Below are 55,002 nucleotides of genomic sequence, written 5' to 3'. Positions count from 1 at the left end.
CTTGGCGGCAGACTGCGCGTACGCGCCGCCCGAGCCGATCGCGGCGATGCCGCCCTCGGGGTCGAGCACGTCGCCGTTGCCGGTGATGACCAGCGTGGTGTCGCGGTCGGCGGTGATCAGCATGGCTTCCAGCCGGCGCAGGGCGCGGTCCGAACGCCAGTCCTTGGCCAGGTCGACCGCGGCACGGGTCAGGTTGCCCTGGTACTTTTCCAGCTTGGCCTCGAAGCGGTCCAGCAGCGAGAAGGCGTCGGCGGTGCTGCCGGCAAACCCGACCAGGACCTTGCCGTTGTAGATGCGGCGCACCTTGCGCGCGGTGCCCTTCATCACGATATTGCCGAGCGTGACCTGACCATCACCGCCGAGTGCGACCTGATTGCCGCGGCGGACGCTGACGATGGTAGTGCCGTGATACTGTTCCATGGTGGCTTCCGTGAATATGTCAGGACCGTAGTTGGCGACGCCCCCGGCCGGTTTCAAGGCCTGTGGCGTGCTTCGGGAAGCGCCGCCCGGTCTGACCCAATATAGGATGCCTGCCGGCAGGCTGCCGGACGCCCCGCCAGAAAACAAGAAGGGCCATGCGTTGCCGCATGGCCCTTGTCCGGCACGCGCGGGCCAGGGCCCGCGCGCCTTATGTATCACACCGCCTGATCAGTCGGCGTATACGCCGGCCTTCCTGATCACCGGCGTCCACTTGTTGATTTCGGCGCTCAGGTAGTTGCGCAGAGAATCCGGCGTGGCGCGCTGCGCCGACACCGCTTCGGCGCCCAGCTCGGCCATCTTGGCGCGGAAAGCCGGGTCGGCCACGGCCTTCTGCAGCGCCGCCGACAGCTTGTCGATCACCGGCTTGGGCGTGCCCTTGGGCGCGTACATGGCGTGCCAGACCTTCACTTCCACGCCCGGCATGCCCTGCTCGGCCGCGGTCGGGACATCCTTGAACGCTTCCACGCGGCGTGCCTGCATGGCCGCGTACGGCTTGACCGAGTGGGCCTTGAGATGGCCGGCAAGATTGGTGGTCTGGTCGCACAGCAGGTTGACCTGGCCGCCCAGGATATCGGTCAGTGCCGGCGCAGCGCCCTTGTACGGCACGGTGGTCAGCTCGGTCTGGATCGCGCTCTGGAACAGCAGGCCGCACAGGTGCGAGGCCGAGCCGATGCCGGCATTGGCCAGCGACAGCTTGCCGGCGTTGGCCTTGATGTACGGCAGCAGGTCCTTGAAGGTGTTCGGCGGCAGCTGCTTGTTGCCGACCAGGATCATCGGCACGTCGGCGATTTCGCCGATCATCTCGAAGTCCTTGAGCGGATCGAAGCCCAGGTTGCGGTACAGCGCCGGGGCCGTGGCCATGCCGATATGGTGGATCAGCAGGGTGTGGCCGTCGTTCTTGGCCTGGGCCACCTTCTTGGCGCCGATGGTGCCGCCGGCGCCGCCCAGGTTTTCGATCACGATGGTCGTGCCCAGGTGCTTGGACATGATCGCGGTCAGTTCGCGCGAGACCTTGTCGGTCGGGCCGCCCGCGGAGAACGGCACCACCGCCGACACCGGCTTGCCGCCCGGGAATTCCTGCGCGTACGCGCCCGTCGCCACACCCAGCGCACTGACTGCCAGCGCGCCCGCGACCATCTTTACCACTCGTTTCATGCTCTCTTCTCCTGGTTCCCTTCAATACCCGTCTTGCAATGCGTTGCCGCCGGCCCGGCCCCTGCTTGTGCGGGGCGCATCTGGCGCGGTCGCTGTGGCCGCGCTCTTGGACCATGCCGGCTGGCTCGGCTGCCCTGCCGTAAACGGCAAGGGCGGGCCTTGATGTTAGCAACTACAGACAATATGCAGGTATAGGGGCTAACCCGCCTGCAATCAGCCGCATATGGCGGGAAATGGGAAAGATATGGCAGAGATCGGATGCAAAGGCATGTGTTTGTGACACCCGGTGCGGCCTAACGGAAGAAACCGAGCATTTCCTCAAGCAGCGGTTCGGCGGCCTCTTCCGGCATGTAGTGCCCGCACGGCAGCGCCTGGCCGCTGATGTCGGTGGCCACCTCCTGCCACAGCGCCAGCGGCTCGAAGCAGCGCGCCACCACGCCGTGCTCGCCCCACAGCACGCGCAGCGGCAGCGCCAGCCGGCGCCCAGCCTCGCGGTCGGCACGGTCGTGCTCCAGGTCGATGGTGGCGGCGGCGCGGTAGTCCTCGCACATGGCATGCACGCGCGCCGGGTCGCGCATCGCCGCGGTGTAGGCAGCCATGGCGTCGGGGGCGAAGGGCGTCAGGCCCGCGTGGCGCAGGCCCATCAGCTTCTCGATGTAGAAATCGGGCTCGGCGTTGATCAGCGTCTCGGGGAACGGTGCCGGCTGGATCAGGAAGAACCAGTGCCAGTAGGCGGCGGCAAAGGCCATGCTGGTGCGCTCGTACATCGCCAGCGTGGGCGCGATGTCCAGCAGCATGGCGCGGCTGACCGTGTCCGGGTGGTCCATGCACAGCCGGTGCGCGACGCGGGCACCGCGGTCGTGGCCGCACAGCGCAAAGCGCTCGAAACCGAATGCCGTCATCAGCGACACCTGGTCCTGCGCCATGGTGCGCTTGCTGTAGTGCTCATGGCCGGCATTGCCGGGCGGGGCCGAGCTGCTGCCGTAGCCGCGCAGGTCGGTGGCGATCACTGTGAAGTGATCGGCCAGCGCCGGCGCCACCCGGTGCCAGATCAGGTGGCTCTGCGGGTGCCCGTGCAACAGCAGCAGCGGCGGTCCCGAACCGCCGCGCACGCCGGCGATCTCGACCTCGCCGGCACGCTGCCGGAAGGGTTCGAAGTTCGGGAACAGCAGCGCGCTGGCGTCATTCAGCATGGGTCGTCTCCGCTTCTAAGGGTCGTCCTGTGCCGATCATAGGCGCAAACCGCCTCATCGGCGTGGCTGCGCCGGCTTCGCCATTCGGCCCGCTGACGCAACTGAATTGCATCAACCGGGGGCCTATGGTTAAATCCGCCCATGACCCGTCCCAGTCCGGACCGGCCGGCCGCTGTGCCGGAACCGGCGATCCCCACCCCTGAGTCCCTGGAAGCCGCCCACGAGCGCCTGCGCCAACTGGGCGCGCGCGTGACCCAGCCGCGGCTGTGCATCCTGGCCTGCCTGATCGGCAGCGAAGAGGCGCTGACGCACCAGGCCGTGATCGACCGCCTGCCCGAACCGGGCGAGACCATAGACCGCGTCACCGTCTACCGCGTGCTGGACTGGCTGGTGGAACAGGGCGTGGCGCAGAAGCGTGCCGGCAACGACCGCGTGTTCCGCTTCAGCCTGGTCGAACACGAGGCCGCGCGCGCGCAGGAGCACCGCCAGCACAGCCATTTCCACTGCACCCGCTGCGACCGCACCTTCTGCCTGGACGATGCCAGCGCACCGGTGCAGCCGGCCGCGCCGCGCGTGCCCAGCGGCTTTGCCATCGAACATGTCGAACTGACCGTGAACGGCGTCTGCGCCGAGTGCGGCAAGCGTGCGCCCGCCTCGCCAGGCGGCGCTTCGCACTGAACGGCAATCTCTCATACCCGGAGAACAACAATGTCCAAACTGACCCCGGTCACGATCCTGACCGGCTTTCTCGGCAGCGGCAAGACCACCCTGCTCAAGCGCATCCTGAACGAGCAGCACGGCATGAAGATCGCCGTGATCGAGAACGAGTTCGGCGAAGAGAACATCGACAACGAGATCCTGGTGCAGGACGGCCGCGAGCAGATCGTGCAGATGAGCAACGGCTGCATCTGCTGCACCATCCGCGGCGACCTGGTGCAGGCGCTGTCGACGCTGCTGACGCGCCGCGACGCCGGCGAGATCGACTTCGACCGCGTGGTGATCGAGACCACGGGCGTGGCCAACCCGGGCCCGGTGGCGCAGACCTTCTTCATGGACGAGGAAATCGCCTCGCGCTACCTGCTCGACGCGGTGATCACGCTGGTCGACGCCAAGCATGCCCACCTGCAGCTGGACAAGCAGGAAGAGGCGCAGCGCCAGGTTGGCTTTGCCGACGCCATCTTCATCACCAAGTCCGACCTGGTGACCGAAGCCGACGTGGCCGAGCTGCGCCACCGCCTGCTGCACATGAACCCGCGCGCGCCGATCCGCCTGGTCAACTTCGGCGAGGCGCCGATCGACACCATCTTCGACCTGCGCGGCTTCAACCTGAACGCCAAGCTGGAGATCGACCCGGAATTCCTGCGCGCCGACGACCATGACCACGATCATGACCATGAGCATGGCGAGCATTGCGGCGACGACTGCGGCCATGACCACGGGCACGACCATGCGCACGGCCATGGCCACGCGCACGACCACCACCATCACCACCACCATACCGACCGCATTGCGTCGTTCGTCTTCCGCAGCGACAAGCCCTTCCACTACGGCAAGCTGGAGGAATTCCTGTCCGGCATCCTGGCCGTATACGGGGAAAAACTGCTGCGCTACAAGGGCGTACTATATATGGACGGTGTGGACCGCAAGGTGGTGTTCCAGGGGGTCCACCAGCTGATGGGCAGCGACATCGGCGCCAAGTGGGAGGAAGAGACCCCGGGCACGCGCATGGTGTTCATCGGCGTGGACCTGCCCCGCGACGCCATCCTCAAGGGCCTGGAGAACTGCCTGGCCTGAGTGCACCAGTCGCCCCATCGGCGACGCCCCCTCGAACCCCGCTCCGCGGCCGCCCCCCGTTCGGGGTACCGGGGAAATACCGAAGCGCCAGCCGGTTTTCCCCGTATCTCGGAAAAATTTGTTCAAGTACAATAGGCCGGATTTGATACCGGTGGCGCACCTTTTTCCCGCTGCCGGCATTTGGTCCATCGGATCTGGTGGACTTGCAGGGCGGCGGTTGTCGTCAGCATGAGGCAGGCCGCCGGCAGGTGCGGTCGCAGTGCTTCGTGCGGAGACCGCCTTTTTCCGCCTGGGGTGCCCCGACGCGCGCCGTCACTGACTGACGCGAGAGAGAGGTGTCCCCATGACAGCCGCAACGAAGACCAAAGAAAGCCGCAGCAAGACTGGTACTGCAGCGGCAGAGACGCTCAAGGCGCAGCCTGTGAAGGCCGCGCCCGCTCCCCGCGGCAGTACGGCGAACGCCGAAGCGGGCGCAACGAAGGGAGGCCCGCGAAGCAGCAAGACTGCAGCCAGCCAGAGTGAAACAGCCGTGGCGCGCAAGCGCGCGGACAGCGCACCCGAGCGGACCCAGACGCCGCCGGCCGCATCAACAAGAGAATCAGCAGCAACCATGAGCAGCAACAAACTTCTGACTGAAGCTGAAATCCTGAAGATGAGCGACAAGGATTACATGAACGAAGCGCAGCTCGCCTTCTTCAAGCACCGTCTTGAGCAGCTGCGCGACGAAATCCTGAAGAACGCTGACCAGACCACGGAACACCTGCGCGAAACGGTCATCGTGCCGGATCCGGCCGACCGTGCCACCATCGAGGAAGAGCATGCGCTGGAACTGCGCACGCGCGACCGCGAGCGCAAGCTGCTGAAGAAGGTGGAGCAGTCGCTGCAACGCATCGAGTCCGGCGACTATGGCTGGTGCGAGGAAACCGGCGAGCCGATCGGCGTGCCGCGCCTGCTGGCCCGTCCCACCGCCACGCTGTCGCTGGAAGCGCAGCAACGCCGCGAACTGCGCCAGAAGCTGTTCGGCGACTGATACGCCACGCGCCGGCACGGCCGGTGCGGCAGGCGTAACGTGACGGCCCGGTTACCCGGGCCGTTTGCTTTGGCGGGCCGCGTCCGCCTTGTCGTGCCGTCGCCACGGCCTACCATTGAGAATCATCCGGCTGTTGCCGCCCCGGCCTTTCTGGTAAATTCGCAACCTTGTTGCAACAACGCGCCCCTCGCCTGGGCTGCGTAGTCCCTCGTCACTTCCACCTCTCCTGCCATGGCTGATCGCCTGCCCGTCACCGTGCTGTCCGGCTTCCCCGGCGCCGGCAAGACCACGCTGCTGAACCACCTGCTTGCGCACAGCGCGGGCCGGCGCCTGGCCGTGCTGGTCTGCGGGCCGCAGCATGGGCAGGCGCCGGCGCCGCTGCCGCCCGGTTGCGAGGCCACGGTGCTGCCCGCGGGCGACGCCCTGCTCGGCGAAGCCGCCCGGCTTGCCGCCGAGCGCCGCTTTGACGCGCTGCTGATCGAAGCCGACGGCCTGGACGAGCCGCTCGCGATTGCCGAAGGCTTCCTGTTCGAGGCCGAGCATGGCGCCGGGCCCGACGCGGCGGTGCAACCCGACACGCTGGTGACGGTGATCGATGCCGCCACCTTCCTGCGCGACCTCAACGAGGCCGAGTTCCTGGCCGACCGCGGGCTGGCGCAGGCCACGGACGATGACCGGACCGTGGCTGAAGTGCTGGTGGCGCAGGTCGAATGCTGCGACGTGATCGTGCTGAACAAGGCCGACCTCGCCAGCGCGGCTGAACTGGCGCGGCTGCACGCCGTGCTGCAGGCGCTGAACCCGCGTGCCGACATCGTCGAAGCCAGCTTCGGCAAGGTCGCGCCCGAGCGCGTGCAAGGCACCGGCCGCTTCGACTTTGAAGCCGCCGCGGACGCACCGGGCTGGCTCGCCGCGCTGCGCGGCGAGTTGCCGGCTGCCGACGCCAGCGGCGTCTCCACGCTGGTCTACCGCCGCCGCCGCCCGTTCCACCCGCAGCGCTTCGCCGACCTGATCCATACCGAATGGCTGCGCGAGCACGGCAGCGTGCTGCGCTCCAGGGGCCTGTTCTGGCTGGCCAGCCGCATGGATACGGCGGGCGACTGGAACCAGTCCGGCGGCGTCTGCCGCCATGGCGGCGCCGGCGCCTGGTGGGCCGCGCTGGATCCGGCGGAATGGCCGGCCGACAGCGCCGAACGCGCCGAAGTCGAAGCCGACATGCAGGTCGATGGTGCCCCGGCAGCCTTCGGCGACCGCCGCCAGGAACTGGTGCTGACCGGCCTGGACCTGGACCATGCGGCGCTGCAGGCCCGGCTCGACGCCTGCCTGCTGACCGATGCCGAGATGGCCGCGGGCGCGGAAGCCTGGGCGGGCTATGCGGATCCCTTCCCCGCCTGGGTCGACGACTTCGACGACGACCACGATCATGACCATGGCGATGGCCATGGCGATGATTGCGGCTGCGGCGATCCCGACCACCACCACGGCAACCACGCCGGCCATCCGCATGCGCACTGACTGGTTCGCCCGCCTGCGCGCGCATGGCCCGGGCCTCTGGTCCGCGCTGTGGCTGGCGCTATGCCTGCTGCTGGCGCAGCACGCCGGGCTGACCCACCGCATCGTGCATGGCGGCCTGCTTGCGCCGTCGGCCTCCGTGACAACGGCCGACGCCGCCTCGGCCAACGACCCCGAGCCGCACCCGCTGGCGCAGAAATTCAGCGGCCACTCGTGCGTGCTGTTCGATGGCGCCACGGTTGCCGACACCCTGTGCGGCAAGCTGCCGCTGCCGCAGCTTGCCTTTGGCAAGCCGGTCAAGCCGGCCAACCTGGCCTGGCGCTGGCCCGACCTGCCCGCCACCCACCCCTTCCAATCGCGCGCGCCGCCGGCGCCGGCCATCGCCCTCGCCTGATCCGGGAAGCGGCCCTCGCCGCGCACCCGGCCTGACCAATTCCGAGCTGAACGCCTGCCCATTGCGGCTGCGCGGCCACGCCCATCGCGGGTGGCCGGCGCGGTGCCGGGCAGCTGCCGTGCCAGCCGGGCCGATTGCCATTGCCTCACTCCGCGCGCCATGTCGAAGAATCGTTACACCGTACCAACCAGCGCACCGCGCCTGACCCCGCTGGCGGCCCTTGCCGCTTCCCTCACCGCCACCATGGCCACCGCCTTCGTCGCGCCCGCCGCGCTGGCACAGGCCACGGCACCTGCCGCCGACAGCGCACCCGCCACCGCCACCGCCACCGCCACCGCCACCGCGCCAGCCGGCACCACGCTGCGCGAAGTCGTGGTCACCGCCAACCCGCTCGGCAGCGACCTCAACGACATGGTGGCGCCAGTATCGACGCTCGGCGGCGACGCCCTGGCCGTGCGCCAGGGCAGCACGCTGGGCGACACGCTCGACAAACTGCCCGGGGTCTCGTCCAGCTACTTCGGCCCCAATGCCAGCCGGCCGGTGATCCGCGGCCTGGACGGCGACCGCATCAAGGTGCTGCAGAACGGCGGCACCACCGTCGACGCCTCCACGCTGTCCTACGACCACGCCGTGCCGGTGGACCCGCTCGTGGCCGAGCGCATCGAGGTCGTGCGCGGCCCGGCGGCGCTGATGTACGGCGGCAACGCCATCGGCGGCGTGGTCAACGTGATCGACAACCGGATTCCGAAGGAGCCGATCGAAGGCATCGGCGGCGCGGTCGATGCCAGCGCCACCGCGGGCGGCGACCAGGCGCGCAACGCCAGCGCGCTGATCGAGGCCGGCAACGGCAAGTTCGCCGTCCACGCCGACGCCTTCGCGCGCAAGACCAGCGACCTGCGCATCCCCGGCTACGCCCGCAGCGACCGTCTGCGCACCGCCGATCCACTGCCCGAAGGCGAGACCGAAGCCTATGGCCGCCTGCCCAACACCAGCGCGCAGCAGGAAGGCGGCGCGATGGGCGGCTCCTACACCTGGGCCGATGGCTTCGTCGGCGCCAACTACAGCGCCTACCGCAATGAGTACGGCACGCCCGCCGAGGACGACGTGCGGCTGAAGATGCGGCAGGACCGCTTTGCGCTGGAAGGCGAGGCACGCAACCTGGCCGGCAACACCGCCGGCTGGCTCGAATCGGTCAAGGGCAAGTTCGGCTACACCGACTACGAACACAAGGAGATCGAGGGCGGCGAGACCGGCACGATCTTCAAGAACCGCGGCTGGGATGCGCGCCTGGAGGCCAGGCACGCAAAGATCGGCAACATGACGGGCGTGATCGGCACGCAGTTCGGCCATACCGACTTCTCGGCACTGGGCGAAGAGGCATTCGTGCCGAGCACCAATACGGATAACGCCGCGCTGTTCGTGTTCGAGGAACTGCCGCTGACCGCTTCCGGCGACCTCAAGCTGAACCTGGGCGGGCGCCTGGACCACAGCAGCATCAAGGCCAGCGCCAACGGCAACGACCGCTTTACCGATGCCAGCCGCAGCTTCAACGCCACCAGCGCGTCGGCCGGCCTGCTCTACAAGGTCAACCCGCTGTGGTCGCTGACCAGCAACCTGTCATACACCGAGCGCGCGCCGACCTTCTACGAGCTGTATGCCAACGGCCCCCACGTGGCCACCGGCGCGTGGGAGCTGGGCGATCCCAATGCCAACAAGGAACGGGCCACCTCTATCGACCTGGGCGTGCGCTTCAAGTCCGGCGCGCACAGCGCCGCCGTGTCGGGCTACTACAGCCGCTTCGCCAACTACCTGGCGCTGAACGCCACCGGCCGCACGCGTGACGAGGCGGGCGACGTGGTCGCCGCCGGCAGCCCGGACGCGCTGCCGGAGTTCCAGTACCTGGGTGTGCCGGCCACGCTGTACGGCTTCGAGGTGGAAGGCAAGACGCGCTTGCTGCAGAAAATGCTGACCACCAGCGACACGCTGGACTTCGAGGCCCGCGCCGACTACGTGCGCGGCGAGAACCGCGATACCGGCGAACCGCTGCCGCGGCTGGCACCGCTGCGCCTGGGCGGTGCACTGGTGTATGGCGCGGGCCCGTGGGGCGCGCGCGTCGACGTGACCTACGCCGCAAAGCAGACCCGCGTGCCGACCAACGACACGCCGACCGATGCCTATACGCTGCTGAGCCTGGCGCTGACCTACAAGTTCAAGGTGTCGGGCACGCAGACGCTGGTGTACCTGCGCGGCGACAACCTGACCAACCAGGATGCGCGCAACTCGGCGTCGATCCTGCGGGACATCGCGCCGCTGGCCGGGCGCAGTGTGAAGGTGGGGTTCAGGACGTCATTCTGAGGATGCAGGCAGGCGTGGTGAATCAATCCCGATTCACCACCCACGCCCCCTCCACCGCCAGCGCCTTCACTCCCGCCAGCGCGCGCACCGTCTGCGCGCAGATCTCGGCCATCTCCAGCCCCGGCATGAAGCGCTGGCGGATGCGCACCATCAGCGGCGCGGCTTCCATCCATGCCACCAGCGCGTCCTGGGCCATGCACTGCTGCTCCAGCAACTTGAACTTCACCAGCACCTTGACCGCATGGCTGGCATTGCGCGCCGGGTCGGCGCTCAGGTAGGCCAGGCGCCCCTGAGCGCGTTCGACCGCCGCCGCCACATCGGTAAACATCCGGCCGTGGCCCGGGATCACCAGCCGCGCGTCCAGTTGCGCGATCCGTTCCAGCACCGCCGCCTGCTCGGCGAAGCCGCTCTCGCCATCCAGCTCGGGGAAGATCACGCCGAAGCCGTTCTCCCACAGCGCATCGCCGGAAACCAGGATGCGCTCGGCCGGCGCGAACAGCATCACCGCATGCGGGTCATGGCCGGGGGCGGCCACGACTTGCCAGTCGATGCCGCCCAGACGCAGCGTGTCGCCGTCGTTCAGCACGCTGTCGAAGGTGAAACGGTCGCACTGCTGGCCGGTGGCCTTGTAGCTGAGCGCTTCCGTATCCCACGCGGCAACGGCTGCGGCCTCGGCCGCGGGGATCGCGGTGCGCGGCTGCCAGCGTGCCTGCAGCGCGGCATTGCCGCCGCAGTGGTCGGAGTGGAGATGGGTATTGATCACGCGTGCGAGCGGCCGGCCCTGCAAGGCGGCCGCCACCAGCGCCACCGTCTGCGGCGCGTGGGTGACGTAGCCGGTATCGACCAGCACCGTATCGTCGCCCTCAACGAACAGGATATTGTTTGCCGACAGCCAGCCGCGCTCGAACACGCGCATGGTGGCCGGCAACTGCGGGACCGGGCGTTCGCTCAAGGGGATGTCTCCTCGCCTGCCAGCCATGCGGCGCGCTGCGGCAGCTGCGCCCAGATGCGGCGCTTGTCTTCATCGCCGGCGGACGACCAGCCGGCAATTTCTTCGATGGTGCGCAGGCAGCCCGCGCAGTAGCCGGTGGCCGGATCCATGCGGCAGACGTTGCGGCATGGCGACGGCACCGGCGAGGCCCGCTGCGCGGCGTCGGCCTGAGCGGCCAGCTCGGCAGGTGTGAGGGCCATGGCGTTGCGCTCGCTCGCCACTCAGCCCGCCGCGCGCGCGGCCTTGGCCGCCACTTTTTCGTTGAAGCGGCCGGCGTCGATCAGGTGGCGCTCATGCACGCCCTCGGAGATCTTGTCCTCGCCGTCCCAGGCGCTCAGCTGGAAGCGCAGGCGGCGCCCGTCCACCTCGACCAGTTCGCCCTTGACCGTGACCGTCATGCCCGGCGGCGTCGGCGCCAGGTGCGAGAAGCTGACCAGCGTGCCGAGCGACTGCTCGCGCGGCCAGTCCAGGTGCTCGCGCAGCATCTGCAGGCAGGCGCATTCCATGATGCCGACCATATAGCCGGTGGCCAGCACGTCGGGCATCTCGGGGCAGCCCGGGATATCGTCGTACAGGCGCGGCACGGTGGCCTTGGGCGGCACCGTGTATTGCCAGCTGAAGGTCAGGCCGGGGCGCAGGTCGGGACTCATGCCACCGAGCCTGCCGCGACGTCGGCCACTTCGGCGCCCGTCATCTGCTGCAACTGGTGCGGCGTCAGGTTGAAGACCGCATGGGGATGCCCCGCCGCGGCCCACAAGCTGTCATAGCGGAACAGGTCCTGGTCCAGCAGCATCACCGGCGCCACCGCATGGCCGATCGGGCAGACGCCGCCGATGGCGTAGCCGGTCTTCTCGCGCACGAAGCGCGCGTCGGCCTTGCCCAGCGCGCCTACGCGCGCGGCCACCTTGGCCTCGTCGACGCGGTTGCTGCCGCTGGCGATCACCAGCACCGGCGCGTCGTCGGCCACGCGCCGGAAGATGATGGACTTGGCGATCTCGGCCACGCTGCAGCCCAGCCCCGCCGCGGCCTCGGCCGAGGTCTTGCCGGTGGCCGGCAGCATCACCACGGGCCGGTCATGGCCAAGCCCGGCCAGCAGGTCGGCCACGCGCTGCGCGGACTCGGGCAGCGCTTCGTCATTCACCGTCATGCGTACTTCTCCTTGTTCTGTGGCCCGCGCCTGATCCGCACTTACGCGCAGGCAGGCGCCGCATCGCTGGCGGCGGCCCACTTGGTCAGCAAGGCACGGCCCACGCGCGAGCTGTTGGCGCGGCCGATTGCCTGCGAGATATAGTCGCCGGTGCGCACCACCGCTTCCAGGTCGATGCCGGTGTGGATGCCCATGCCGTGCAGCATGTACAGCACATCCTCGGTCGCCACGTTGCCGGTCGCGCCCTTGGCGTACGGGCATCCGCCCAGCCCCGCCACCGACGCATGGAAGATCGAGATGCCCACTTCCAGGCTGGCCAGGATATTGGACAGCGCCTGCCCGTAGGTATCGTGGAAATGGCCCGACAGGCGGTCCAGCGCAAACTCCGCCGCCGCGGCGCGCATCACTTCCTGCACGCGCACGGGGGTGCCCACGCCGATGGTGTCGGCAATGTCGATCTCGTCGCAGCCCAGTTCGCGCATGCGCCGCACCACGTCGACCACCGCGTGCACCGGTACTTCGCCCTGGTACGGGCAGCCCAGCGCGCACGAGATGCTGCCGCGCAGGCGCACGCCCTTCTCCTTGGCTGCCGCTGCCACCGGCGCAAAGCGCGCGATCGACTCGGCGATCGAGCAGTTGATGTTCTTCTGCGAGAACGCCTCGCTGGCGGCGCCGAAGATCACGACCTCGTCGGCACCGGCCTCGATCGCGCCTTCAAACCCCTTCATGTTCGGCGTCAGCGCCGAAAACAGTGTGCCGGGCCGGCGCTGGATGCGCGCCATCACGTCGGCACCGTCGGCCATCTGCGGCACCCACTTGGGCGACACGAACGACGCGGCCTCGATATTGACGAAGCCGGCATCGGTCAGCTGGTTGATCAGCGCGACCTTGACCTCGGTCGGCACCATCGCCTTCTCGTTCTGCAGGCCGTCGCGCGGACCGACTTCAACGATCTTCACGTAGTTCGGCATGGTCATGGCTGTCTCCTGTCTTTGATTCGTATTGGTCGGGCGCTCAGTAGCCCCGCTGCACGTCGACCACGCCCGCGATCGGCTGGCCCGCGCGCAGCGCGCGGATCTTGCCGGCGATCTGCGCGATGCTGTCTTCGCGCAACGTGAGCGCCGAGATATGCGGCGTGACGGTGATGCGCGGCTCCTGCCAGAACGGGTGTTCGGCAGGCAGCGGCTCGGTGCGGAACACGTCGAGCGTGGCACCCGCAACCTGCCCCGACTGCACCGCGGCAAGCAGGTCTTCCTCGACCAGGTGCTGCCCGCGCGCGACGTTGATCACATACGCGCCCTGCGCCAGCCGCGCGAACAGCCCCGCGTTGAGGATGTTCTCGGTCTGCGGTGTCAGCGGCAGCACATTGACCAGCACGCGCAGGCCATCGAGGAACGGCGCCTGCCCGGCATCGCCGTAGAAGCCACTCACGCCTTCGATGGCGCGCGCGGTGCGGCTCCAGCCTCGCACCGGGAAGCCGAAGCCCGCCAGCGTGCGGGCGATATGCGTGCCGAGCGTGCCCACCCCCATCACGCCGACGGTGAAGTCCGCGCGGCGATGCGGCTTCAGGAATTTCCAGTTGCCGGCGCGCTGCTGGGCCTCGTAGGCGTCCATCTTGCGGAAATAGCGCAGCACAGCGTGGGTGACGTACTCGGCCATCTGCGCGGCCATGCCGGCATCGTCGAGCCGCACGATCGGCACGCCCGCGGGCAAGGCGTCAGGGGCTTCATCGCGCAGGCGCAGGATGCCGTCGACGCCGGCGCCCAGGTTGAACACCGCCTTCAGGTCGGTACGGCCACGCAGCATCTCCACCGGCGGGCGCCAGACCACGGCGTAGTCGGCCGGTTCGCCACGGCTGTCCTCCCACGTCACGCATTGCGCTTCGGGCAGTGCCTCGGCGAAGCCTGCGATCCAGGGGTCGTAGCGGCCATCGGGGACGTACAACTGCAACTTCATTTTGTCTCCAGGGGAATTCTGGTGGGGTTAAAGGCGTATTTTGGCAGAGGAACGGGCTTGGGGTTGGTTGGGGCAACGGTAACCGCGCCCCTGCCCCCTGTCGCGCTTCAAGCCCCCGACTTCCCCTCGAACGCCAGCAGCTGCGCCCCCTCCACCACCTGCTCCCCGACCCCGTAAAGCACCTCACTCACCACCCCGTCCACCGGTGCGCTGATGGTGTGCTCCATCTTCATGGCCTCCATCACCAGCAACGGCGTGCCGCGCGTGACGGTGCTGCCAGCCTCGACCATCACCGCAATGACCTTCCCGGGCATCGGCGCGGTGAGCTTGCCGCCTTCGCTTTCGGTCTCGCCGGCATGGGCCAGCGGATCGAGCCAGGCCAGGCTCACATGCCGCCCGGCATAGAAGACGTGGAAGGTCTCGCCATCGGCATGCACCTGCCCGTGCGCGCGCCGGGTGCCGAGGTTGATGCGGATATCGTCGGCCTGGCAGGTGCAGGCAAAGGGCGCCGCCTGGTCCGCATAGATCAGCGTGCTGCCGCGCTCGTTGGTGCTCAGCGTCACCTCCAGCACCTGCTCGCCATAGCCGAAGCGCAGCGTGCGCGACACGCCGCCGTTCAGCCGCCACGCGCCGCCATGGGTCCACGGCGAATGCTGGTCGGCGGCGTCGATGCGGCGCTCGCGGGCCTCGCGGTCGAACAGCGCCGCCACCGCCAGCGCGATGACTTCCAGGCCGACCGGCGCCGGCGGCGGGAACAGGACCTTCTCGTTGCGCTCGATCAGGCCGGTGTCGAGGTCCGCCGTGCGGAAGGCCTGGGACGACACCAGCCGCTGCAGGAAGGCCACGTTGGTCGACAACCCCACCACGTGGTAGGCCGCCAGCGCCTGGCGCATGCGCGAGAGTGCCTCGTCGCGGTCCTTGCCCCAGACGATCAGCTTGGCGATCATCGGGTCGTAGAACGGGCTGATGGTGTCGCCCTCGCGCACGCCGGCGTCGATGCGGATGCCGGCCGGGCCGTGCACATCCTCACCGCGCATGAACTGCACCGCCGGCGGCGTGCGCAGGAAGCGCAGCGTGCCGGTGGACGGCAGGAACTGCTTGTCGGGGTTCTCGGCGTAGATACGCGCTTCCAGCGCATGGCCGTCGATGCGCAGCTGGTCCTGCGTGAGCGGCAGCGCTTCACCGGCGGCGACGCGCAGCTGCCATTCGACCAGGTCCTGCCCGGTGATCATTTCGGTGACGGGGTGCTCCACCTGCAGGCGCGTGTTCATCTCCATGAAGTAGAACGAACCGTCCTGGTTGGCGATGAACTCCACCGTGCCGGCGCCGACATAGCCGACCGCCTTGGCCGCGGCCACCGCCGCTTCGCCCATGGCGCGGCGGCGCGCCTCGGTCATGCCTGGCGCGGGGGCTTCTTCCAGCACCTTCTGGTGGCGGCGCTGCACCGAGCAGTCGCGCTCGAACAGGTAGACGCAGTTGCCGTGGGTATCGGCAAACACCTGGATCTCGATATGGCGCGGGCGCGTCAGGTACTTCTCCACCAGCACCTTGTCATCGCCGAAGCTGGCGCTGGCCTCGCGCTTAACCGAAGCGAGCGCAGCCTCGAAGGCGTCGCCCGACTCGACCACGCGCATGCCCTTGCCGCCGCCGCCGGCGCTGGCCTTGAGCAGCACCGGGTAGCCGATGCGGTCGGCCTCGCGGCGCAGCAGCGCCGGACCCTGGTCCTCGCCGTGGTAGCCGGGCACCAGCGGCACCGCGGCCTTCTCCATCAATTGCTTGGCCGCGCTCTTGCTGCCCATCGCGCGGATGGCGGACGCCGGCGGGCCGATGAAGACCAGCCCCGCCGCGGCGCAGGCCTCGGCAAAGGCTTCGTTCTCGGACAGGAAGCCGTAGCCCGGGTGGATGGCCTGGGCGCCGGCTTCCTTCGCCATCTCGATGATGTGGTCGGCGCGCAGGTAGCTGTCGCGCGCGGCCGCGCCGCCGATATGTACGGCCTCGTCGCAGAAGGCGACGTGGCGCGCGTCGGCGTCGGCATCCGAGTACACCGCGACGGTGCGGATGCCGAGCCGGCGGCAGGTGGCGGCCACGCGGCAGGCGATTTCACCGCGGTTGGCGATCAGGATCTTGTTGAACATGGCTCCTCCTAGTTTTTCGACAGGACGGCGAGCCAGCTGACTACCGGTGGGCTTCCTTACCTCGTCATCCCGCGTAGCCCTCTGCGCGGATGTCGAGGCGGGCCAGCAGGGCGCGATCGCGGTCGGCCTGCGGGTTGCCGGTGGTCAGCAGCTTTTCGCCGTAAAAAATGGAATTGGCGCCGGCCATGAAGCACAGCGCCTGCAACGCTTCGTCCATGGCCTCGCGGCCGGCGGACAGGCGCACCATGGCGCGCGGCATGGTGATGCGTGCCACGGCAATGGTGCGGACGAACTCGAACGGATCCAGCGCCTCGGTGCCCGCCAGCGGCGTGCCCTCGACCTGGACCAGGTTGTTGATGGGCACCGACTCCGGATACGGGTCCATATTCGCCAGCTGCGCGATCAGGCCGGCGCGCGCTTCGCGCGCCTCGCCCATGCCGACGATGCCGCCGCAGCAGACATTGATGCCGGCGTCGCGCACATGGCCGATGGTGTCGAGCCGGTCCTGGTAGGTGCGCGTGGTGATGATCTTGCCGTAGAACTCAGGTGAGGTATCCAGGTTGTGGTTGTAGTAGTCCAGCCCCGCCTCCTTGAGCTGCTGCGCCTGCTCGGCCTTGAGCATGCCGAGCGTGACGCAGGTCTCCAGGCCCATCGCCTTGACTTCGCGCACCATGTCCATCACCGGCTCCAGGTGGCGGTCCTTGGGGCTGCGCCAGGCGGCGCCCATGCAGAAGCGGGTGGCGCCATTGGCCTTGGCCGCGCGCGCGGCGTCCAGCACCTCGTCCAGCGCCATCAGCTTCTCGGCCTTCACGCCGGCATCGTGGTGCGCGCTCTGCGGGCAGTAGCCGCAATCCTCTTCGCAGCCGCCGGTCTTGATCGACAGCAGCGTGGACAGCTGCACGGTATTGGCGTCGAAGTGCTCGCGGTGCACTTGCTGGGCGCGGAACAGCAGGTCGTTGAACGGCAGCGCGAACAGCGCGGCAACGTCATCGACGCGCCACGCGGCGTCATCGGGCAGTGCGTGCGAGCGCGCGCTCTGGCGCAGGGAATCGACGGAAACGGTAGTAACGGTGGTAGCGGTGTGAGCTTGAGTCATGATCGATGCGAATTCTGGTTCAGGCAGCAAGGCCGGCGGCCTCGGCTTGGTATTGGGTAGCGGCGGCGAACAGCGGCGCAAGGTCGAGCCGGCCAGCTGCCGCGGCGGGCGCCAGTTGCCAGGGCAATTCACCCAGGCAAGGCGCGTCCAGCGACGCGTGCAGCGTGGCGATGTTCTCGTCGGCCAGCAGCATGTCCGGGTCGACCCGGTTGGCGATCCAGCCCGCCAGCGGCAGGCCGCGCGCGCGGATGGCTTCGGCGGTCAGCATGGCGTGGTTCAGGCAGCCGAGCCGGATGCCGACCACCATCACTACCGGGACCGCCAGCATCACCGCCAGGTCGGCGGTGTTCCAGCGCACCGCGCCTGCGTCGAGCGGCACGTTGAAGCCGCCCACGCCCTCAACCACCACCGCATCGGCCTGCCGGCGCAGCGCGTCGAAGGCGGCACGGACCGGCGCGCGCGTGATGCGCACGCCCTCGTGCGCGGCGGCCAGGTGCGGCGAGCACGGGGTGCGCAGCAGGAACGGGCAGGTCTGGCCCAGCGGCACCGCCACCGAGCTGGCGGCGCGCAGCTGCGCCACGTCGTCGTTGTGCCAATGGCCGTCGCGCCACTCACTGCCGCTGGCCACGGGCTTCATGCCCGCGGTGCGGTAGCCGGCGGCATGGAGCGCATGCAGCAGCGTGGCGCTGGCGTGGGTCTTGCCGATGCCGGTATCGGTGCCCGTGATAAAGCAGGCGAAAGGCGCACGCGTGCTCATGCGACCTCCCGCTGCGCCACGGCGGCGCTCAGGGCATCCAGCAGGCGCCGCACATCGTCTTCGGTGTGCGCGGCCGACAGCGTGATGCGCAGCCGCGCGGTGCCTTCCGGCACGGTCGGCGGCCGGATCGCGCCGACGCGGATGCCATCCGCCTCGAGCGTGGCCGACAGCGCCAGCGCGGCGCCATTGTCGCCGACGATCAGCGGCTGGATCGCGGTCTCGCTGTCGCCCAGCGTCCAGCCCGCGATGGCAGCCAGCTGGGCCAGCCCCTCGCGCAGCATGGCGATGCAGCGCGTCAGTTGCGCGCGGCGTTGCGTGCCCTCTTCTCCTTCGATGATCGCCAGGCTGGCCAGCAGCGCATGCGCGACTGCCGGCGGCGCGGCCGTGGTGTAGATATACGGCCGCGCGGTGTTGACCAGGTGTTCGATGATGGTCTCGTGCGCGGCAACGAAGGCGCCCGCCACGCCGGCGGCCTTGCCGAGCGTGCCGATATAGATCAGCCGCTCGGACGACAGCCCGAGCGCTTCCAGCACGCCGTGGCCCTGCTCGCCCAGCACGCCGAAGCCGTGGGCGTCATCGACGATGATCCAGGCGTCATGGCGCTCGGCCAGTTCCAGCAGCTTGCGCAGCGGCGCGACATTGCCGTCCATGCTGAACACGCTGTCGGTCACGATCAGCTTGCGCTCGCTGGTGCTGGCCGCCAGCAGCGCTTCCAGCGCGGCGGTGTCGCAATGCGGGTAGCGCTGCACGTCGGCGCGCGCGAGCCGCGCCCCATCGATCAGCGAGGCATGGTTGAGCGACTCGCAGAACAGCGTGGCGCCCGCCGTGCCCAGCGCGGTCAGCACCGCCATGTTGGCCATGTAGCCGGTGCAGAAATACAGCGTGCGCGCATGCGGGATATGCGGGGCGAGCCAGCGCGCCAGTTCCGCTTCCAGCTGCGTGTGCGCCAGCGAATGCCCGCTGACCAGGTGCGAGGCCCCGCTGCCCGCGCCATAGCGCTGCGCGCCTTCCACCAGCGCGGCGATCACATCCGGGTGGTTGGCCAGCCCCATGTAGTCGTTGCTGCAGAAGGTCAGCAGCGATTCCGGCTCGGACCCGTCTTCGCCCACGGCCTGATGCGGCGCGCAGGCAGTGTGGGCAACGCGGCGGCGGCGCGTCAGGGCCAGCGCGTGGCGCTGTTCGGCGGCCTGCCTCAGTTGTTCAAGCAGCATGGCGCACCTCCCTGCTCGTGGTCACATCGGTGGTTACATCGTCGAGCGTGGCCAGCATCTGCTCGCCCAGCCAGCGTGCCTGCGCGGCATCGAAGACGTAGGGCGGCATCACGTACACCGTATTGCCGATCGGGCGCACCAGCAGCTCGCGCTCGCGCGCGGCGTGATGGAAGCGCGCGGCAAAGTCGGCGCCGGCGACGTCATCGCGCACATCGGCGGCCCAGATCAGCCCGCGCTGGCGCACGTGCCGCAGGCGCGCGTCGGCGGCCAGCGCGGCCATGCCGTCGGCAAGCCAGTGCGCGCGCTCGCGGTTGCGCGCGAGCACGTCGTCCTGCGCGAACAGGTCCAGCGTGGCCAGCGCGGCGCGGCAGGCCAGCGGGTTGCCGGTGTAGGAGTGCGAATGCAGGAAGCTGCGGGCCAGCTCGTCGGCGACGAAGGCGCGCTGGATCTCCGGGCGCGAAAGCACCAGCGACAGGGGCAGGTAGCCGCCGCTGATGCCCTTGGACAGGCACAGGAAGTCAGGCCACAGGTGCGCGGGCAGCGGCGCCTCCCCGGCGCGCGACTGTTCCCACGCGAAAAAGGTGCCGGTGCGCCCGCAGCCCACCGCGATCTCGTCGGCGATCAGGTGGATCCGGTAGCGGTCGCACAGTGCGCGCGCGCCATCCAGATACGACGGGTCGTACATTGCCATGCCGGCGGCGCCCTGCACCAGCGGCTCGACGATCAGCGCGGCGATCTGGCCGGCGCGCTCGCGCAGCAGGGTTTCCAGCTCCGCCAGGGCGCGGGCGGCCACGTCCGCAGCGCTCTCGCCGGGTGCGGCCTGGCGTGCGTCGGGCGACATCACCACGTGTGCGCGGCGGATCAGCGGATCATAGGCATCGCGGAACACTTCCACGTCGGTCACCGCGAGCGCGCCCACGGTCTCGCCGTGGTAGCCATGGCGCAGGCAGACGAACTCGCGCTTGGCCGGCAGGCCGGTATTGCGCCAGTAGTGGAAGCTCATCTTCAGCGCGATCTCGACCGCCGAAGCGCCGTCCGAAGCGTAGAAGACATTGCCGAGCGCGCCGCCGGTCAGCGCCGACAGGCGCTCGGCCAGCTCCACCGCCGGAGCGTGGGTGCAGCCGGCGAGCATCACGTGCTCAAGCGTTTCCAGCTGGCTGGCCAGCGCGGCGTTGATGCGCGGGTTGGCGTGGCCGAACAGGTTGACCCACCAGGAGCTGGTGGCGTCGAAATAGCGGCGGCCGTCGGCATCATGCAGCCACGGGCCAACGCCGCGCACGATCGCCAGCGGCACCGCGTCGTCGTCGGGGCGCAGCCGCGTGCATGGATGCCAGACGGCGTTGCGGCTGCGCTGGCCGAGTGCCTGCGCGTCGCTGCCTGGGGAAAGGGACAGGTGATCCAAGATAGCCCTCCTTTGTTGACCGTCCGCGCGCGCGCCGCTGCCGGCGAGGCCGGGCAGTGCGATGGTGGCGGACAGGTTGGGGAGGGTCATGTTAGGAATGTCTTCTCGGGCTTGGCAACGAAGGCGATATTTTTACGTTAGCTGTGCTTTGACCGGATTTGCCGAACGTTATCTGGGTGAAGCGCCGTTCTTGTCGCTAGCGTGCCGCGATCTCCACGCAACCTGCCGGTGTCTTTTTTCACTGCGGCAGGCCGGATGTGTGACTCAAGCGGGGCGCCACGACGGCGAGCGCTTCTCCAGGAACGACTTCACCCCTTCACGCCCCTCTTCCGACGCCCGGATCTTCGCAATCCGGTCCGCGGTATCGGCCAGCAAGTCGTTGTCGATCACGCGCCCGGCGATGTCCTGCACCAGCCGCTTGCTTTCGCGCACGGCGTTCGGGCTGTTGGCCACCAGCGCGGTCGCCAGTTCAGCGACCTTGGCGTCCAGGGCCTCGGCCGGCACCACCGCATGCACAAAGCCCAGCCGCAGCGCCTCGGCGGCATCGAAACGCTCGGCGGTGATGAAGTAGCGGCGTGCGGCCTGCTCGCCCAGCGCGCGGATCACATACGGGCTGATGGTGGCGGGCAGCAGGCCCAGGCGCGCCTCGGACAGGCAGAAGTGCGCGTGCTCGGCGGCCACCGCGATATCGCAGGCGGCCACTAGGCCCATGCCGCCGGCGTAGGTGTCGCCCTGGATGCGCGCGATCACCGGGCGCGGGCACGACCAGATGGTGTGCAGCATCTGCGCCAGGGTCAGCGCATCGGCGCGATTCTGGTCGTCGGAATAGCCCGCCATCTTCTTCATCCAGTTCAGGTCGGCGCCGGCGCAGAAGGCCGGGCCGTTGCCGGCCAGCACGATGGCGCGCACCTCGTCCATGTCGCCCAGCGCGCGGAAGGCGCCGGTCAGCTCGGCGATCACGGTCTCGTTGAAGGCGTTGCGCACATCGGGCCGGTTCAGCGTGACGGTGGCGACGTGGCTGGCGATATTGACGGTCAGGGCGGTGAATTCCATGGTTCGCTCCGTTGGCGGATTAAGTTGTCTGGTGCGGTTCAGGTGCCGGCGTCGAACGGCAGCCCCAGCGAGCGGAAGAAGTTGCCGACTTCAGGCAACCACACCGGGATGCCTTCGCGTGCGCTGAAGACGCGATGCGAGTCGTTCCCGAACTCGCCCACGTCCACCAGCCGCGATCTGGCCGCGGGACCGGTGGCGCGCGCCTTGAAGGCGTTGAACATGCGGCCGGGCAAGGGCACCGGCCAGTAGCTGTCGTTGTCGCCGTACACCCACAGCGACGGGTAGCGCGCCAGGCCGCCATAGCTGGCAAAGGCATCGACCAGGCGCTCTTCCCAGTCCGGGCAGTTCAGGTTGCGCAGCCCGCCCGCGAAATTGACCACGCCCAGCACCCCCGGATAGCCGATGGTGCTGAACGCCATCGTGGTCAGGCCCCCGTGCGACTGGCCGATCACGACAATGCGGTCCATGTCCACATAGGGCTGCGTGGCCATGAAGTCGAGCGTGGCGACGACATCGTCGGCCTGCATCATGCCGTTGGTCTCGATGTCGCAGCTGCCGCCCACATAGGCGCCACCCGAGCGCGCAAAACCCTGCCGCATCGGCAGCACCACGGCGTAGCCGCGGCGCAGGAATTCCAGGCTCTGCGCCGGAAAGCGCGCGCGCCCCTGCATCGCGGGCCGGCCCGGCGCCTTGCCGTGGTTGATCACCACCAGCGGGAACGGCCCGTCGCCAGCCGGCTTGAATACCGTGGCCTCCAGGTCGATGCGCGACGGGATCGCCGCCTTGGGCAGCATCACCACCTGCTCCTGGAAGCGCATGCGCGGCGCAGGATTGCCGTTGCCGTTCTCGCTCTGCGCATGCCCGGACAGCGGCGCCAGCAAGGCAAGCGCCGTGACCAGGGCTGGGCTGCGAAGCAGGCGGGCGACGCTGCGCATGGGGTGGAAGGCGGTAATGGGGTCAGTAGCGGCGTGGCCGGGATTACATGCGGAACACGCCGAACTTCATCTCGTCGATCGGTGCGTTCAGGCTGGCGGAAAGACCCAGGCCCAGCACGGTGCGGGTCTGCGCCGGGTCGATCACGCCGTCGTCCCACAGCCGCGCGCTGGCGTAGTACGGATGGCCCTGGTGCTCGTACTGGTCGCGGATCGGCTGCTTGAACGCCTCTTCCTCCTGCGCGCTCCACTTGCCGCCCTTGCCTTCGATGCCGTCGCGGCGCACCGTGGCCAGCACGCTGGCGGCCTGCTCGCCGCCCATCACCGAGATGCGCGCGTTCGGCCACATCCACAGGAAGCGCGGCGAATAGGCGCGCCCGCACATGCCGTAGTTGCCGGCGCCGAACGAGCCGCCGATGATCACCGTGAACTTGGGCACCTGCGCGGTGGCGACCGCGGTCACCATCTTGGCGCCATTGCGGGCAATGCCTTCGTTCTCGTACTTGCGGCCCACCATGAAGCCGGTGATGTTCTGCAGGAACACCAGCGGGATCTTGCGCTGGCAGCACAGCTCGATAAAGTGCGCGCCCTTCAGGGCGGATTCGGAGAACAGGATGCCGTTGTTGGCGACGATGCCGACCGGGTAGCCCCAGATGCGCGCGAAGCCGCACACCAGCGTGGTGCCGTAGCGCGCCTTGAACTCGTCGAACTCGGAGCCGTCGACCAGGCGCGCGATCACCTCGCGCACGTCGTAGGGCTTGCGCGTGTCGGTGGGGATCACGCCGTACAGTTCTTCCACCGGGTAGAGCGGCTCGACCGGCTCGTGCAGGCGGATCTGGTCCGGCTTGCGGCGGTTCAGGTGCTGCACGATATTGCGCGCCAGGCTCAGCGCGTGATGGTCGTTCTGTGCAAAGTAGTCGGCCACGCCCGACAGGCGCGTATGCACGTCGGCGCCGCCCAGGTCCTCGGCGCTGACCTCCTCGCCGGTGGCGGCCTTCACCAGCGGCGGGCCGCCCAGGAAGATGGTGCCCTGGTTCTTGACGATGATGGACTCGTCGCTCATCGCCGGCACGTAGGCGCCGCCGGCGGTGCACGATCCCATCACCACCGCGATCTGCGGGATGCCCTGCTTGGACAGGTTGGCCTGGTTGTAGAAGATGCGGCCGAAGTGGTCGCGGTCGGGGAACACGTCGTCCTGGTTGGGCAGGTTGGCGCCGCCGGAATCCACCAGGTAGATGCACGGCAGGTTGTTCTCCTCGGCGATCTCCTGCGCGCGCACATGCTTCTTGACCGTCATCGGGTAGTAGGTGCCGCCCTTGACGGTGGCGTCATTGCAGACGATCACGCACTCCTGCCCGGCCACGCGGCCGATGCCGGTGATGATGCCCGCGCCCGGCGCGGCATCGTCGTACATGTCGTAGGCGGCCAGCTGCGACAGCTCCAGGAACGGCGTGCCGGGATCGAGCAGTTGCTGCACGCGCTCGCGCGGCAGCAGCTTGCCGCGTGACAGGTGCTTGTTGCGCGCGTCTTCGCCGCCGCCTTCGGCCAGCTTCGCGATCCTGGCCTTGAGGTCGGCCACCAGGGCCTGCATCGACTCGGCGTTGGCCTTGAAGGATTCGGAGCGGGCGTTGAGTTTGGTTTCCAGGGTGGGCATCTGTGTCTCTTCCTGCTTGATATTGGTTTTCGCCGTCCTGCCAGCGGCCGGGCTCAGCTTGCGTGCCTGGGCAGCGGGTGCCCCGGCATCAGGTCGTAGGGGTGCTTCCAGCCCGGCAGCGCACGGATGCGCTCGGCCCAGGCGTGGATATGCGGATACTCCTTGCGCCAGTGCACGGCGATCTCGTCGTCGAAGAAGACGTAGCCCGCCAGCGAGAAGTCCGCGATGGTGACGCGCTCGCCCAGCAGGAACGCTCGCCCGGCCAGGTGCGCATTGAGCACGTTCCACGCGCCTTCGCAGCGCGCGCGGAAGAACTCCAGCACGGCCGGGTCAGGCGACCTGGCAAAGGTGCGCATGAAACGGTAGGTGGCGGTGTAGGACGTGAACTTGTGGTTGTCGAACAGCAGCCAGCGCAGCACCTCGGCGCGCTCGGCCTCGTCGCGCGGGCCGTAGGCATCGAGGCGCGTGGCCAGCGTTTCCAGGATGGCACCGGACTGCGACAGGCGCTGGCCGCCGAACTCCAGTACCGGCACCTCGCCCATCACGTTGATGGCGCGGTATTCGGGCGTGCGGGTCTCGCCGTTGAAGAAATCGACGAAGCGCGGCTGCCACAGCTGCTGGCCGCGCTGCACGCCGACGGTTTCCAGCAGCAGCGCCACCTTGTAGGCATTGCCGGACTGGGCAAAGCAATACAGCAGGTACTCAGGCTCGTTCCGCTTCTCGATGCTCATGATGTCTCCCCGATCATGTCGCCATCCACATAGAGCCAGCGCGGTGCCTCGCCAGGCGCGCGCGGCTCGCGTACAAAGCGGCTGCGTTCGTGCAGCCGCATGGCGCGCCCGCCTACCTTGTAGCGCGCCACGAATTCCACTTCGGCATGCGCATCGTCCTGCTGCGCATGCGCCTTCACCGTGAGCCCGAGCCAGCGCGTGGCGGTATCCGGCAACAGGTCGGCCGGGCAGGTCGATGCATGCCAGGTCTGCCGCAGCCATTCCATGTCGTTCAGCACATAGGCGCTGTAGCGCGAGCGCATCAGCGCCTCGGCATTGGGCGGCAGTGCCTCGCCACGATGGAAGCGGCCGCAGCAGGCGGCATAGTCCGCGCTGCCACACGGGCACGGCACCGGTCCGGCCTTGGGCAGGCGGCCTGCCGCTTTCGCCGTCATCCCACCAGCTCCGGCAGGTCGCGCATATCGGTGAAGATGGTGCCCGCGCCGGCCTCGCGCAGCAGCGCGGCATCGTTGCGCTCGGCGTAGCCGAACACCGTCATGCCGGCGGCAACGCCCGCGGTCACGCCGGTCGGGCTGTCTTCCACCACGGCGCAGCGCCCCGGCTCAACGCCCATGGTGCGCGCGGCCAGCAGGTACACATCGGGCGCGGGCTTGCTGCGCGCCACTTCGGTGGCGGAGAAGATATGCTCGCGCTCATCCTGCTGGAACAGCTCGACCAGGCCGGTCCTGGTCAGCTGCAGCTTGACCTTGACGCGGTCCGCACCCGACGCCACGCACACCGGCATGCCGGTGGCGGCGATCTTGCCAATCGCCTCGCGCACATGGGCGACCGCGGCGACTTCCGCTTCCAGCACCGCATTGCGGCGCGCCAGCCAGGTCGACAGCCAGTTCTCGGGCAGCGGCGCGCCGCGCATGCGCTCGATCATCTCCAGCTCTTCGCGCACGGCGCGGCCGAGGAACAGGCGCGTGGAGTCTTCCAGCGAGATCTCGATGCCAAGCTCGTTCAGCATCTGGTTGAGCACGCGGTTGACGATGGGCTCGCTGTCGACGAGCACGCCGTCGCAGTCGAAGATCACGCAATCGAATCGGCCGGAATGGCCACGGGTTGCTGCAGTCATGCGGGTTTCTTTTCCTTGGTGTCCAGGCTCGGCACGGCCCGGAGTTCAGTCTGGCGGCGGCTCTTCAGGTGGGCCTCGACCTGGTCGAAGCGGTCGAAGCCCCAGAACGGCTCGCCGTCGATGATGACGAAGGGCGAGCCGAACACGCCCTTGGCCATCGCCACGTCGATCTCGGCCTTGAGCTGGTCCTTGATCTGGTAGCTGGTGGCGCCGGCATCCAGCGCCTGCACGTCCACGCCCAGCGGCTCGGCCAGCTTCATGATCTCGGCCGGCTCGGCGATATTGATGTCGTCGACGAACAGCGCGCGGTACACCGACTTGGCAAAGGCCGCGGCGATGTCGTCGCCGTGGTGGTTCTGCAGCCACAGCATGGCGCGCGCGGCGTGCGTGGTGGGCAGCGGGAAATGCGTGGGGCGCTTGTATTCGATGCCGTGGAAGCGCGCGGTGCGCTCGAAATCGCGCCACGAATAATCGCCCTTGAGCGGCAGCTGCGGCAGCGGCGAGGCGCCCGTGGTCTTGAACACCACGCCCAGCAGGATGGGATGCCAGGCGACGATGCGCCCGTACTTCTGCGCCAGGTCGTCGATGCGGGTACTGGCAAAGTAGCCGTAGGGCGAAGAGAAATCAAAGTAGAAGTCGATCGCTGCGGTCATGTCGGGGCCCTTCTTGTTGTGGTTGCCGGTACTGGGATCAGGGAAGCGTGCCGCCTTCGCGGCACACGCCCCATCGTACGCGCATCGCTAGGCCAGCGCGCGCGCGATCAGGATCTTCTGGATATCGCTGGTGCCCTCATAGATCTGGCATACGCGCACGTCGCGGTAGATGCGCTCCACCGGGAAGTCGCTGACGTAGCCGTAGCCGCCGAACACCTGGATCGCATCCGAGCACACCCGCTCTGCCATCTCGCTGGCAAAGAGCTTGGCCATGGCCGCTTCCTTCAGGCACGGGCGGCCGGCGTCGCGCAGTGCGGCGGCGTGCCACACCATCTGGCGCGCCACGTCGATGCGGGTGGCCATCTCGGCCAGGCGGAACTGCACCGCCTGATGCTGGAACAGCGGCTGGCCGAAGCTCTCGCGCTCCTTGGCATAGGCCAGCGCCGCCTCGAACGCCGCGCGCGCCATGCCGATGCTCTGCGAGGCGATGCCGATGCGCCCGCCTTCCAGTCCCGACAGCGCCATCTTGTAGCCGCCGCCCTCGTCGCCGAGCAGGTTGGCCGCCGGCACGCGGCAGTCCTCGAACAGGATCTGCGCGGTGTCCGACGAGTGCTGGCCGAGCTTGTCCTCCAGCCGCGCCACCACGTAGCCCGGGGTCGAAGTCGGCACGATGAAGGCGCTGATGCCGCGCTTGCCTGCGGCCTTGTCGGTCACGGCCAGCACGATCGCCACGTCGGCGTTCTGGCCGCTGGTGATGAACTGCTTGACGCCGTTGAGCACGTAGTGGTCGCCATCGCGTACCGCAGTGGTGCGCAGCGCCGACGCATCCGAGCCGACGTGCGGCTCGGTCAGGCAGAACGCGCCCAGCATCTCGCCGCGCGCCAGCGGCACCAGCCACTGCTGCTTCTGCGCCTCGCTGGCGAACGACATCAGCATGCTGCACACCGGGCAGTTGTTGACGCTGATGACGGTGGAGGTGCCGCCATCGCCGGCCGCGATCTCTTCCAGGATCAGCGCCAGCGACAGGTAGTCCAGTCCGGCGCCGCCATATTCCTCCGGAACCGCCACGCCGTAGGCACCCAGCGCCGCGAGTTCGCGGTGCACGTCCTTGGGGAAGGTCTTGTCGCGGTCCCACTGCGCGGCCTGCGGCGCGATCACTTCCTGCGCGAACTGGCGCACGGCGTCTCGGATCATTTCCTGTTCGGGGGTCAGCAGCATGTCGGTTCGATGCTCAGTGTGCGGGCGCGCTTACCAGGGGATGGGCGTGCCGTCGTAGTTGTGGAAGGTGCCGTTGTCGCGCCGCTTGACGCCGGCCAGCACCTGGCGCATGCCCTTGACGCTCTGCTGCACGGTCAGGTCGGCTTCCTGGCCGCCCATGTCGGTCTTGACCCAGCCCGGGTGCAGCGCGACGCAGGTGGCGTGGCGCGCATCGAGCGACACCGTGCGCAGCGCCGCATTGGCGCCGGCCTTGCTGACGCGGTACAGCCAGCTGGTGCTGTGCTCCATCGCGGTGATGCTGCCCATGCGCGAAGACAGCACCGCCAGCACGCCGCCGTGGCCGGACTGGCCCGCTTCGACATAGGGCAGCAGCAGCGGCAGCGCCATCATCGGGCCCAGCACGTTGACATGCATCACCCGGTCGAATTCCTGCGGCGTGACCGGTTGCGCGCCTTCGGTGCGGGGTCCCAGCACGCCGGCGTTGTAGATCGCCACGTCGAGGGCTTCGCCGTCGAGCTTCCAGCCCAGGCCCGCGACCGCGCCGGCATCGGACAGGTCGACCTGATGGGCTTCGGCGCCCAGCGCCTGCAATGCGCCGACGCCTTCGGGCGTACGCGCCGCCGCAATGACGCGCCAGCCGTCGGCACGGTACTGGCGTACGAATTCAAGGCCGATGCCGCGCGAGGCACCGAGGATCAGGACGGTTGGCAAGGCTGTGCTCCTTTGTCGGGCTGGCCGGAGCGCGAAATGACTCGCCCGGCCACGGGTTCAGCAAACTGCCTCTGTCTTGCTCCCTCTCCCGCTTGCGGGAGAGGGGAGAAAACAAGCGGGAAGGAGCGCGTTACAGGATCTCGATCCCCACCGCAGTCGCCTCACCCCCACCGATACACAAGCTCGCCACCCCACGCTTGCCGCCGGTCTTGCGCAATGCGCCGATCAGCGTGGTCATGATGCGCGCGCCCGAAGCGCCGATCGGGTGCCCCAGTGCGCAGGCGCCACCATGGATATTGACCTTGTCGCGCGGGATCTTGAGGTCGTGCATGGCCGCCATCGGCACCACGGCGAAGGCCTCGTTGATCTCGAACAGGTCGACGCTGTCGGTGGTCCAGTCCAGCTTGCGGTACAGCTTGGAAATCGCTTCCACCGGCGCGGTGGTGAACCAGCCCGGCGCCTGCGCGTGGGTGGTGTGGCCGAGCATGCGCGCGATCGGCTGCAGGCCGAGCTGCTTCGCGGTGGAGGCGCGCATCATCACCAGCGCCGAGGCGCCGTCGTTGATGGACGACGACGAGGCCGCCGTGATGGTGCCGTCCTTGGCAAAGGCGGGCTTGAGCGAGGGGATCTTGTCGAGCTTGATGCGGCGCGGGCCTTCGTCGGTGTCGATCACGGTGTCGCCACCCCTGCCGGACACGGTCACCGGCGCGATCTCCCAGCGGAAGTCGCCGTTCTCGGTGGCCTGCTGGGCGCGGCGCACGCTTTCCATCGCGAATTCGTCCTGCTGCTCGCGCGTAAAGCCATACTTGGCGGCGCAGTCCTCGCCGAAGGTGCCCATGGCGCGGCCCTTGTCATACGCGTCTTCCAGGCCGTCCAGCATCATGTGGTCGTAGATCATGCCGTGGCCGATGCGGTAGCCGCCGCGGCCCTTCGGTACCAGGTACGGCGCATTGGTCATGCTCTCCATGCCGCCGGCAATGGCAACATCGAACGAGCCCGCGATCAGCCCGTCGTAGACGGTCATGGCCGCGCGCATGCCCGAGCCGCACATCTTGTTGACGGTGGTGCAGCCCACGCCCAGCGGCAGGCCCGCGCCCAGCGCGGCCTGGCGCGCCGGGGCCTGGCCCTGGCCGGCCGGCAGCACGCAGCCGAACACCACTTCTTCCACCTGCTCGGGCTTCAGGCCTGCGCGCTCGACGGCGGCGCGGATGGCCACGGCGCCCAGCTGCGGCGCGGTGACGCTGGCGAATTCGCCCTGGAACGCAGCCATCGGCGTGCGGGCGGCTGAAACGATGACGATCTCTTCCATGTCGGGTCTCCTGGATCGGTGTATGAAGAAGCGGTGTGTCGGGTGCGTCCGGTCAGCGGATCGACGCCTGCGGCGGGTCGCCGTACTGGCGGTAGGCCGCGGCCAGCTGCTCATGCAGTTCGTCGTTGTTGCTGGCGGCCATGCCCAGGTCGCGCAGCAGGCCGTCGGACACGCCGTAGACCCAGCCATGCACGGTCACGGCCTGGCCGCGGGTCCAGGCGTCCTGGATCACGGTGGTCTGGCAGACGTTGTTGACCTGCTCGATCACATTGAGCTCGCACAGCCGGGTATGGGCGTCGTCCTCGCGCAGCAGCGTGCCGAGATAGGCCTCGTGCTTGTCAGCCACGTCGCGCACATGGCGCAGCCAGTTGTCGGCCAGGCCGATGCGCTCGCGCTTGAGCGCGACCTTGACACCGCCGCAGCCGTAGTGGCCCACCACGGTGATATGGCGCACCTTGAGCACCTCTACCGCGAACTGGATCACCGACAGCGCGTTCAGGTCGCTGTGCGCGATCACGTTGGCGATATTGCGGTGGACGAACACCTCGCCCGGGGCCAGGCCCAGGATCTGGTTGGCCGGCACGCGCGAATCGGAGCAGCCGATCCACAGGTACTCGGGCGCCTGCTGGTTGGCCAGGCGCATGAAAAAGGTGGGGTCCTCGGCGTTGACCCGGTCAACCCACTCGCGGTTGTTGCGGAACAGCTGGGCGATGGCGTCAGTCATGCGACCCTCCTTGCGGGACCAGGATCGGCAACGGCGCCCTGCGCGCCGCCGGCTTCGCCGTAGCGGTAAATGAATCGCTCTGAACTGTGATAGGCAAAGAAGTCATGAACATGTCCGGCCAGCAGCCGGTCCTTATGGCTCTGCCACATGGCAGGTTCGAAAAAATCCGCATGATGGCGCAGGAACGCCGCGCGCACGCGCGTGTCGCCCAGCAGGAAGGTGCGGAAGGTCTCGGGAAAGATATCGTGCGGACGCACCGTGTACCAGACCTCGCCCGACATCTCCTCTTCCTCGTTGCGCGGCTGCGGCACGTGGCGGATGTTGCAGTCGGTCAGGTACTCGATCTCGTCGTAGTCATAGAACACCACGCGCCCGTGGCGCGTGACGCCGAAGTTCTTGTACAGCATGTCTCCCGGGAAGATGTTCGCTGCGATCAGCTCCTTGACGGCGTTGCCGTATTCGATCACGCCGTGCTCGACCTGCTCGTCAGTGCCCTCCGTCAGGTAGATGTTCAGCGGCGTCATGCGGCGTTCGATATAGACGTGGCGCACCACGATCTCTTCGCCGCCGTCCTTGCCGCGCTGGTATTCGATCATCGTCGGCGCGTGCTGCTCGAACTCGCGCACCAGCGCCTCGTCGAAGCGCGAGAGCGGGAAGGCCACGTCGGAGTACTCCAGCGTATCGGCCATGCGGCCGACGCGGTCGTGCTGCTTGACCAGCTGGTACTTGGACTTGACCAGCTCGCGCGTGGTTTCCTTGGGCGCCGGGAAAAAGTCCTTGATGACCTTGAACACGTAGGGGTACGACGGCAGCGTGAACACCAGCATCACCAGCCCGCGGATGCCGGGTGCAACGATGAACTTGTCCGACGAATGCTGCAGGTGGTGCAGGAAGTCGCGGTAGAACAGGTTCTTGCCCTGCTTCTGCAGGCCCAGCGAGGTATAGATCTCGGCGCGCGGCTTGCGCGGCATGATGTCGCGCAGGAAGGTCACGTAGGCCGACGGGATCTCCATGTCGACCATGAAATAGGAGTGCGTGAACGAGAACAGGATCAGCAGCTGTTCCTTCTTCAGCAGCACCGTGTCCAGCGCCAGCTTGCCGCCGGGGCCATGCACGATCGGGATCGCCAGCGGGAAAGTGCGGTCGCCGTTCAGGATACGGCCGATGATGAAGGCCGACTTGTTGCGGAAGAACAGCGACGACAGCGTATGTACCTGGAAATTCGGCGCGATGCGCAGGTCGCCGAAATGCTCGCTGACCGCTCGCACCACGTAGCCGATGTCGCGCTGCAGGTCCTCGAACGGGGACTCCAGCTGGAAGTTGTGCACGATACGCTCGAAGCACGCGGCCATACCCTCGCGGCTGCCCGGGTAGTAGGCGCGGAAGGTCGGGCGCGTGGGCGATTCCTCGTTCTCGATGTACTCGGTCGAGATCGCCGGGCGCACGAAGATGAAATCGTTGTTGAAGTACGAGCGGTGCAGGATGCGCGTGCAGACCGAATTGAAGAAGGTCTCGGCCAGCTCGGGCTGGTGGTGGTTGGTCAGGAGGCCGATGTAGTGCAGCTTGATCTGCTGCCAGATCTCGTCCTCGATGTTCTCGGCGTCGTACTCGTCTTCCAGGATCACGCTCGATTCGCGCACGCGCTCGTTGTAGAACGCAATGCGGTCGCGCTGGATCTGCTGCAGCCCGTGCCAGTCGCCGGCCTCGAACTTCAGCTTGGCCTGGTGGCTGACCTCGCGGAACAGGCGGTAATGTTTGTCGAACCCGTCGAGCATCGTTCTCGCCACATCGAAGGCAATCTGCGAAGAGAGCAGTTTGGGGAAGTGGGACATGGGTCGACGGGGGCCGGGGAGAAAGTGCGGCGAGAGGTCTTGCGACGGGTACTGAGATTGTAATGGGGTTCGGGCGGGGGCTCCGGGTGATTTCGGCGCCCCCTTGCGCTTTACATGGTCTCGGCGAACAGCTCGCGGCCGATCAGCATGCGGCGGATTTCCGAGGTGCCGGCGCCGATCTCGTACAGCTTGGCGTCGCGCCACAGGCGGCCGGCCGGGTATTCGTTGATATAGCCGTTGCCGCCCAGGATCTGCACGGTCTCGCCCGCCATCCAGGTGGCCTTCTCGGCGGTGTACAGGATCACCGCGGCGCAGTCCTTGCGCACCTGGCGCACATGGCCGCTGCCCAGCGCGTCCAGGTTCTTGCCGACCGTGTACAGGTAGCTGCGCGCCGCCTGCAGCGTGGTGTACATATCGGCCACCTTGCCCTGGATCAGCTGGAATTCGCCGATGCTCTGGCCAAACTGCTTGCGGTCGTGGATATACGGGGTGACCACGTCCATGCACGCCTGCATGATCCCGACCGGTCCGCCGGACAGCACCGCGCGCTCATAGTCCAGCCCGCTCATCAGCACCTTGGCGCCGCCGTTCTCGGCGCCCAGGATGTTCTCGACCGGCACTTCCACGTCCTGGAACACCAGTTCGCCGGTGTGGGAGCCGCGCATGCCCAGCTTGTCCAGCTTCTGCGCCACCGAGAAGCCCTTCATGCCCTTCTCGACGATAAAGGCGGTCATGCCGCGCGCGCCCAGCTCGGGCTCGGTCTTGGCGTAGACCACCAGCACATCGCAGTCGGGGCCGTTGGTGATCCACATCTTGGTGCCGTTGAGCACGTAGCGGTCGCCCTTGAGCTCGGCGCGCAGCTTCATGCTGACCACGTCGGAGCCGGCATTGGGCTCACTCATGGCGAGCGCGCCGATCCATTCGCCCGAGACCAGCTTGGGCAGGTACCTGGCCTTCTGCGCGGCGGTGCCGTTGCGGTGGATCTGGTTCACGCACAGGTTGGAGTGCGCGCCGTAGGACAGGCCCACCGACGCCGAGGCGCGGCTGATCTCTTCCATCGCGATCATGTGCGCCAGGTAGCCCATATTGGCGCCGCCGTATTCCTCGGCCACGGTGATGCCCAGCACGCCCAGGTCGCCCATCTTCTTCCAGGCGTCCATCGGGAACTGGTCGGTGCGGTCGATCTCGGCGGCGCGCGGGGCCAGCTCGGCCTGGGCCCAGTCGCGCACGGAGTTGCGCAGCATCTCGATGTCTTCGCCCAGATCGAATTTCAGGCCTGGCAGTTCGGTCATGATGGTCTCCTGTTTGGAATCGGTATGTGTGTCGGGTTCCGGATGGATGGCCGGAGCCGTCAGTTCAGACGTGGCCCAGAGTCTTGACCACGCACAGCGTCATCAGCATGGTGGCCACCTGCTTGCGGCGGCCGTCCTGCTCGACATAGACATCGCCCTGCGCCACGATCAGCGTGCGCCCGGGCTTGAGGACCCGCCCCACCGCCACCAGGCGTTCGCCCTGGGCGGGGGACAGCAGGTTGATCTTGTACTCGGCGGTCAGGCCCGCCTCATCTTCGCCCACCATCGTGAGCGCGGCATAGCCGCAGGCGCTGTCGGCCAGCGCGCCCACCGCACCGCCGTGGAAGAAGCCGTGCTGCTGGGTCACGCCGTCGGACCACGGCATCGCCAGCTCGACCTCGCCGCGCTCCACCCGCCGCAGGGTCGCGCCAAAGGTGGCCATCAGCCCCTGGCGGGAAAAGCTGGTGGCGATGGCGTCGGCGCGCGCGGCGGACAGCGATCCTGGTTCAGCGGGTACGGCACTGGCGTTGGATGACGTCATGGCGGAGTTCCGGTGTGAAAACGTTGGGTCGCCGGCAGCAACAGGCTGCGCGCGCTGTCCGGGTATTCTATTGACGTTTACGTAAACGTCAATCCCATCCGGCACGGATGCCGGTGGAAGTGGCGCTTCAGGCGGCCGAGGTCCGGGCCGGCGCATCGCCGCCTTCCGTGGCCGGCTGCTGCTTGCCGGTCTGGGCGGCCAGCAAGGCCCTGCACTGGCGCTCATGCTGGTCGATCTCGGCCAGTTGTGCCTGCAGGTCTTCCATCTGCCGCTCCAGTGTGCGCCGGTGCGCCGCGAGCGAGTGCAGAAAGCGCTCCAGCTGCGGGGCTGTGTCGCGTGGTGACTCGTAGAGGTCAAGGATCTCGCGGATCTCATTGAGAGTAAGCCCCAACCTCTTGCCGCGCAGCGTCAGTTTCAGCCGGGTCCGTTCACGGCCGTTGTAGACACGCTTGCGCCCGCCCGGCCCTTCGCGCTCCGGCGACAGCAGGCCCTGGTCCTCGTAGAAACGGATGGCCCGGGGCGTGATGTCGAATTCACGCGCAAGGTCGGTGATGGTGTAAGTGGCGGAAGCCGCCGCTGGCGTCGCTGACATAGCCTGCCCAAAGAAAGTGAACGGTCGTTCGTTGTGAAGTCAAGTTTTCGCTTAAGATGGAAACGAACCCGTATGATTGACGTTTACGTTAGCGTCAACCAGATCGGCTGGCAACCGGTGCTTGCACGCCCCTGCTCGATGCTTGGCGTGCCGGCAGAACGAGAAAGCCCGCGCCCCGCGCCAGGCTTCGACCACGAGACTCCTCATGAACGCACTCGAACACCAGCTCCAATACCCGTTCGGCGATACCATGCCCGAGCCCGGCTCCAAGCAGGAAGTCGCCCCCGGCGTCTACTGGCTGCGCATGCCGCTGCCGTTCGCGCTCGACCATATCAACCTGTGGCTGCTGCGCGACCGCCTGGACGGCCGCGACGGCTGGACCATCATCGACTGCGGCATCACCAACGACATCATCAAGGGCCACTGGGAAACCATCTTCGCCAATGAGCTGGAAGGCCTGCCAGTGGTGCGCGTGCTGGTGACGCACAGCCACCCCGACCATGTCGGCCTGGCGCACTGGCTGTGCAAGCGCTTCGGCGTGCGGCTGTGGATGAGCCTGGGCGACTACATGAGCGCGCGCGTGATGGGCAGCGGCACCGGTGCCGGCTCCAGCGCGGGCGGCGACGCCGCCGCCGCGCACTTCGCGCTGCACGGCCTGACCGATGCCGACAGCCAGGAAAAGCTGCGCGCGCGCAAGACCTACTACCCGTCGCTGGTGCCGGACCTGCCGGCGCAGTACCGCCGCATGATGGAGGGCGACACGGTGCGGATCGGCACCGATGCGGCGACCTCGGCCTGGCGCGTGATCACCGGCTTCGGCCATTCGCCCGAGCACGTGGCGCTGTACAACGCCGCCACCAATGTGCTGATCTCCGGCGACATGGTGCTGCCGCGCATCTCGACCAATGTCAGCGTGTTCGACATGGAGCCCGAAGGCAATTCGCTGCAGCTCTACCTGGATTCGCTCGGCAAGTACGAACCGCTGCCGCAGGACGTGCTGATCCTGCCCTCGCATGGCCGCCCCTTCCGCAACCTGCATACCCGCATCATGCAGCTGCGCGAGCACCATGCCGACCGCCTCGCCGAAACGCTCGAAGCCTGCGGCGAGAAGGCCTGCAGCGCGCACGACATCGTCAGCGTGATCTTCAAGCGCCAGTTCGACATCCACCAGATGACCTTCGCCATGGGCGAGTCGCTGGCCCACCTGCACTGCCTGTGGCACCGCGGCGAGCTGGCGCGGGAAACCGGCGACGACGGCGTGATCCGCTTCCGCGCGGCCTGACTGGCTTAGTTGGCGGCCGCCAGCGCCGCCAGGTAGCGCACCCCGTCGACGGCGCGGCTGCCGTACCAGGACAGCATCTCGCCGTCGACCAGCAGCACCGGCTTGCCAAGCTGGCGCTCGAGCGCGTCGGCGTGGTCTTCGGTGAAGCGGTAGGGCTCGGTCGACAGCAGCACCAGGTCGAGCTCGCGCACCAGCGCGTCACTCCAGCGGAAGGTGGGATAGCGCTCGCCGGGCGCGTTGGGGCGGCTGCAGTCGCCGCCCGCGCAGGCCTGCAATGCGGCACTGCCCTCGGGCCAGGTGTGCCAGTTGGCCAATGCCAGCATGCGGCTGATATAGGTATCGCGCGACACCGTCATCCACGGGTCCTGCCAGATCGCATACAGCACGCGGCGCGCCGGCCACGGGCGCACTCGGATCGCGTCCAGCTGCACCTGCAGCGCCATGCACAGCGCCTCGGCCTCGGCGTGGCAGCCGAAGATCCCGCCCAGCAGCTGGTACAGCCCCAGGTTGTCTTCCGGCGCGCACGGATGGGTGACGATGACATTGGGCACGAATGCGCGGATCTCGTCCACGGTCTCGCGCCGGTTCTCATCGATATTGACCACCACGTGCGTGGGCGCCAGCTCGCGCAGCCGCGCCACGTTCACGTCCTTGGTGCCGCCCACCTTGGGCACCGCGCGCACGGCCGGTTCCGGGTGGATGCAGAAGCCGGTGCGCGCCACCATCTGCCGGGCCATCCCGAGCGCGAACAGCAACTCCGTCACCGACGGCACCAGCGACGCGATCCGCACCACCCCGCTGGCGGCGGCATGCTGCTGGCCGATGGCGTCGCGCCACATGGTCAGGGCTCCTGCGGCGGGTCGGCGCGCCGCGGCTTGCGCGGCGCGCCCGCGGCCAGCGCATCGTAGAGCCAGCGCGGCATCACGTGCAGCAGCGCCGCCACCACGCCCATCGGCCACGGAATCACGCGGAACCGCCGTCCTGCCGCGATTACCCGCACGGCCTTGCGCGCGAACACGTCGGCATCGGTCAGGAACGGCATGCGGTACGGGTTGTGCGCGGTCATCGGCGTGCGGATATAGCCGGGCGCGATCGTGACCACGCGGATGCCGTGCGCGCGCTGCTCCAGCCGCAGGCTTTCCAGCAGCTTGATCACCGCCGACTTGGACGCGCTGTAGGCGCCCGCGCCCGGCAGCCCGCGCACGCCGGCGACGCTGGCAATGCCCACCAGCGTGCCGCGGCGCCCGAAGTGGCCGGGCTCGCGCGCCTGCATCGCATGCATGAACGGCTGGAAGGTGGTCAGCACGCCAAACCAGTTGGTATCCATCACCTGGCGGAAGGCGTCGAGGTCCTCGCGCTCGCTGGCGACGGTGCCGACCGAGACCCCGGCATTGGCGATCACCACGTCCGGGCAGCCGAAATGGCCGACGAAGTCTTCAGCGGCACGCGCCATGGCGTCGGCATCGCGCACATCGGCGCCGTAGACGCGCACCGCGCCCGGGTTGGGCAGCGTGGCGACAAACTCGCGCAGCGCGTCCTCGCGGCGCGCCACCAGCCCGAGGATGGCGCCTTGCGACGCGTATTCGCGCGCGAGAGCCTGGCCCAGGCCGCTGGAGGCGCCGGTGAGGAAGACTTTGAGGGGACGCATGAAGGCAGGGTTGCAGTCTGAAATAAAAAACGGCTGGTACAGGATACCAGCCGTTTGGCTTGCTACAGGTGTTGGATAACCCTCGGCTTGCGAAGGTCGCCAGCAGATTACATCTTCTTCGCCTTAACCTGATCCACCAGGTAATCCATGGTCTGGATCGCGCCCTGCTTGTTGCCGGCAATCGACGGCGAGGTCACGTACTTGCCCTGCACCACCACGGTCGGCACGCCGTCGATCTTGTAGGCGTCGGCGATCTTGTTGGCGCGCTGCGAGTTGGTGGTCACCGTGAACGAGTTGTAGGCATCCAGGAAGGCCTTGCGGTCCACGCCGTTCTTGGCCATGAATTCGGCGATCTCGTTGGGGTCCGTCATGCGCTTGCGGTCCACGTGGATGGCGTTGAAGACCTTGTTGTGCATGGCGTCGAGCTTGCCGATGGCTTCCAGCGCATAGAAGATCTTGGTGTGCGGCAGCAGGTCGTCACGGAACGCGACCGGCACGCGCTTGAAGACCACGTTGCCGCCCTGCTTCTTGACCCAGGCTTCCAGGTCCGGCTCGAAATCGTAGCAGTGCGGGCAGCCGTACCAGAAGAACTCGGTCACCTCGATCTTGCCCGCAGCGACCGGCTGGGCCGCCTTCAGGACCTGGTATTCCTTGCCCTCGGCGGGCGCCGCCCGGGACGGGGCGGACATCAGCAGGCCGCCCACGGCGGCGAACATGGCGAACAGTGCGGCGAGTTTTTTCATCTTGGTGCGGCCTTGCGGTTGGACGATGAGCGTATGACAGCGGCGGCGGCGTCCGGTTCAGCGAAACGCCGGCTGCTTCTGGTGACAACGTGTTGCGGCGGTTACCGGCGATTACTGCCAGTGCCGCCGGACACGACCGGAATAACGCCTGACCCTGCGGTCCGGCTTACTGCTTGGTGAAGCGGATCACCGAGGCCTCGAAGCCGGACGACTGCAGCCGGTCGCGTGCCTTGTTCATGTCTTCGATGCGGTTGAACGGCCCCAGGCGCACCCGGTACATCTTGACGCCGTTGACATCGCGTTCGGTGATCCGGGCTTCGAAGCCCTGCATCGCCAGGTTGGCCTTCTGGCGGTCGGCGTCGTCCGATGAGCGGAACGCGCCCACCTGCAGCAGGTAGCCCACCTTGTTGGCATCGGCCTGGGCGATCTCGGCGATCGGGTCGGCCACCGGCTTCTCGGCCGGCTTGCTGGCGACAGGCTTGTCAGCCGGCTTCTCCACGGGCTTTTCCACCGGCTTCTCGGCCGGACGGGCGACGGCCACCGGGGGTTGCTGGCCGTTCTGGCCGTTCTGCTTCGGTTCCGGCTCGGGCGCCTGGCCCACCGGCTTGGCCGGGGTCTTGCTCCACAGCGGCTTGTTGGGGTCGCTCGGGCCCTCGTCGGCGCGCTGGGCCGGCGGCGGCAGCTGGCTGGTGACATTGCCCGGCTCGCTCGGGCGCGGGGCACTCTTCTGCTGGAACGGGGTCGGCGACTTGGTGATGTACAGGGCGACCACCACGGCGATGGCCAGCCCGACGATCAGCCCGAGCACCAGGCCCAGGAACGTACCGCCGCGTTGCTGGTTGCGGCGGACATGGCGCGACTCGCGCTTGCGTTGCTGTTGCATGAAGTCCTCTTCGGTGATGCCGGGATTATAGGGCCAGCGCCGCCAACGGCAGCACTGGCATCGTCCCCGGGGCCGGATGGCCCCGTACCCCCGCGGGGGGCGCCGGACGCCTGCTTACATGCGGCGCGGGGCGGACACGCCGATCACCGCCAGGCCATTGCGCAGCACCTGGCGCGTGGCGGCCAGCAGCGCCAGCCGGGCGCGCTTGACGGCCTCGTCGTCAACCAGCACGCGGTCGGCGTTGTAGAAGGCGTGGAAGTCGCCGGCCAGGTCGCGCAGGTAGAAGGCGACCGCATGCGGCGCCAGCTCGGCGGCGGCGCCCGACAGCATGTCCGGGAACTCGGCCAGACGGCGGCCCAGCGCCTGCGCCTGGGCGCTGGCTTCGGGTCCGGTCACGGCGGACAGGTCGGCGCCGGCCAGCTCGGCCAGGCGGGCTTCCCAGTCCGCGCCGCCCCACGACTCGAAGATCGAGCAGATGCGGGCGTGGGCGTACTGCACGTAGTACACCGGGTTCTCGTCGTTCTGCTTGAGCGCCAGGTCGACATCGAACACGAACTCGGTATCGGCCTTGCGCGACAGCAGGAAGAAGCGCACCGCGTCGCGGCCGCGGGTGAAGTGCTGCGGCCAGTCGGCCACGCCGGTATCCAGGCAGCCGCGGATGGTCTCGTCGCCGCCGTTGGACCATTCGATCAGGTCGCGCACGGTGACATAGGAGCCGGCGCGCTTGGAGATCTTGACCTCCTCGCCGTTCTTCATCACGGTGACCATCTTGTGCAGCACGTAGTCGGGGTAGCCCTGCGGGATGCCCATGTCCAGGCCCTGCAGGCCGGCGCGCACGCGTGCGATGGTGCCGTGGTGGTCGCTGCCCTGCACGTTGATGACCTTGGTGAAGCCGCGCTCCCACTTGGTGGTGTGGTAAGCGACGTCCGGCACGAAGTACGTATAGGTGCCGTCGCTCTTCTTCATCACGCGGTCCTTGTCGTCGCCGTCGTCGGTGGTGCGCAGCCACAGCGCGCCCTCGCTCTCGTAGGTCTTGCCCTTGCCGACCAGCGACTGCACCGCGGCTTCGACGCGGCCGTCGCTGTACAGCGACGACTCCAGGTAATAGCGGTCGAACTTGACGCCGAAGGCCTGCAGGTCGATGTCCTGCTCGTTGCGCAGGTAGGTGACGGCAAACTTGCGGATCGAGTCGATGTCCTCGACGTTGCCCGACGCGGTCACGGGCTCGCCGTCAGAAGCGCTGACGGTCTTGCCGGCCAGGAAGTCGGCGGCGATGTCGGCGATGTAGTCGCCGTTGTAGGCGGCCTCGGGCCAGCTGGCGTCGCCGGGCTTGAGGCCGCGCGCGCGCGCCTGCACCGACAGCGCCAGGGTCTGGATCTGCACGCCGGCGTCGTTGTAGTAGAACTCGCGGTGCACGTGCCAGCCCTGCCACGACAGCAGGTTGGCCAGCGCGTCGCCCAGTGCCGCCTGGCGGCCATGGCCGACGTGCAGCGGGCCGGTCGGGTTGGCCGAGACGAACTCCACCAGCACCTGGCCGTGCACGCCGCGCTCGCGCGCGCCGTAGTGGTCGCCCTCGGCCAGCACCGCGCGCAGCACGTCGGCCTTGGCGGCCGGGGTCAGGCGCAGGTTGATGAAGCCGGGGCCGGCAATCTCCATGGCCTGGACCAGGCCCTGCGCGCGCGCGTCGGCCTGCACGGCATCGACGATGCGCTGGGCCAGCTCGCGCGGGTTGCTCTTGAGCGCGCGCGCGACCTGCATGGCGACGTTGCAGGCAAGGTCGCCGTGGGCGGCCACCTTGGGCCGCTCGAAGGTGACGGCGGGCAGGGTGGCATCGGCCGGGGCGAGCGCGCGCACCGCATCAGTGAACGCGGCGGCAAGATTGGAGGTCTGAACAGGCAGCATGGATGTCGGAAGCCCTGTGGGCAAGGTATTCAGGCACCGCCTTGGGCGGCGCCGTCGCCCGGAAGGCGGCAAGTGACGGCAAAGGAACAGTGAACGCCGCGCCGCGCCGCGTGACAGGCATTGGAATCGGGAACGCCGAATTTTATCAGGTGCTATGCTGACATCATGCGCGAGGATGGCCCCGGGCCACAATCCGGGCCCAAAATCAGCGAGACTTCCCGCCCCCGGGAACGCCCCCCGCCTCTCCGTGAAAGGAAAACACATCATGCTGATCACCTTCAAATCCCACGCCGCGCAGGACCTGATCATGATGAAGGATCTGGCGATGACGCTGCTGGGCATCATCGGCAAGCGCCTCGGGGAACGAGGGGTGATCACCGTAGAAGAGCTTCCAACCGCGATCCACAAGCTGGAAGCCGCGGTCGCCGATGCCAAGACCCATCCCGCCAGCTCGGCCGTCGAAGCGGACACCGGCAACGACGAAGACGAGGAAGAACCGCTGCACCTGGGCCAGCGCGCCTACCCGTTCCTGGACATGCTGCGTGCCTCCCAGCGTGAGGGCGCCAATGTGATGTGGGGGGTGTGACGGAAACAGGCACAGTTGCGTGCGGCACGGATCGCCGCGCGCCCAAAAAAACGCCCGGCACCGCAGTGGGCTGCCGGGCTTCCGGACGAGGGTTCCGGAAAGGGGGGAATCCCTTGCAGGACCCGCCAGGTGTGGCAGGCGGATCCTGGTATCGGTCTGGTGGCTAGGGGCGGGCCTACTCCTCCTCTGAATGGCGCCGGCCATTGGCCAGCAGCAGCCCGATCAGCGCCCCCACGGCCGCCGCGATCGCCACAGCCTTCAACGGCGACTCGGCCACGCGGTGCTGGGCGTGCTCTACCGCACCATCCATGCGCTCGCGGGCGCGCATCATGCCGTCGGTGGTCTGGGCGCGCAGCCGATGGGCCATGTCGGTGGCCCGCTCGCGCAGGCGCTGCCCGGCGCGCACGCTCTCGGCAGAGCCCTCGCGCGCCAGTACTTCGATGGTGTGCTCCAGCTGGGCGATCAGCGCCTTGACCTCGCCGGATACCGGCGCTGCCGCATCGCGCGTGTCGCGCGCAGCATGCCTGATGTGGCGGATGGCACTGTCGGCACTGTCGGACAGGTGGTTCAGTTCCTTCCTGACTTTCGGGTTCTGCGTCAGCATACGGTCTCCTCAGTTTCGGTCGGCGGTGGCGGGAAACGGCTCGCGGCCGGTGTCATCGCCCCCTGCGGACCAGGCCCATCACCGCGGCGACCAGCGCCACGACCAGGAAGATGAAGAACAGGATCTTGGCGATTTCCACGGCGCCGGCGGCAATTCCGCCGAAACCGAAGATCGCGGCGATCAGGGCGATGACGAAAAATACGAGTGCATATTGCAGCATGGCTAGGCTCCCGAAGCAATCGGACCAGGCCAGGCGCACTGGCCGGGCCCATGTGAGGGCTTGCGCCAAGGGGTGCAAGCTCATAGCCTCATCGTAGAAAGCCAGCCCGCGCACCAATACTGACAGCGAGCCGATTCCGCTGTCAGCCGAGTCCTACAAGCACCCGGACAAGGCCCGCGCGGGCCCGCTTCAAGGTTGACCCATGGCGATCGATGTGATTCCATGGGCGCTCCCTGGCGCTGCGGCGGGCGAGCGGCGCGCCTTCACTAAACAGGAATTGCCCATGTTCAAGCAGTCCTTTCTCCCCCACACGCTGCTGCTGGCGGGCGGCATCCTGCTGACGCTGGCGGTGCTGGTGGCGTCGGAAACCGGCAATATCCGCCTGCGCGAAAGCTATACCGACGTGATCCGCTCGCAGCGCGTGCAGACCGAGCTGGCCGCGCTCAACGGCGAGCTGGTCAATGCCGAGGCCGGCCAGCGCGGCTTCCTGCTGACCGGCAAGGAAAGCTACCTGGAGCCGTACTACAAGGCCCTGCCGCGCATCGCCGAACTGATGGCGCAGATCCGCGCCGGCTATGCCAACGATCCCGAAGGCCTGAAACAGTTCAGCGACACCTCCAAGCTGATCAACAGCAAGCTCAACGAGATGGCGCTGACGCTGGTCTACGGCAAGCGCGACCTGGAAGTGGCGCTGGACCTGATCCGCACCGACTACGGCAAAGAGACCATGGACAACGCGCGCCGCGGCCTGGACCAGCTGCAGGCGCGCGAGGCCGGCGCGGTCTCGCACCGGCTGGAAGGCGCCGAGAACGACGTGCAGCTGTCGCGCTACGGCATCGGCCTGCTCACCGCCATCAACATCATCCTGATGATGGCGGTGGGCGTCGGCCACGCCAAGCGCCTGTCGATGGCCGAGGCGGTGCGCACCCAGCTGGAAGAGGAAAGCGTGCGGCTGGACCGCAAGGTGCGCGCACGCACGCGCCAGCTGTCGGCGCTGGCCGCCCACCTGCAGCGCGTGACCGAGGACGAAAAGACACGCCTGGCGCGCGAACTGCACGACGAACTGGGCGCCATCCTGACCGCGATCAAGCTGGACCTGCACTGGGTGCGCCGCAAGGTGCAGGAGGACCATCCGGTGGCGGCCGAGCGCCTCACGCGTGTGATGCTGCACGTGGACCAGGGCATCCAGATCAAGCGCCGCCTGATCGAGGACCTGCGCCCCACGGTGCTGCTGAACCTGGGCCTGCGCGCGGCGGTGTGCCAGCTGGTCGAGGAAGTGGGGGCGCGCAATGACTGGGAGACCAATGTCAGCGTGCCGGAAGACCTGCCGCCGCTGCGCGACGAGGCCGCGATCGCGCTGTACCGGATCGTGCAGGAATCGCTGACCAATGCCAGCAAGTACTCTGAAGCCAGGCACATCGATGTCAGCCTGGCCTGCCAGGACAACCTGCTGACGCTGACCGTGCGCGACGACGGCAAGGGCCTGCCGGCGGACTTCGACGCCGGCAGCACCGCCGGCCACCACGGGCTGCTGGGCATGGAGCAGCGCGTCACCGCGCTGGGCGGCAGCATGCAGATCGATTCCCTGGCACAGGCGGGCGTGCGCATCCGCATCGAGGTGCCGCTGACGGACGCGGTGCTGGCGCCGGCAGAGGCGCCGGAAAACCAGGAGCCGGCGCGCGCCTGACGCGCACCGGCAGGCAGGGAATGTGATGGGCTGGCGCGGCTCAGGGCGCCGGCGCAGCGTGCTCCTCGATCACGCGGAACACCTGCTCGAGCTCGAGCGACTTGTCGAAGAAGTAGTCCGCGCCGGCCTCGGCGCACTGGCGGCGGTACATGCTGACCTGGGCGTGGTTGGTGTAGACGATGCGCACCGCGCCGGTGCCGTTGCGCTGCATCGCGCGCAGCACATTGATGCCGTTGCCCTGGCGCAGCTGCAGGTCGACGATGACCACATCGTACTTGCCGGCGGCGAGCAGCCGCAGGGCCATGGCTTCGGTATCGGCCCAGTCCACGTTCTCGATGAAAGGGAAATCCTTCAGGTATTCGAGCAGCATGCCTCGCAGGACCGCCGAGTCTTCAATCAGCAGTATGCTCAGCGCCCGGTAGGAAGTGTTCGAAGCCTGCTCCGACATGTTATGTATTGCTGGTCCTCGTCCGGTGCGGCCCATCGCGGGCTGTCATTCGACCAGGCCGTTCTTGATGGCGTAATAGGTCAGGTCAGCGTTGGTCTTCATGCCCATTTTCTCGAGAATACGGGAACGATAGGTACTGACGGTCTTGACGCTGAGAAACAGTTCGTCGGCAATCACCGACACCGACTGCCCCCGCGACAGCTTGCAGAATATCTGGAACTCGCGCTCCGACAGCATCTGGTGCACCGGCTGCTCGGTCGGCTTGTCGAGCCCGCCGATCAGCAGGTCGGCCACGGTGGCGCTCACGTAGCGGCGGCCCTGGGCCACCGTGCGGATGGCCTTGACCAGGTCGTCCGGGGCGCTTTCCTTGGTCAGGTAGCCAGAAGCGCCGGCACGGATCAGGTTGATCGCGTACTGGTCTTCCGGGTAGGTCGACAGGATCAGGACCGGCAATTCGGGCTTGCGCTGGCGGATCAGCTTGAGCACGTCGATGCCGTTGCGGTCGGGCATCGAGATGTCCAGCACCAGCACATCGAATTCGGCATCGCGCAGCTGCGCCATGACCTGGTCGCCGCTTCCGGCCTCGCCTGTCACCTGGATGTCGGGCTCTTCGGAAAGGAACTGGCGCAGCCCGGCACGCACAATCTCGTGATCGTCAGCGATCAGGATGCGGATCATGTGGGCTCCACTGGGTTGAACAGACCGGCACATGCCCGGTGCAGTCGGGTGCAGGCGGAACCGCTTGCGTTGATTGTCATTGTAGTGCCGCGCGCGGGCGCGGGCTGTCGGTGTCAGGCTGACATGATGCGCGGACAGAACGCGTGCACGGCACATGGCGCGCCGGCTCGCCGCGCACAAACGCAAAGCGGGACGGAGGTGATCCGTCCCGCTTTGCTGCGGCGCGTCAGTGCTGAAACTTCCTGGAGGGCGCTGGCGCCGCCGGCACCGGCATGAGGCTGAGGCTAGTCGCTAGTGGCCAGTGACTGTGGACCAGCGCGGCACGTTACTGCGCCTTGGCACCCGCGTCGGCGCCGGCGCTGACGCCCACGCTCGCGTCGGTCTTGGCCTTCTTGGTCGACTTGGCGGCGTGCTTGTCATGCTTGTCACGCTTGGACTTGCTGCCGGCGTCTGCCTTGGCGCCGGCGGTGGCGTCGGCGGCGGTGCCAACCCCCTTGTCGACGGCCGCGCCGGCGGTGGACAGGCCCTTGTCAGCGGCGGAGCCTGCTGCCGACAGACCCTTCTCGGTGGCCGCGCCCGCGGTCGACAGACCCTTTTCGGCCGCGCCTGCGGCACCCGTGGCGGCGCTGCCGGCAGTGTTCAGGCCACCCTGCGCTGCAGCGGCGGGAGAGGGTGTGGTCACCGATGCGCCAACATCGGCCTTCGTGCCAACGGAAACGCCGGTGCCTTGGGCCATGGCCAGCGAGGAAGCGGCAGCGATCGACAGAGCGGACAGGGAGAGCAGCAGTTTCTTCATGGACAGACTCCTTTCAGGATGCCCCACGGCGAAACATTCGCCGCGGTGATCACGCTGGTGATTGCGTGTATCGAGCCCTCAGTCTAGGGAGCCGGGCTGCGCCGGTCTGTGAGGAGTTGAAAGGCTCTGTAAGGAGTTGTGAGGCGCCTGCCACGCCGCCCCGGCACGGCTTTGCCGCCCGCCTGCAGCGGTTTTCCCTGCTGCATCAATGGGCTGGCGGCGGGGCCATGCCGCCGCCCCCGCCGCCCTGCCGTCGCACCCGGTTACAGGTTGGGCGCCAGCGCGCGCTCCAGCGTGGCGCGGTCCTCGTGGCGGCGCGCCGCCATGTCGTCGAGCTGGTCCTGGCCGATCTTGCCGATGGAGAAGTAGGTCGACTGCGGATGCGCCAGGTAGAAGCCGCTCACCGAGGCGGCCGGCGTCATCGCCAGCGACTCGGTGATGCCCATGCCGATCTCGGCCGCGTCGAGGAACTCGAACATCGGGCCCTTGACGGTGTGCTCCGGGCACGCCGGGTAGCCAGGCGCCGGGCGGATGCCGCGGTACGACTCGGCGATCAGCTGCTCGTTGCTGAGCTGCTCGCCGGCGTCATAGCCCCACAGGTCCTTGCGCACGCGTTCGTGCAGGCACTCGGCAAAGCCTTCGGCGAAGCGGTCGGCCAGCGCCTTGAGCATGATCGCGCTGTAGTCGTCATGGTCGGCTTCGAACTGGGCTTCCTTCTTCTCCACGCCCAGGCCCGCGGTAACCGCAAACAGGCCGACATAGTCGGCGATGCCGCTGTCCTTGGGCGCGACGAAATCCGCCAGGCAGCGGTTGGGGCGGCGCACGCCGTCCACCACCGGGCGCTCGCTCTGCTGGCGCAGGTTGTGCCAGGTCAGCGCGACCTTGCTGCGGGTCTCGTCGGTGTAGATCTCGATATCGTCATCGTTGACGGTATTGGCCGGCAGCAGCGCGATCACGCCGTTGGCGGTCAGCCAGCGGCCCTGGATCAGGCGCGACAGCATGGCCTTGCCGTCCGAGAACACCTTGCGCGCCGACTCGCCGACGATCTCGTCGTTGAGGATGTCGGGGAATTTGCCGGCCAGGTCCCAGGTCTGGAAGAACGGGCCCCAGTCGATGTAGTTGGCCAGTTCCGCCAGGTCGTAGTTGCGGAACACGCGCCGGCCGATGAACTTGGGCCTGGGCGGCACGTAGCTGCTCCAGTCGATCGGGGTCTTGTTGGCGCGCGCCTGCGCCAGCGTCACCATCGGCGTGGCCTTCTTGTTGGCGTGCTGGGTGCGGATGCGGTCGTAGTCAGTCTTCAGCTCGTCCAGGTACCTGGTTGCGCCTTCATCCGACAGCAGGCTCGACGCCACGCTGACCGAGCGCGAGGCATCCGGCACGTACACCACCGGGCCTTCGTAGTTGGGCGCGATCTTGACCGCGGTATGCACACGCGAGGTGGTGGCGCCGCCGATCAGCAGCGGGATCTTCTTCACGCGGAAGTAGTCATCGCGCTGCATTTCCGAGGCCACGTAGGCCATCTCTTCAAGCGACGGCGTGATCAGGCCCGACAGCCCGACGATGTCCGCGCCCTCGACCTTGGCGCGGGCCAGGATCTCGTTGCACGGGACCATCACGCCCATGTTGACCACTTCGAAGTTATTGCACTGGAGCACCACCGACACGATGTTCTTGCCGATGTCGTGCACGTCGCCCTTCACCGTGGCGATCACGATCTTGCCGCGCGCCTTGACGTCGCCGCCGGCCTCGGCCAGCAGGCGCTTCTCTTCCTCGATGTAGGGCAGCAGGTGCGCCACCGCCTGCTTCATTACGCGCGCGCTCTTGACCACCTGCGGCAGGAACATCTTGCCCGCGCCGAACAGGTCGCCGACGATGTTCATGCCGTCCATCAGCGGGCCTTCGATCACCTCGATCGGGCGGCCGCCGCGCGCCTCGACCTGCTGGCGGACCTCTTCGGTGTCTTCGACGATGAAGGTGGTGATGCCATGCACCAGTGCGTGCGCCAGGCGCTCGCCCACCGGCACCGGCTGCTCGGGCGTGCCGCGCCAGGCCAGGTTTTCTTCCTTCTTCGCGCCGCCGCCCTTGAAGCGGTCCGCGATCTCCAGCAGGCGGTCGGTGGAATCTTCGCGGCGGTTCAGGACCACGTCTTCCACGCGCTCGCGCAGCTCTGGGTCAAGCTGGTCATACACGCCGAGCTGGCCGGCGTTGACGATGCCCATGTCCATGCCCGCGCCGATGGCGTGGTACAGGAACACGGTGTGGATCGCCTCGCGCACCGTGTCGTTGCCGCGGAACGAGAACGACACGTTGGACACGCCGCCGCTGACCTTGGCGTACGGCAGGTTCTGCTTGATCCAGCGCGTGGCCTCGATGAAGTCCACCGCGTAGTTATTGTGCTCCTCGATGCCGGTCGCGACCGCGAAGATATTCGGGTCGAAGATGATGTCTTCCGGCGGGAAGCCGACTTCATTGACCAGGATGTCGTAGCTGCGCTTGCAGATCTCGGTCTTGCGCTGGAAGGTGTCGGCCTGGCCTTTCTCGTCGAAGGCCATCACCACCGAGGCGGCGCCATAGCGGCGGATCAGCGCGGCGTGGTGGCGGAACTGTTCCTCGCCCTCCTTGAGCGAGATCGAGTTGACCACGGGCTTGCCCTGCACGCACTGCAGGCCGGCCTCGATCACTTCCCACTTGGACGAGTCGATCATGATCGGCACGCGCGCAATGTCCGGCTCGGAGGCGATCAGGTTCAGGAAGCGAACCATGGCGGCCTTCGAGTCCAGCATGGCCTCGTCCATGTTGATGTCGATGATCTGCGCGCCGTTCTCGACCTGCTGGCGGGCCACCGCCAGCGCCTCGTCGAACTGACCGTTCAGGATCATGCGCGCGAAGGCCTTGGAGCCGGTCACGTTGGTGCGCTCGCCGACGTTGACGAACAGCGTGTCGTCGTCGATGGTGAAGGGCTCGAGGCCGGACAGGCGCATCGGGCGCGGGGGCAGTTGGTTGTCGCTCATGTTGTCAGGCTCCGGCTCAGGCGGCGTCGCGGTACTGGCCGGGCCAGGTGCGGGGTTTCTTGTCGGCCACGCGCTCGGCGATGGCGGCGATATGCTCGGGGGTGGTGCCGCAGCAGCCGCCCACCAGGTTCACCAGGCCGGAAGCGGCGAATTCTTCCACTAGCGACGAAGTGACTTCCGGCGTTTCGTCGAAGCCGGTGTCGCTCATCGGGTTCGGCAAACCCGCGTTCGGGTAGCACGACACCGCGGCATCGCACACCTTGGCCAGTTCGGCGATATAGGGGCGCATCAGCGTCGCGCCAAGCGCGCAGTTCAGACCGATCGTGATCGGCCGGGCGTGGCGCAGGCTGTTCCAGAACGCTTCCACGGTCTGGCCCGACAGGATCCGGCCCGAGGCATCGGTCACGGTGCCGGAGATCATCACCGGCAGGCGTTCGCCGGTGTCCTCGAACAGCTGGTCGATGGCGAACAGCGCCGCCTTGGCATTGAGCGTGTCGAAGATGGTCTCGACCAGGAACACGTCGGCGCCGCCTTCCAGCAGGCCCTTGCCCTGTTCGTAGTAGGAATCGCGCAGCTCTTCGAAGGTCACGTTGCGCGCGCCCGGGTCGTTCACGTCGGGCGAGATGCTGGCGGTCTTGGGCGTCGGGCCGAAGGCGCCGGCGACAAAGCGCGGCTTCTCCGGCGTGCTGTACTTGTCGCAGGCGGCGCGCGCCAGGCGCGCGGCCTCGACGTTCATCTCGTACGCCAGGTCCGCCATCTTGTAGTCTTCCTGCGCCACGCCGGTGGCACCGAAGGTGTTGGTCTCGATCAGGTCGGCGCCGGCGGCCAGGTACTGCTCATGGATCTCGCTGATGACCTGCGGGCGCGTCAGCAGCAGCAGCTCGTTGTTGCCCTTGACGTCCACCTTGTGTTCCGCGAAGCGCGCGCCGCGGTAGTCCGCCTCGGTCAGCTTGTAGCGCTGGATCATGGTGCCCATGGCGCCATCCAGGATCAGGATGCGTTCTTGCAGCAGCCGGGGCAACTCGGCAGCCCGGGTGTAGGGGCGCGGCGCGGCCGCGGTGGATTCAGGGGCACTCATGGCGGGGACTCTGGAAAGGCGGGCCTGCGGCGTATCCATGGCTGGATCGGCGCCGGGCCGCTGCTGTGGCCTATGCTGGCCAAAGAGGGACGATTTTATCAGGTGTATCAAGGCCTTGCGGCTGCCCGCGGTGGCCCGCGGTTGCCTGTCCGGCCCGCTGGCGCCTACACTGAGAGACGTAACCGTCACCGCCCCAGGGCGCGCCTCGCGCTGCCCCCTTCCTTGCCCGCCATGCAACATCTCTCCCCCGCCGACGCCCAGGACCTGCTGGCGCAATCGCCCGAGACGCTCTTTATCGACTGCCGCAGCGAGATGGAATACCTGTTCGTCGGCCATCCCAAGGGCGCGCACAACGTACCCTGGAACGATGGCCCGGACTGGGAGGTCAACCCGCATTTCGTGCAGATGGTGAAGAAACTGGCGGGCCAGGCATCGGCGCGGCCGGTGCTGCTGATCTGCCGCAGCGGTAACCGCTCGTCGGCGGCGGCGCGGGCACTGGAGGGCGCGGGCTTCTCCAACGTCCAGTTCGTGCTGCACGGCTTCGAGGGCGACCTCGATGCGCAGCGCCACCGCAATACGGTCAACGGCTGGCGCCATGACGGGCTGCCGTGGGAACAGTACTGAGCGCGGCCGCAGCGCCCGCCACCAACAAAAAAGCCCGCCGAAGCGGGCGGTGATCGTTCCAGGCAAAGCCGCTCAGTGCATCACCAGCGGGTGCATCATGACGTTGTCGAACTTGCCGAGAAAATCGTCGACTTCCTCCACGGATGGCTCGCTTTCAATCAGGCGTTTGACGTCGGCGCGGAAGCTCTCGGCCAGGTGGCCGCCGAGGAAGATTTCGCGCTTCAGATTCTTGTCGACGATTTCGTAGCCACCAAACTCAAGCGGCGCCTGATCGACATCCGCACCGAATTCCACGATGCAGTAGTTGTCGCTGTTGTAGATCATTTGCATGGCACACCTCCTGGGCGTCATGGATGGGCGGCATGCCCTTGTGGTTCTTGCCTCAGTTGATGCCTTGAGGGGGCGCCGCGGCTTTACCTCCAAACTTGGGGTGACCAGCGGGAAATCAAGTTATTGGTGCGGGTCACCTCGTTGCCACGATTTTCTGCCTTACATGGATTGGGCATCGGCCAATGCAACAAGTTTCTTGAGCCTTCCACATCAGTGTGTTGCTTGTCACGGAACGTCGCACTGCCCCCCGCATGCGGCATTCCCAAGAAAGGCGTCCAGCGCGGCGTGGAAGCGCTCGGGCTGCTCCACGTGCACCAGGTGCGCCGCTTGCGGCACGACCTCGAGCCTGGCTCCGGGAATCGCCGCGGCGATGCTCTGTGCCATCGCCACGGTTGCGCCCTGGTCCTGCTCGCCCGCTACTACCAGCGTAGGACAATGAATGCGGGAAAGCGCGCCGGCAAGGTCAAAAGCCATGATTGCCTCGGCCACACCCACGTATCCACGTACCGGCGTGGCCACCAGACTGTCGCGAATGCGCGACACCTGGTCGCGATGCGCCTCATGGAAGGCCGGCGTCAGCCAGCGCCCGAGGGTGGCATCGGCCATGCCGGCCATGCCATGGGCCTCGGCCTGGCCGATGCGGTTGTGCCACATCGGGTGCGCCTCCATCGGGGTCTGGCTGTTGGTGGCCACCAGCGCCAGCGACAACAGCCGTTCGGGATGGCGCAGCCCCATGGTCTGCCCGATCATGCCGCCGACGGAAATCCCGCAGAAATGCGCCTGGGAGATCTGCAGCGCGTCCATCACCGCGACCACGTCGTCGGCCAGCCGCGTCATGGTATAGGGCCCGAGCGGGGCGTCGCTGGCGCCGTGGCCGCGCATGTCAGGGCGCACCACGCGATAGCGGCCCGCCAGGTGCTGCGCGGTGGCGTCCCACAGCGTGTGGTCGGCAGCCAGGGCGTGGACCAGGATCACCCAGGGCCCGTCCGCCCCGTCCACGCGCACGTGCAGGTCGGCGCCTTCGGCGTGGATGCGGTGGGTTTCGGCGGGTGGCGTGGCAACGGTCATGGCTGGGCTCCTTTCGGTTAGATGGTGCGTCGGGAGGCGCGCGCCGCGGTCCTACTGCCCTTCCCTGCCGCGGTACACCAGGTCGATCTGGGTGCCGTCGGGCTCGGTCTGGCGCAGGCGCACCGGCATCCAGCCGAGCGACTGCGCCAGCCACAGCTCGACGCGGCGCCTGTCATTGGCACGGCGCTGCAGCCTCACAAAGTGCTTTGCGCGTATCACGCCGTTGCCGGTGTCGATCTCGTCCTCTCCAACATACTGCACTTGCATGGGTTCCACATCCCGCGTGTCGGCCACAAGGAATGCTTCCGTCACTCCGGGGGTGGCATATCGCTGGGGATTGCCGCGCACCAACCCCACCAGTTGCAGGAATACGCTGAAGCGGTCCTGCGCGCCGGGCGGGAACGGCGCCTGCGTGCCCGAGGCAAACACCGCGGTACCGGCCGCGGCATCGAATCGCGAGGTCTCGGTCTTGTTGCGGCGGCGCTCTTCGTAGCGTTCCGGCAACAGCCCCTGCACCGCCATCGCGCCGCCGCTCTGGAAGGCAAAGCGGAACCACAACACGCGGGTTTCGACCGCCAGACGGTAGCGGCTGCCGTCCTGCTCCCAGCGGATCAGGCCGTCGGGGTTCTGCACGCCGTTGACGAAGCTGGCGTAGTGCATCGTCGCCGACGGCGGCGGGTCGTAGCGCACGCCATCGACGCCGCCCTGCGGCCCGCCGGACGGCGCGGCTGCGGCGGCAGGCTTGGCCGCGCTGCCCTCGCCGCCGCTGCCCGAGGCCATTTCGGTCGCGCCCTGCGGGCTGGTGGCGAGCGGGGGAGCGGGGGCTTCCTGCGGCGCGGGTTCCGGGGCCGGCGCGGCCGCCCTGGGCTGCAGGCGCGGGCGCGGCACCGGCCGCGGCGCGGGTGGGGCTGGCGGCCTGGGCGGCGGCAGCAGCACCGCTTCCAGCGTGGGCGTGTTGCTGACATCCACCGGGATCAGCGGCCCCGGCATGCGCACGAAGCCCACCACGGCCAGCACGTGGACCAGCAGCACCAGGGCGATCACGATGATCCAGCGCCGCCGGCGCCAGACGCGGGGATCCGCGCCGGGCCGGGCGAGGGGATCAGGATTGGCCGGTTTCTCCGGCCGGGGTGGCTGCACCAAGGTAGCCAAGTTCCGATGAGAGCTGTTGGGCGATGTCGCGGATGCGACGATCCATCGTACCGCCCCATTCTGCATCGAATATGCTCTGCGCGCCCAGCACGATCAGCCCCATGGCCAGGTGGCCGTTGGCGTTGAACACCGGCATCGAGAACGCATTGATACCCGGCAGCACGCCGCCGAGCGTACGCGCCGCGCCATGCGCGCGCACCTCGGCGCAGATCGCGTCGTATTCGGCCAGCGAGCGCGGCATGTCGGGCAAGCCGTCATTGCCGCGAGCGCCCAGCTCGCGTTCGATCAGCGGCAGGGTCTGCTTGCGCGGCAGGTAGGCGCCATACAGGCGCCCGGTGGCGGAGTTCAGCATCGGCATCACATCGCCCAGGCGCAGGCTGACGGTGACGGGATGGCTGGATTCCTCCCAGTGCACCACGGTGGGACCGTGGTTGCCCCACACGGCAATGCCGGCGGTCAGGTCCAGTTCGTCGCGCAGCTGCGACAGGATCGGGCGCGCCTTCTTGACCGGATCGAGGCGGTTCAGCCCGGCCAGGCCCAGCTGCAGCGCGAACGGGCCCAGGTCATAGCGCCCGCTGACGGGGTCCTGCGCCACCGCGCCCAGCCGCATGAAGCTGACCAGATAGCGATGGGCCTTGGCCGGGTTCATGTCGGCGGCGGCTGCCAGGTCGCGCAGCATCATCGCGCGCGGCGACACCGCCAGCGCCTGCAGCAGCCTGAAGCCCACCTCGATGGACTGGATGCCGGAACGCAGCTTGGTGTCTTCTTCTTCGATCTCTGACATGCGGCGGATGGTTGGCTATCCCCAGGGGCCGGGGAAATTCGTAGGTAAATTTACTATAGCGAAATCGATTTACCAATTTTTAAGCCATCGGTAGACTTTCTTCGCAACAGACCTGGCCGGCGGCATGCCTCTCGTGCAAGCCCGCCCGAACCGGGCCCTTTTTAACACGGAGACAACCGATGCGCCCCCTTGGCCACTTCCGCCCCGCCCTCGCCGCATTGACGGCCGGTACCCTGTTTGCCGCCCTGTTCACCGGCAGCGCCCCCGCGCGCGCCGATGACTGGCCGTCGCAGCCGATCCGCTGGGTCGTGCCCTATCCCGCTGGCGGCGGCACCGACGTGGTGGCGCGCACCGTGGCCCAGGCCATTACCCCGGGGCTGGGCAAGCAGGTGGTGATCGACAACCGCCCGGGCGCGGCGACGATCGTCGGCGCCGACGCCGTGGCGCATGCCAAGCCCGACGGCTACACCGTGCTCACCGCCGACACCGCCACGCTGGCCGCCAATCCGTCGCT

56 protein-coding genes (2 of these 56 running past the window's edge) are annotated in these 55,002 nt (G+C 67.9%); 11 read left to right on the top strand and 45 right to left on the bottom strand.

All coding sequences use genetic code 11. The features are described 5' to 3' along the window. The 3 genes from hslV to AC3WLF_RS16515 all read right to left on the bottom strand — a co-directional run. A protein-coding gene (gene hslV / locus AC3WLF_RS16525; RefSeq protein ID WP_010813287.1) for an ATP-dependent protease subunit HslV crosses the window boundary here: on the bottom strand, positions 1–420 show its 5' portion. The gene continues 117 nt to the left of window position 1, outside the view; the window shows 420 of its 537 coding nt (coding positions 1–420); it begins with the start codon at positions 418–420; its stop codon lies off the left edge, out of view. 228 nt (positions 421–648) lie between these two features. Next, entirely contained in the window at positions 649–1,635 is a 987-nt protein-coding gene (locus AC3WLF_RS16520; protein ID WP_492320733.1) for a tripartite tricarboxylate transporter substrate-binding protein, read from the bottom strand. A gap of 293 nt (positions 1,636–1,928) precedes the next feature. Further along, positions 1,929–2,828 carry an alpha/beta fold hydrolase gene (locus AC3WLF_RS16515; protein WP_492358509.1) on the bottom strand — a complete coding sequence of 300 codons (900 nt, stop codon included), beginning with the start codon at positions 2,826–2,828 and terminating at the stop codon, positions 1,929–1,931. A gap of 141 nt (positions 2,829–2,969) precedes the next feature. On the opposite strand from AC3WLF_RS16515, the gene AC3WLF_RS16510 reads away from it, so the two are divergent. The 6 genes from AC3WLF_RS16510 (at position 2,970) to AC3WLF_RS16485 (ending at position 9,910) form a co-directional block, all read left to right on the top strand. Then, on the top strand, positions 2,970–3,506 hold the full coding sequence (locus tag AC3WLF_RS16510) for a Fur family transcriptional regulator (RefSeq protein ID WP_492320734.1): 537 nt from the start codon (positions 2,970–2,972) through the stop codon (positions 3,504–3,506). 30 nt (positions 3,507–3,536) lie between these two features. Then, the gene (locus tag AC3WLF_RS16505) at positions 3,537–4,622 is read left to right on the top strand and encodes a CobW family GTP-binding protein (protein ID WP_492294151.1); all 1,086 of its coding nucleotides are present in this window, start codon (positions 3,537–3,539) and stop codon (positions 4,620–4,622) included. 610 nt (positions 4,623–5,232) lie between these two features. Continuing rightward, complete coding sequence (gene dksA, locus AC3WLF_RS16500; protein WP_010813282.1) at positions 5,233–5,652, top strand: RNA polymerase-binding protein DksA; 420 nt, start codon at positions 5,233–5,235, stop codon at positions 5,650–5,652. A 231-nt stretch (positions 5,653–5,883) separates the two neighbouring features. Then, positions 5,884–7,164: a GTP-binding protein gene (locus AC3WLF_RS16495; RefSeq protein ID WP_492352872.1), complete on the top strand. Its 1,281-nt coding sequence runs from the start codon at positions 5,884–5,886 to the stop codon at positions 7,162–7,164. Then, positions 7,097–7,555, top strand: coding sequence for a hypothetical protein (locus AC3WLF_RS16490; RefSeq protein ID WP_492320816.1), 459 nt, complete (start codon positions 7,097–7,099; stop codon positions 7,553–7,555). The genes AC3WLF_RS16495 and AC3WLF_RS16490 overlap by 68 nt, the downstream gene beginning before the upstream one ends. A 159-nt stretch (positions 7,556–7,714) precedes the next feature. Continuing rightward, entirely contained in the window at positions 7,715–9,910 is a 2,196-nt protein-coding gene (locus AC3WLF_RS16485; protein WP_492340223.1) for a TonB-dependent receptor, read from the top strand. Positions 9,911–9,932: 22 nt separating this feature from the next. Here AC3WLF_RS16485 and AC3WLF_RS16480 read toward each other — a convergent pair whose 3' ends face one another. The 26 genes from AC3WLF_RS16480 to AC3WLF_RS16355 all read right to left on the bottom strand — a co-directional run bounded on the left by AC3WLF_RS16480 (position 9,933) and on the right by AC3WLF_RS16355 (position 34,964). After that, positions 9,933–10,889 (bottom strand): MBL fold metallo-hydrolase, encoded by a 957-nt coding sequence (locus AC3WLF_RS16480; protein WP_492320737.1) that lies wholly within the window; start codon positions 10,887–10,889, stop codon positions 9,933–9,935. Then, positions 10,859–11,101 carry a DUF1289 domain-containing protein gene (locus tag AC3WLF_RS16475; RefSeq protein WP_085960184.1) on the bottom strand — a complete coding sequence of 81 codons (243 nt, stop codon included), beginning with the start codon at positions 11,099–11,101 and terminating at the stop codon, positions 10,859–10,861. Before AC3WLF_RS16475 ends, AC3WLF_RS16480 begins: the two co-directional genes overlap by 31 nt. A 21-nt stretch (positions 11,102–11,122) precedes the next feature. Continuing rightward, positions 11,123–11,551 carry a thioesterase family protein gene (locus tag AC3WLF_RS16470; protein ID WP_492320739.1) on the bottom strand — a complete coding sequence of 143 codons (429 nt, stop codon included), beginning with the start codon at positions 11,549–11,551 and terminating at the stop codon, positions 11,123–11,125. Then, positions 11,548–12,048, bottom strand: coding sequence for a YbaK/EbsC family protein (locus AC3WLF_RS16465; RefSeq protein WP_010813275.1), 501 nt, complete (start codon positions 12,046–12,048; stop codon positions 11,548–11,550). The genes AC3WLF_RS16470 and AC3WLF_RS16465 overlap by 4 nt, the downstream gene beginning before the upstream one ends. 41 nt (positions 12,049–12,089) lie before the next feature. Next, positions 12,090–13,025: a hydroxymethylglutaryl-CoA lyase gene (locus AC3WLF_RS16460; RefSeq protein WP_010813274.1), complete on the bottom strand. Its 936-nt coding sequence runs from the start codon at positions 13,023–13,025 to the stop codon at positions 12,090–12,092. A gap of 37 nt (positions 13,026–13,062) precedes the next feature. Next, positions 13,063–14,004 (bottom strand): 2-hydroxyacid dehydrogenase, encoded by a 942-nt coding sequence (locus AC3WLF_RS16455; RefSeq protein WP_492320740.1) that lies wholly within the window; start codon positions 14,002–14,004, stop codon positions 13,063–13,065. Between the two features lie 107 nt (positions 14,005–14,111). Then, on the bottom strand, positions 14,112–16,139 hold the full coding sequence (locus AC3WLF_RS16450; protein WP_492358508.1) for an acetyl/propionyl/methylcrotonyl-CoA carboxylase subunit alpha: 2,028 nt from the start codon (positions 16,137–16,139) through the stop codon (positions 14,112–14,114). Positions 16,140–16,203: 64 nt separating this feature from the next. After that, entirely contained in the window at positions 16,204–17,235 is a 1,032-nt protein-coding gene (gene bioB / locus AC3WLF_RS16445) for a biotin synthase BioB (protein ID WP_010813271.1), read from the bottom strand. Positions 17,236–17,254: 19 nt separating this feature from the next. Further along, positions 17,255–17,992, bottom strand: coding sequence for a dethiobiotin synthase (gene bioD / locus AC3WLF_RS16440; protein ID WP_492320743.1), 738 nt, complete (start codon positions 17,990–17,992; stop codon positions 17,255–17,257). Then, positions 17,989–19,203: an 8-amino-7-oxononanoate synthase gene (bioF, locus tag AC3WLF_RS16435; protein ID WP_492320744.1), complete on the bottom strand. Its 1,215-nt coding sequence runs from the start codon at positions 19,201–19,203 to the stop codon at positions 17,989–17,991. The genes bioD and bioF overlap by 4 nt, the downstream gene beginning before the upstream one ends. Beyond that, on the bottom strand, positions 19,193–20,605 hold the full coding sequence (gene bioA, locus AC3WLF_RS16430) for an adenosylmethionine--8-amino-7-oxononanoate transaminase (RefSeq protein WP_492358507.1): 1,413 nt from the start codon (positions 20,603–20,605) through the stop codon (positions 19,193–19,195). The genes bioF and bioA overlap by 11 nt, the downstream gene beginning before the upstream one ends. Before the next feature lie 264 nt (positions 20,606–20,869). Next, complete coding sequence (locus AC3WLF_RS16425) at positions 20,870–21,658, bottom strand: enoyl-CoA hydratase/isomerase family protein (protein WP_492320746.1); 789 nt, start codon at positions 21,656–21,658, stop codon at positions 20,870–20,872. 38 nt (positions 21,659–21,696) lie between these two features. Continuing rightward, on the bottom strand, positions 21,697–22,593 hold the full coding sequence (locus AC3WLF_RS16420; protein ID WP_492352916.1) for a dienelactone hydrolase family protein: 897 nt from the start codon (positions 22,591–22,593) through the stop codon (positions 21,697–21,699). A gap of 43 nt (positions 22,594–22,636) precedes the next feature. Further along, the gene (locus tag AC3WLF_RS16415; protein ID WP_492320748.1) at positions 22,637–24,244 is read right to left on the bottom strand and encodes a carboxyl transferase domain-containing protein; all 1,608 of its coding nucleotides are present in this window, start codon (positions 24,242–24,244) and stop codon (positions 22,637–22,639) included. Positions 24,245–24,297: 53 nt separating this feature from the next. After that, positions 24,298–24,975 (bottom strand): glutathione S-transferase family protein, encoded by a 678-nt coding sequence (locus AC3WLF_RS16410; RefSeq protein ID WP_492358506.1) that lies wholly within the window; start codon positions 24,973–24,975, stop codon positions 24,298–24,300. Then, positions 24,972–25,409, bottom strand: a complete 438-nt coding sequence (locus AC3WLF_RS16405; protein ID WP_010813263.1) for a YchJ family protein — start codon at positions 25,407–25,409, stop codon at positions 24,972–24,974. The genes AC3WLF_RS16410 and AC3WLF_RS16405 overlap by 4 nt, the downstream gene beginning before the upstream one ends. Then, a complete protein-coding gene (locus AC3WLF_RS16400; protein ID WP_492320750.1) occupies positions 25,406–26,092 on the bottom strand; it encodes an HAD family hydrolase in 687 nt (228 codons plus the stop codon). The genes AC3WLF_RS16405 and AC3WLF_RS16400 overlap by 4 nt, the downstream gene beginning before the upstream one ends. Then, positions 26,089–26,745 carry a 2-hydroxychromene-2-carboxylate isomerase gene (locus tag AC3WLF_RS16395; protein WP_010813261.1) on the bottom strand — a complete coding sequence of 219 codons (657 nt, stop codon included), beginning with the start codon at positions 26,743–26,745 and terminating at the stop codon, positions 26,089–26,091. Before AC3WLF_RS16395 ends, AC3WLF_RS16400 begins: the two co-directional genes overlap by 4 nt. An 87-nt stretch (positions 26,746–26,832) precedes the next feature. After that, positions 26,833–27,963, bottom strand: coding sequence for an acyl-CoA dehydrogenase family protein (locus AC3WLF_RS16390; RefSeq protein WP_058698937.1), 1,131 nt, complete (start codon positions 27,961–27,963; stop codon positions 26,833–26,835). 30 nt (positions 27,964–27,993) lie between these two features. Next, positions 27,994–28,674, bottom strand: coding sequence for an SDR family oxidoreductase (locus tag AC3WLF_RS16385; protein WP_492358505.1), 681 nt, complete (start codon positions 28,672–28,674; stop codon positions 27,994–27,996). A gap of 130 nt (positions 28,675–28,804) precedes the next feature. Then, the gene (locus tag AC3WLF_RS16380) at positions 28,805–29,983 is read right to left on the bottom strand and encodes an acetyl-CoA C-acetyltransferase (RefSeq protein ID WP_492320753.1); all 1,179 of its coding nucleotides are present in this window, start codon (positions 29,981–29,983) and stop codon (positions 28,805–28,807) included. A gap of 52 nt (positions 29,984–30,035) precedes the next feature. Then, positions 30,036–30,707, bottom strand: coding sequence for a carbonate dehydratase (gene can / locus AC3WLF_RS16375; protein ID WP_492320754.1), 672 nt, complete (start codon positions 30,705–30,707; stop codon positions 30,036–30,038). Next, on the bottom strand, positions 30,704–32,539 hold the full coding sequence (gene aceK / locus AC3WLF_RS16370) for a bifunctional isocitrate dehydrogenase kinase/phosphatase (RefSeq protein WP_492358504.1): 1,836 nt from the start codon (positions 32,537–32,539) through the stop codon (positions 30,704–30,706). Before aceK ends, can begins: the two co-directional genes overlap by 4 nt. Before the next feature lie 110 nt (positions 32,540–32,649). After that, positions 32,650–33,831 (bottom strand): isovaleryl-CoA dehydrogenase, encoded by a 1,182-nt coding sequence (locus AC3WLF_RS16365; protein ID WP_492320756.1) that lies wholly within the window; start codon positions 33,829–33,831, stop codon positions 32,650–32,652. Between the two features lie 64 nt (positions 33,832–33,895). Beyond that, positions 33,896–34,372 (bottom strand): PaaI family thioesterase, encoded by a 477-nt coding sequence (locus tag AC3WLF_RS16360; protein WP_492352921.1) that lies wholly within the window; start codon positions 34,370–34,372, stop codon positions 33,896–33,898. A 127-nt stretch (positions 34,373–34,499) separates the two neighbouring features. Continuing rightward, the gene (locus AC3WLF_RS16355) at positions 34,500–34,964 is read right to left on the bottom strand and encodes a MerR family transcriptional regulator (protein ID WP_492320758.1); all 465 of its coding nucleotides are present in this window, start codon (positions 34,962–34,964) and stop codon (positions 34,500–34,502) included. A gap of 205 nt (positions 34,965–35,169) precedes the next feature. On the opposite strand from AC3WLF_RS16355, the gene AC3WLF_RS16350 reads away from it, so the two are divergent. Then, the gene (locus AC3WLF_RS16350; protein WP_492320759.1) at positions 35,170–36,246 is read left to right on the top strand and encodes an MBL fold metallo-hydrolase; all 1,077 of its coding nucleotides are present in this window, start codon (positions 35,170–35,172) and stop codon (positions 36,244–36,246) included. 5 nt (positions 36,247–36,251) lie between these two features. On the opposite strand, the gene AC3WLF_RS16345 is transcribed toward AC3WLF_RS16350, so the two are convergent. The 5 genes from AC3WLF_RS16345 to argS all read right to left on the bottom strand — a co-directional run bounded on the left by AC3WLF_RS16345 (position 36,252) and on the right by argS (position 41,422). Next, entirely contained in the window at positions 36,252–37,085 is an 834-nt protein-coding gene (locus AC3WLF_RS16345) for a helical backbone metal receptor (RefSeq protein WP_492358503.1), read from the bottom strand. A 2-nt stretch (positions 37,086–37,087) separates the two neighbouring features. Beyond that, positions 37,088–37,894, bottom strand: a complete 807-nt coding sequence (locus tag AC3WLF_RS16340; protein WP_492320761.1) for an SDR family oxidoreductase — start codon at positions 37,892–37,894, stop codon at positions 37,088–37,090. A gap of 107 nt (positions 37,895–38,001) precedes the next feature. Beyond that, the gene (locus tag AC3WLF_RS16335; protein WP_492352923.1) at positions 38,002–38,637 is read right to left on the bottom strand and encodes a thiol:disulfide interchange protein DsbA/DsbL; all 636 of its coding nucleotides are present in this window, start codon (positions 38,635–38,637) and stop codon (positions 38,002–38,004) included. Positions 38,638–38,803: 166 nt separating this feature from the next. Next, a complete protein-coding gene (locus tag AC3WLF_RS16330; protein WP_340527080.1) occupies positions 38,804–39,520 on the bottom strand; it encodes an SPOR domain-containing protein in 717 nt (238 codons plus the stop codon). A gap of 114 nt (positions 39,521–39,634) precedes the next feature. Then, on the bottom strand, positions 39,635–41,422 hold the full coding sequence (gene argS, locus AC3WLF_RS16325; protein WP_492358502.1) for an arginine--tRNA ligase: 1,788 nt from the start codon (positions 41,420–41,422) through the stop codon (positions 39,635–39,637). Positions 41,423–41,687: 265 nt separating this feature from the next. Here argS and AC3WLF_RS16320 point away from each other — a divergent pair, with 265 nt between their 5' ends. After that, positions 41,688–42,008 carry a DUF1840 domain-containing protein gene (locus AC3WLF_RS16320; protein ID WP_035820355.1) on the top strand — a complete coding sequence of 107 codons (321 nt, stop codon included), beginning with the start codon at positions 41,688–41,690 and terminating at the stop codon, positions 42,006–42,008. Between the two features lie 175 nt (positions 42,009–42,183). Here AC3WLF_RS16320 and AC3WLF_RS16315 read toward each other — a convergent pair whose 3' ends face one another. Together AC3WLF_RS16315 and AC3WLF_RS16310 are read right to left on the bottom strand one after the other, a co-directional pair. Continuing rightward, on the bottom strand, positions 42,184–42,612 hold the full coding sequence (locus AC3WLF_RS16315) for a DUF883 family protein (RefSeq protein ID WP_492320765.1): 429 nt from the start codon (positions 42,610–42,612) through the stop codon (positions 42,184–42,186). Between the two features lie 52 nt (positions 42,613–42,664). Beyond that, positions 42,665–42,832, bottom strand: coding sequence for a DUF1328 domain-containing protein (locus tag AC3WLF_RS16310; protein WP_010812883.1), 168 nt, complete (start codon positions 42,830–42,832; stop codon positions 42,665–42,667). Positions 42,833–43,115: 283 nt separating this feature from the next. Here AC3WLF_RS16310 and AC3WLF_RS16305 point away from each other — a divergent pair, with 283 nt between their 5' ends. After that, positions 43,116–44,519: a sensor histidine kinase gene (locus AC3WLF_RS16305; protein ID WP_492320766.1), complete on the top strand. Its 1,404-nt coding sequence runs from the start codon at positions 43,116–43,118 to the stop codon at positions 44,517–44,519. Positions 44,520–44,559: 40 nt separating this feature from the next. Here AC3WLF_RS16305 and AC3WLF_RS16300 read toward each other — a convergent pair whose 3' ends face one another. The 5 genes from AC3WLF_RS16300 to AC3WLF_RS16280 form a co-directional block, all read right to left on the bottom strand. Next, positions 44,560–44,967, bottom strand: a complete 408-nt coding sequence (locus AC3WLF_RS16300) for a response regulator (protein ID WP_035820351.1) — start codon at positions 44,965–44,967, stop codon at positions 44,560–44,562. 45 nt (positions 44,968–45,012) lie between these two features. Continuing rightward, positions 45,013–45,645: a response regulator gene (locus AC3WLF_RS16295; RefSeq protein WP_010812886.1), complete on the bottom strand. Its 633-nt coding sequence runs from the start codon at positions 45,643–45,645 to the stop codon at positions 45,013–45,015. A 325-nt stretch (positions 45,646–45,970) separates the two neighbouring features. Beyond that, on the bottom strand, positions 45,971–46,441 hold the full coding sequence (locus AC3WLF_RS16290) for a hypothetical protein (protein ID WP_492358501.1): 471 nt from the start codon (positions 46,439–46,441) through the stop codon (positions 45,971–45,973). 263 nt (positions 46,442–46,704) lie between these two features. Continuing rightward, positions 46,705–49,452: a methionine synthase gene (metH, locus tag AC3WLF_RS16285; RefSeq protein ID WP_492352925.1), complete on the bottom strand. Its 2,748-nt coding sequence runs from the start codon at positions 49,450–49,452 to the stop codon at positions 46,705–46,707. Positions 49,453–49,468: 16 nt separating this feature from the next. Continuing rightward, positions 49,469–50,530 (bottom strand): homocysteine S-methyltransferase family protein, encoded by a 1,062-nt coding sequence (locus AC3WLF_RS16280; protein WP_316152324.1) that lies wholly within the window; start codon positions 50,528–50,530, stop codon positions 49,469–49,471. Between the two features lie 231 nt (positions 50,531–50,761). Here AC3WLF_RS16280 and AC3WLF_RS16275 point away from each other — a divergent pair, with 231 nt between their 5' ends. Next, positions 50,762–51,154, top strand: a complete 393-nt coding sequence (locus tag AC3WLF_RS16275) for a rhodanese-like domain-containing protein (protein WP_010812890.1) — start codon at positions 50,762–50,764, stop codon at positions 51,152–51,154. 72 nt (positions 51,155–51,226) lie between these two features. Here the strand turns inward: AC3WLF_RS16275 and AC3WLF_RS16270 are convergent, their stop codons facing one another. The 4 genes from AC3WLF_RS16270 to AC3WLF_RS16255 all read right to left on the bottom strand — a co-directional run bounded on the left by AC3WLF_RS16270 (position 51,227) and on the right by AC3WLF_RS16255 (position 54,488). Next, positions 51,227–51,484: a BTH_I0359 family protein gene (locus AC3WLF_RS16270; protein ID WP_010812891.1), complete on the bottom strand. Its 258-nt coding sequence runs from the start codon at positions 51,482–51,484 to the stop codon at positions 51,227–51,229. Between the two features lie 225 nt (positions 51,485–51,709). Further along, positions 51,710–52,552 (bottom strand): 3-oxoadipate enol-lactonase, encoded by an 843-nt coding sequence (gene pcaD, locus AC3WLF_RS16265; RefSeq protein WP_492320770.1) that lies wholly within the window; start codon positions 52,550–52,552, stop codon positions 51,710–51,712. A gap of 51 nt (positions 52,553–52,603) precedes the next feature. After that, a complete protein-coding gene (locus tag AC3WLF_RS16260; protein ID WP_492320771.1) occupies positions 52,604–53,695 on the bottom strand; it encodes a DUF3108 domain-containing protein in 1,092 nt (363 codons plus the stop codon). Further along, the gene (locus tag AC3WLF_RS16255; protein ID WP_492320772.1) at positions 53,655–54,488 is read right to left on the bottom strand and encodes an IclR family transcriptional regulator; all 834 of its coding nucleotides are present in this window, start codon (positions 54,486–54,488) and stop codon (positions 53,655–53,657) included. The genes AC3WLF_RS16260 and AC3WLF_RS16255 overlap by 41 nt, the downstream gene beginning before the upstream one ends. 179 nt (positions 54,489–54,667) lie before the next feature. Here AC3WLF_RS16255 and AC3WLF_RS16250 point away from each other — a divergent pair, with 179 nt between their 5' ends. Next, a protein-coding gene (locus AC3WLF_RS16250; protein WP_492320773.1) for a Bug family tripartite tricarboxylate transporter substrate binding protein crosses the window boundary here: on the top strand, positions 54,668–55,002 show its 5' end (the start). It continues 664 nt past the right edge of the window; only the first 335 of its 999 coding nucleotides appear in the window; it begins with the start codon at positions 54,668–54,670; its stop codon lies off the right edge, out of view.

Source organism: Cupriavidus sp. FW306-01-F10A (genome assembly GCF_058782785.1).
Note: the sequence above shows the minus strand (reverse complement) of the source record. Positions and strands in the feature narration are given on the sequence as shown.

Bases quoted from the DNA above. Each gene is read 5' to 3' on its own strand.
- AC3WLF_RS16425 (WP_492320746.1), bottom strand. From the start codon at position 21,658: ATGGAATTCACCGCCCTGACCGTCAATATCGCCAGCCACGTCGCCACC.
- AC3WLF_RS16355 (WP_492320758.1), bottom strand. From the start codon at position 34,964: ATGTCAGCGACGCCAGCGGCGGCTTCCGCCACTTACACCATCACCGAC.
- AC3WLF_RS16365 (WP_492320756.1), bottom strand. From the start codon at position 33,831: ATGACCGAACTGCCAGGCCTGAAATTCGATCTGGGCGAAGACATCGAG.
- AC3WLF_RS16515 (WP_492358509.1), bottom strand. From the start codon at position 2,828: ATGCTGAATGACGCCAGCGCGCTGCTGTTCCCGAACTTCGAACCCTTC.
- AC3WLF_RS16510 (WP_492320734.1), top strand. From the start codon at position 2,970: ATGACCCGTCCCAGTCCGGACCGGCCGGCCGCTGTGCCGGAACCGGCG.
- AC3WLF_RS16335 (WP_492352923.1), bottom strand. From the start codon at position 38,637: ATGAAAAAACTCGCCGCACTGTTCGCCATGTTCGCCGCCGTGGGCGGC.
- AC3WLF_RS16295 (WP_010812886.1), bottom strand. From the start codon at position 45,645: ATGATCCGCATCCTGATCGCTGACGATCACGAGATTGTGCGTGCCGGG.
- bioF (WP_492320744.1), bottom strand. From the start codon at position 19,203: ATGCTGCTTGAACAACTGAGGCAGGCCGCCGAACAGCGCCACGCGCTG.
- AC3WLF_RS16420 (WP_492352916.1), bottom strand. From the start codon at position 22,593: ATGCGCAGCGTCGCCCGCCTGCTTCGCAGCCCAGCCCTGGTCACGGCG.
- AC3WLF_RS16390 (WP_058698937.1), bottom strand. From the start codon at position 27,963: ATGCTGCTGACCCCCGAACAGGAAATGATCCGAGACGCCGTGCGCCAG.
- AC3WLF_RS16305 (WP_492320766.1), top strand. From the start codon at position 43,116: ATGTTCAAGCAGTCCTTTCTCCCCCACACGCTGCTGCTGGCGGGCGGC.
- AC3WLF_RS16255 (WP_492320772.1), bottom strand. From the start codon at position 54,488: ATGTCAGAGATCGAAGAAGAAGACACCAAGCTGCGTTCCGGCATCCAG.
- pcaD (WP_492320770.1), bottom strand. From the start codon at position 52,552: ATGACCGTTGCCACGCCACCCGCCGAAACCCACCGCATCCACGCCGAA.
- AC3WLF_RS16460 (WP_010813274.1), bottom strand. From the start codon at position 13,025: ATGACCATGCCGAACTACGTGAAGATCGTTGAAGTCGGTCCGCGCGAC.
- argS (WP_492358502.1), bottom strand. From the start codon at position 41,422: ATGCTGCCTGTTCAGACCTCCAATCTTGCCGCCGCGTTCACTGATGCG.
- AC3WLF_RS16300 (WP_035820351.1), bottom strand. From the start codon at position 44,967: ATGTCGGAGCAGGCTTCGAACACTTCCTACCGGGCGCTGAGCATACTG.
- AC3WLF_RS16270 (WP_010812891.1), bottom strand. From the start codon at position 51,484: ATGCAAATGATCTACAACAGCGACAACTACTGCATCGTGGAATTCGGT.
- AC3WLF_RS16490 (WP_492320816.1), top strand. From the start codon at position 7,097: ATGATTGCGGCTGCGGCGATCCCGACCACCACCACGGCAACCACGCCG.
- AC3WLF_RS16520 (WP_492320733.1), bottom strand. From the start codon at position 1,635: ATGAAACGAGTGGTAAAGATGGTCGCGGGCGCGCTGGCAGTCAGTGCG.
- AC3WLF_RS16470 (WP_492320739.1), bottom strand. From the start codon at position 11,551: ATGAGTCCCGACCTGCGCCCCGGCCTGACCTTCAGCTGGCAATACACG.
- bioB (WP_010813271.1), bottom strand. From the start codon at position 17,235: ATGACTCAAGCTCACACCGCTACCACCGTTACTACCGTTTCCGTCGAT.
- AC3WLF_RS16315 (WP_492320765.1), bottom strand. From the start codon at position 42,612: ATGCTGACGCAGAACCCGAAAGTCAGGAAGGAACTGAACCACCTGTCC.
- AC3WLF_RS16340 (WP_492320761.1), bottom strand. From the start codon at position 37,894: ATGCGTCCCCTCAAAGTCTTCCTCACCGGCGCCTCCAGCGGCCTGGGC.
- AC3WLF_RS16405 (WP_010813263.1), bottom strand. From the start codon at position 25,409: ATGACGGCGAAAGCGGCAGGCCGCCTGCCCAAGGCCGGACCGGTGCCG.
- AC3WLF_RS16360 (WP_492352921.1), bottom strand. From the start codon at position 34,372: ATGACGTCATCCAACGCCAGTGCCGTACCCGCTGAACCAGGATCGCTG.
- AC3WLF_RS16410 (WP_492358506.1), bottom strand. From the start codon at position 24,975: ATGAGCATCGAGAAGCGGAACGAGCCTGAGTACCTGCTGTATTGCTTT.
- AC3WLF_RS16275 (WP_010812890.1), top strand. From the start codon at position 50,762: ATGCAACATCTCTCCCCCGCCGACGCCCAGGACCTGCTGGCGCAATCG.
- AC3WLF_RS16450 (WP_492358508.1), bottom strand. From the start codon at position 16,139: ATGTTCAACAAGATCCTGATCGCCAACCGCGGTGAAATCGCCTGCCGC.
- AC3WLF_RS16505 (WP_492294151.1), top strand. From the start codon at position 3,537: ATGTCCAAACTGACCCCGGTCACGATCCTGACCGGCTTTCTCGGCAGC.
- AC3WLF_RS16455 (WP_492320740.1), bottom strand. From the start codon at position 14,004: ATGAAGTTGCAGTTGTACGTCCCCGATGGCCGCTACGACCCCTGGATC.
- AC3WLF_RS16495 (WP_492352872.1), top strand. From the start codon at position 5,884: ATGGCTGATCGCCTGCCCGTCACCGTGCTGTCCGGCTTCCCCGGCGCC.
- AC3WLF_RS16280 (WP_316152324.1), bottom strand. From the start codon at position 50,530: ATGAGTGCCCCTGAATCCACCGCGGCCGCGCCGCGCCCCTACACCCGG.
- AC3WLF_RS16345 (WP_492358503.1), bottom strand. From the start codon at position 37,085: ATGTGGCGCGACGCCATCGGCCAGCAGCATGCCGCCGCCAGCGGGGTG.
- AC3WLF_RS16465 (WP_010813275.1), bottom strand. From the start codon at position 12,048: ATGACGGTGAATGACGAAGCGCTGCCCGAGTCCGCGCAGCGCGTGGCC.
- AC3WLF_RS16395 (WP_010813261.1), bottom strand. From the start codon at position 26,745: ATGACCGCAGCGATCGACTTCTACTTTGATTTCTCTTCGCCCTACGGC.
- AC3WLF_RS16380 (WP_492320753.1), bottom strand. From the start codon at position 29,983: ATGGAAGAGATCGTCATCGTTTCAGCCGCCCGCACGCCGATGGCTGCG.
- AC3WLF_RS16475 (WP_085960184.1), bottom strand. From the start codon at position 11,101: ATGGCCCTCACACCTGCCGAGCTGGCCGCTCAGGCCGACGCCGCGCAG.
- AC3WLF_RS16310 (WP_010812883.1), bottom strand. From the start codon at position 42,832: ATGCTGCAATATGCACTCGTATTTTTCGTCATCGCCCTGATCGCCGCG.
- AC3WLF_RS16480 (WP_492320737.1), bottom strand. From the start codon at position 10,889: ATGGCTGGCAGGCGAGGAGACATCCCCTTGAGCGAACGCCCGGTCCCG.
- AC3WLF_RS16330 (WP_340527080.1), bottom strand. From the start codon at position 39,520: ATGCAACAGCAACGCAAGCGCGAGTCGCGCCATGTCCGCCGCAACCAG.
- aceK (WP_492358504.1), bottom strand. From the start codon at position 32,539: ATGTCCCACTTCCCCAAACTGCTCTCTTCGCAGATTGCCTTCGATGTG.
- AC3WLF_RS16320 (WP_035820355.1), top strand. From the start codon at position 41,688: ATGCTGATCACCTTCAAATCCCACGCCGCGCAGGACCTGATCATGATG.
- bioD (WP_492320743.1), bottom strand. From the start codon at position 17,992: ATGAGCACGCGTGCGCCTTTCGCCTGCTTTATCACGGGCACCGATACC.
- can (WP_492320754.1), bottom strand. From the start codon at position 30,707: ATGACTGACGCCATCGCCCAGCTGTTCCGCAACAACCGCGAGTGGGTT.
- AC3WLF_RS16485 (WP_492340223.1), top strand. From the start codon at position 7,715: ATGTCGAAGAATCGTTACACCGTACCAACCAGCGCACCGCGCCTGACC.
- AC3WLF_RS16350 (WP_492320759.1), top strand. From the start codon at position 35,170: ATGAACGCACTCGAACACCAGCTCCAATACCCGTTCGGCGATACCATG.
- AC3WLF_RS16415 (WP_492320748.1), bottom strand. From the start codon at position 24,244: ATGCCCACCCTGGAAACCAAACTCAACGCCCGCTCCGAATCCTTCAAG.
- metH (WP_492352925.1), bottom strand. From the start codon at position 49,452: ATGAGCGACAACCAACTGCCCCCGCGCCCGATGCGCCTGTCCGGCCTC.
- AC3WLF_RS16290 (WP_492358501.1), bottom strand. From the start codon at position 46,441: ATGAAGAAACTGCTGCTCTCCCTGTCCGCTCTGTCGATCGCTGCCGCT.
- dksA (WP_010813282.1), top strand. From the start codon at position 5,233: ATGAGCAGCAACAAACTTCTGACTGAAGCTGAAATCCTGAAGATGAGC.
- AC3WLF_RS16400 (WP_492320750.1), bottom strand. From the start codon at position 26,092: ATGACTGCAGCAACCCGTGGCCATTCCGGCCGATTCGATTGCGTGATC.